This window comes from Thiomicrorhabdus aquaedulcis (assembly GCF_004001325.1).
GTDB lineage: Bacteria > Pseudomonadota > Gammaproteobacteria > Thiomicrospirales > Thiomicrospiraceae > Thiomicrorhabdus > Thiomicrorhabdus aquaedulcis.
In genome coordinates, this window is sequence record NZ_AP018722.1 from 691,551 (window position 1) to 749,221 (window position 57,671).

General features: G+C 46.9%; 45 protein-coding genes and 1 pseudogene (2 of these 46 cut by a window edge). 28 read left to right on the forward strand and 18 right to left on the reverse strand.

Annotation, left to right across the window (positions count from 1 at the left end; genetic code table 11):
* Together EP181_RS03080 and EP181_RS03085 are read right to left on the reverse strand one after the other, a co-directional pair.
* On the reverse strand, positions 1–971 hold the 5' portion of the coding sequence (locus tag EP181_RS03080; RefSeq protein ID WP_127470354.1) for a putative bifunctional diguanylate cyclase/phosphodiesterase. The gene continues 208 nt to the left of window position 1, outside the view; the window shows 971 of its 1,179 coding nt (coding positions 1–971); the start codon lies at positions 969–971; its stop codon lies beyond the left edge, outside the window.
* Positions 932–2,746: a PAS domain S-box protein gene (locus tag EP181_RS03085; RefSeq protein ID WP_127470355.1), complete on the reverse strand. Its 1,815-nt coding sequence runs from the start codon at positions 2,744–2,746 to the stop codon at positions 932–934. The genes EP181_RS03080 and EP181_RS03085 overlap by 40 nt, the downstream gene beginning before the upstream one ends.
* A 622-nt stretch (positions 2,747–3,368) precedes the next feature.
* On the opposite strand from EP181_RS03085, the gene EP181_RS03090 reads away from it, so the two are divergent.
* Both EP181_RS03090 and ppsA read left to right on the forward strand, forming a co-directional pair.
* Positions 3,369–4,058: a class I SAM-dependent methyltransferase gene (locus tag EP181_RS03090; protein WP_127470356.1), complete on the forward strand. Its 690-nt coding sequence runs from the start codon at positions 3,369–3,371 to the stop codon at positions 4,056–4,058.
* Between the two features lie 63 nt (positions 4,059–4,121).
* Positions 4,122–6,580, forward strand: a pseudogene (ppsA, locus tag EP181_RS03095) (phosphoenolpyruvate synthase).
* 16 nt (positions 6,581–6,596) lie between these two features.
* Here the strand turns inward: ppsA and EP181_RS03100 are convergent.
* The 4 genes from EP181_RS03100 to exbB all read right to left on the reverse strand — a co-directional run bounded on the left by EP181_RS03100 (position 6,597) and on the right by exbB (position 8,787).
* Complete coding sequence (locus EP181_RS03100; protein WP_127470357.1) at positions 6,597–7,028, reverse strand: SufE family protein; 432 nt, start codon at positions 7,026–7,028, stop codon at positions 6,597–6,599.
* Positions 7,029–7,141: 113 nt separating this feature from the next.
* The gene (locus EP181_RS11875) at positions 7,142–7,954 is read right to left on the reverse strand and encodes an energy transducer TonB (RefSeq protein ID WP_172959678.1); all 813 of its coding nucleotides are present in this window, start codon (positions 7,952–7,954) and stop codon (positions 7,142–7,144) included.
* On the reverse strand, positions 7,954–8,337 hold the full coding sequence (locus EP181_RS03115; protein WP_127470360.1) for an ExbD/TolR family protein: 384 nt from the start codon (positions 8,335–8,337) through the stop codon (positions 7,954–7,956). The genes EP181_RS11875 and EP181_RS03115 overlap by 1 nt, the downstream gene beginning before the upstream one ends.
* Positions 8,338–8,370: 33 nt before the next feature.
* Complete coding sequence (exbB, locus tag EP181_RS03120) at positions 8,371–8,787, reverse strand: TonB-system energizer ExbB (RefSeq protein WP_127470361.1); 417 nt, start codon at positions 8,785–8,787, stop codon at positions 8,371–8,373.
* 140 nt (positions 8,788–8,927) lie between these two features.
* Here exbB and EP181_RS03125 point away from each other — a divergent pair, with 140 nt between their 5' ends.
* Complete coding sequence (locus tag EP181_RS03125; protein ID WP_127470362.1) at positions 8,928–9,923, forward strand: MBL fold metallo-hydrolase; 996 nt, start codon at positions 8,928–8,930, stop codon at positions 9,921–9,923.
* 186 nt (positions 9,924–10,109) lie between these two features.
* Here the strand turns inward: EP181_RS03125 and serB are convergent, their stop codons facing one another.
* Both serB and EP181_RS03135 read right to left on the reverse strand, forming a co-directional pair.
* Positions 10,110–10,940: a phosphoserine phosphatase SerB gene (serB, locus tag EP181_RS03130; RefSeq protein WP_127470363.1), complete on the reverse strand. Its 831-nt coding sequence runs from the start codon at positions 10,938–10,940 to the stop codon at positions 10,110–10,112.
* A gap of 62 nt (positions 10,941–11,002) precedes the next feature.
* Positions 11,003–11,410 carry an RDD family protein gene (locus tag EP181_RS03135; protein ID WP_127470364.1) on the reverse strand — a complete coding sequence of 136 codons (408 nt, stop codon included), beginning with the start codon at positions 11,408–11,410 and terminating at the stop codon, positions 11,003–11,005.
* Between the two features lie 124 nt (positions 11,411–11,534).
* Here EP181_RS03135 and EP181_RS03140 point away from each other — a divergent pair, with 124 nt between their 5' ends.
* Positions 11,535–12,200, forward strand: a complete 666-nt coding sequence (locus EP181_RS03140; protein ID WP_127470365.1) for an energy-coupling factor ABC transporter permease — start codon at positions 11,535–11,537, stop codon at positions 12,198–12,200.
* 133 nt (positions 12,201–12,333) lie between these two features.
* Here the strand turns inward: EP181_RS03140 and EP181_RS03145 are convergent, their stop codons facing one another.
* The gene (locus EP181_RS03145; RefSeq protein WP_127470366.1) at positions 12,334–12,666 is read right to left on the reverse strand and encodes a hypothetical protein; all 333 of its coding nucleotides are present in this window, start codon (positions 12,664–12,666) and stop codon (positions 12,334–12,336) included.
* A 330-nt stretch (positions 12,667–12,996) separates the two neighbouring features.
* On the opposite strand from EP181_RS03145, the gene guaB reads away from it, so the two are divergent.
* The 16 genes from guaB to EP181_RS03225 all read left to right on the forward strand — a co-directional run bounded on the left by guaB (position 12,997) and on the right by EP181_RS03225 (position 34,098).
* The gene (gene guaB / locus EP181_RS03150) at positions 12,997–14,457 is read left to right on the forward strand and encodes an IMP dehydrogenase (protein WP_127470367.1); all 1,461 of its coding nucleotides are present in this window, start codon (positions 12,997–12,999) and stop codon (positions 14,455–14,457) included.
* Between the two features lie 162 nt (positions 14,458–14,619).
* Positions 14,620–16,200, forward strand: coding sequence for a glutamine-hydrolyzing GMP synthase (guaA, locus tag EP181_RS03155; RefSeq protein ID WP_127471750.1), 1,581 nt, complete (start codon positions 14,620–14,622; stop codon positions 16,198–16,200).
* Positions 16,201–16,336: 136 nt separating this feature from the next.
* A complete protein-coding gene (gene tadA / locus EP181_RS03160) occupies positions 16,337–16,900 on the forward strand; it encodes a tRNA adenosine(34) deaminase TadA (RefSeq protein ID WP_127470368.1) in 564 nt (187 codons plus the stop codon).
* Positions 16,901–17,026: 126 nt separating this feature from the next.
* On the forward strand, positions 17,027–17,602 hold the full coding sequence (gene cheD / locus EP181_RS03165) for a chemoreceptor glutamine deamidase CheD (protein ID WP_127470369.1): 576 nt from the start codon (positions 17,027–17,029) through the stop codon (positions 17,600–17,602).
* Between the two features lie 11 nt (positions 17,603–17,613).
* Positions 17,614–19,719 carry a chemotaxis protein CheA gene (locus tag EP181_RS03170; protein WP_127470370.1) on the forward strand — a complete coding sequence of 702 codons (2,106 nt, stop codon included), beginning with the start codon at positions 17,614–17,616 and terminating at the stop codon, positions 19,717–19,719.
* A 26-nt stretch (positions 19,720–19,745) separates the two neighbouring features.
* A complete protein-coding gene (locus tag EP181_RS03175; RefSeq protein WP_127470371.1) occupies positions 19,746–20,327 on the forward strand; it encodes a hypothetical protein in 582 nt (193 codons plus the stop codon).
* Positions 20,328–20,611: 284 nt separating this feature from the next.
* A complete protein-coding gene (gene htpG / locus EP181_RS03180) occupies positions 20,612–22,507 on the forward strand; it encodes a molecular chaperone HtpG (protein WP_127470372.1) in 1,896 nt (631 codons plus the stop codon).
* 249 nt (positions 22,508–22,756) lie between these two features.
* Complete coding sequence (locus tag EP181_RS03185; RefSeq protein ID WP_127470373.1) at positions 22,757–24,361, forward strand: ABC-F family ATPase; 1,605 nt, start codon at positions 22,757–22,759, stop codon at positions 24,359–24,361.
* Positions 24,362–24,479: 118 nt separating this feature from the next.
* Complete coding sequence (locus EP181_RS03190; RefSeq protein WP_127470374.1) at positions 24,480–25,094, forward strand: DUF4194 domain-containing protein; 615 nt, start codon at positions 24,480–24,482, stop codon at positions 25,092–25,094.
* The gene (locus EP181_RS03195) at positions 25,091–28,486 is read left to right on the forward strand and encodes an ATP-binding protein (protein ID WP_127470375.1); all 3,396 of its coding nucleotides are present in this window, start codon (positions 25,091–25,093) and stop codon (positions 28,484–28,486) included. Before EP181_RS03190 ends, EP181_RS03195 begins: the two co-directional genes overlap by 4 nt.
* A gap of 26 nt (positions 28,487–28,512) precedes the next feature.
* On the forward strand, positions 28,513–28,950 hold the full coding sequence (locus EP181_RS03200) for a nucleotidyltransferase substrate binding protein (protein ID WP_127470376.1): 438 nt from the start codon (positions 28,513–28,515) through the stop codon (positions 28,948–28,950).
* Positions 28,947–29,297, forward strand: coding sequence for a nucleotidyltransferase domain-containing protein (locus EP181_RS03205; protein ID WP_127470377.1), 351 nt, complete (start codon positions 28,947–28,949; stop codon positions 29,295–29,297). The genes EP181_RS03200 and EP181_RS03205 overlap by 4 nt, the downstream gene beginning before the upstream one ends.
* Entirely contained in the window at positions 29,281–30,450 is a 1,170-nt protein-coding gene (locus tag EP181_RS03210) for a Wadjet anti-phage system protein JetD domain-containing protein (protein ID WP_127470378.1), read from the forward strand. Before EP181_RS03205 ends, EP181_RS03210 begins: the two co-directional genes overlap by 17 nt.
* Before the next feature lie 211 nt (positions 30,451–30,661).
* Positions 30,662–32,155 carry a DUF3375 domain-containing protein gene (locus tag EP181_RS03215; protein WP_127470379.1) on the forward strand — a complete coding sequence of 498 codons (1,494 nt, stop codon included), beginning with the start codon at positions 30,662–30,664 and terminating at the stop codon, positions 32,153–32,155.
* 69 nt (positions 32,156–32,224) lie between these two features.
* On the forward strand, positions 32,225–33,133 hold the full coding sequence (locus EP181_RS03220) for a DUF6502 family protein (protein ID WP_194073983.1): 909 nt from the start codon (positions 32,225–32,227) through the stop codon (positions 33,131–33,133).
* A gap of 11 nt (positions 33,134–33,144) precedes the next feature.
* A complete protein-coding gene (locus tag EP181_RS03225) occupies positions 33,145–34,098 on the forward strand; it encodes a hypothetical protein (protein ID WP_127470380.1) in 954 nt (317 codons plus the stop codon).
* Between the two features lie 77 nt (positions 34,099–34,175).
* Here the strand turns inward: EP181_RS03225 and EP181_RS03230 are convergent, their stop codons facing one another.
* Both EP181_RS03230 and EP181_RS03235 read right to left on the reverse strand, forming a co-directional pair.
* Positions 34,176–35,549, reverse strand: a complete 1,374-nt coding sequence (locus tag EP181_RS03230) for an FAD-dependent oxidoreductase (protein WP_127470381.1) — start codon at positions 35,547–35,549, stop codon at positions 34,176–34,178.
* A 2-nt stretch (positions 35,550–35,551) separates the two neighbouring features.
* Positions 35,552–35,998, reverse strand: coding sequence for a c-type cytochrome (locus EP181_RS03235; RefSeq protein ID WP_127470382.1), 447 nt, complete (start codon positions 35,996–35,998; stop codon positions 35,552–35,554).
* A gap of 308 nt (positions 35,999–36,306) precedes the next feature.
* Between EP181_RS03235 and EP181_RS03240 the strand changes: the two genes are divergently transcribed.
* The 6 genes from EP181_RS03240 to EP181_RS03265 all read left to right on the forward strand — a co-directional run bounded on the left by EP181_RS03240 (position 36,307) and on the right by EP181_RS03265 (position 44,843).
* Positions 36,307–36,981: a response regulator transcription factor gene (locus tag EP181_RS03240; RefSeq protein ID WP_127470383.1), complete on the forward strand. Its 675-nt coding sequence runs from the start codon at positions 36,307–36,309 to the stop codon at positions 36,979–36,981.
* A 69-nt stretch (positions 36,982–37,050) separates the two neighbouring features.
* Entirely contained in the window at positions 37,051–38,496 is a 1,446-nt protein-coding gene (locus EP181_RS03245; RefSeq protein WP_127470384.1) for a sensor histidine kinase, read from the forward strand.
* A gap of 106 nt (positions 38,497–38,602) precedes the next feature.
* Positions 38,603–39,961, forward strand: coding sequence for a TolC family protein (locus tag EP181_RS03250; protein ID WP_127470385.1), 1,359 nt, complete (start codon positions 38,603–38,605; stop codon positions 39,959–39,961).
* A gap of 48 nt (positions 39,962–40,009) precedes the next feature.
* Positions 40,010–41,302 carry an efflux RND transporter periplasmic adaptor subunit gene (locus EP181_RS03255; RefSeq protein WP_172959679.1) on the forward strand — a complete coding sequence of 431 codons (1,293 nt, stop codon included), beginning with the start codon at positions 40,010–40,012 and terminating at the stop codon, positions 41,300–41,302.
* A complete protein-coding gene (locus EP181_RS03260) occupies positions 41,302–44,373 on the forward strand; it encodes an efflux RND transporter permease subunit (protein WP_127470387.1) in 3,072 nt (1,023 codons plus the stop codon). The genes EP181_RS03255 and EP181_RS03260 overlap by 1 nt, the downstream gene beginning before the upstream one ends.
* Positions 44,370–44,843, forward strand: a complete 474-nt coding sequence (locus tag EP181_RS03265) for a DUF3240 family protein (protein ID WP_127470388.1) — start codon at positions 44,370–44,372, stop codon at positions 44,841–44,843. Before EP181_RS03260 ends, EP181_RS03265 begins: the two co-directional genes overlap by 4 nt.
* On the opposite strand, the gene EP181_RS03270 is transcribed toward EP181_RS03265, so the two are convergent.
* The 4 genes from EP181_RS03270 to EP181_RS03285 all read right to left on the reverse strand — a co-directional run bounded on the left by EP181_RS03270 (position 44,809) and on the right by EP181_RS03285 (position 51,392).
* Positions 44,809–45,378, reverse strand: coding sequence for an archaeosortase/exosortase family protein (locus EP181_RS03270; protein ID WP_127470389.1), 570 nt, complete (start codon positions 45,376–45,378; stop codon positions 44,809–44,811). The two genes, EP181_RS03265 and EP181_RS03270, sit on opposite strands and share 35 nt — an antisense overlap.
* A 46-nt stretch (positions 45,379–45,424) precedes the next feature.
* Positions 45,425–47,011, reverse strand: a complete 1,587-nt coding sequence (locus EP181_RS03275) for a choice-of-anchor F family protein (RefSeq protein WP_127470390.1) — start codon at positions 47,009–47,011, stop codon at positions 45,425–45,427.
* A gap of 380 nt (positions 47,012–47,391) precedes the next feature.
* The gene (locus tag EP181_RS03280; protein ID WP_127470391.1) at positions 47,392–50,343 is read right to left on the reverse strand and encodes a sialidase family protein; all 2,952 of its coding nucleotides are present in this window, start codon (positions 50,341–50,343) and stop codon (positions 47,392–47,394) included.
* A 329-nt stretch (positions 50,344–50,672) separates the two neighbouring features.
* Positions 50,673–51,392, reverse strand: coding sequence for a PmeII family type II restriction endonuclease (locus EP181_RS03285; RefSeq protein WP_127470392.1), 720 nt, complete (start codon positions 51,390–51,392; stop codon positions 50,673–50,675).
* 117 nt (positions 51,393–51,509) lie between these two features.
* Here EP181_RS03285 and dcm point away from each other — a divergent pair, with 117 nt between their 5' ends.
* Positions 51,510–52,760 carry a DNA (cytosine-5-)-methyltransferase gene (gene dcm, locus EP181_RS03290; RefSeq protein WP_127470393.1) on the forward strand — a complete coding sequence of 417 codons (1,251 nt, stop codon included), beginning with the start codon at positions 51,510–51,512 and terminating at the stop codon, positions 52,758–52,760.
* 128 nt (positions 52,761–52,888) lie between these two features.
* Here dcm and EP181_RS03295 read toward each other — a convergent pair whose 3' ends face one another.
* The 3 genes from EP181_RS03295 to mutS are packed head-to-tail and all read right to left on the reverse strand — an operon-like array spanning position 52,889 to position 57,117.
* Positions 52,889–53,449: a DUF1415 domain-containing protein gene (locus EP181_RS03295; protein WP_127470394.1), complete on the reverse strand. Its 561-nt coding sequence runs from the start codon at positions 53,447–53,449 to the stop codon at positions 52,889–52,891.
* Positions 53,450–53,493: 44 nt separating this feature from the next.
* A complete protein-coding gene (locus tag EP181_RS03300; protein ID WP_172959680.1) occupies positions 53,494–54,438 on the reverse strand; it encodes a tetratricopeptide repeat protein in 945 nt (314 codons plus the stop codon).
* Positions 54,439–54,453: 15 nt separating this feature from the next.
* Positions 54,454–57,117 carry a DNA mismatch repair protein MutS gene (gene mutS, locus EP181_RS03305; RefSeq protein WP_127470396.1) on the reverse strand — a complete coding sequence of 888 codons (2,664 nt, stop codon included), beginning with the start codon at positions 57,115–57,117 and terminating at the stop codon, positions 54,454–54,456.
* Between the two features lie 181 nt (positions 57,118–57,298).
* Here mutS and EP181_RS03310 point away from each other — a divergent pair, with 181 nt between their 5' ends.
* A protein-coding gene (locus EP181_RS03310; protein ID WP_127470397.1) for a CinA family protein crosses the window boundary here: on the forward strand, positions 57,299–57,671 show its 5' portion. Its footprint extends 125 nt past the window's final position; 373 of the gene's 498 nt are visible here — the first part of the coding sequence; it begins with the start codon at positions 57,299–57,301; its stop codon lies beyond the right edge, outside the window.

Genomic DNA, 57,671 nt, shown 5'->3' on the forward strand with positions numbered 1-57,671 from the left:
AGTTGTTTAATAACCGACAGTGATGAGTAACCTGTGCCAAAGTCGTCCATCGAAAATTGAATGCCTATTGAACGAAGTTGTTGCATGGTTTGAATGGTCTGTTCTATGTTTTGAATGGCTAAGCTTTCGGTGAGCTCAAGTTTTAAACACGTTGGGTTAATGCCGGTGTCTTGTATAGTTTTGAGCAGATTGGGTACAAATTGTTCGTGCGCAAATTGTTTAGGACTCACGTTTACCGCAATTTGCACATGGCGTAATTGGTCGTGGGTTTGCCATTGTCGTAGTTGCTGACAGGCTTGGTATATAACAAACTCGCCCAAGGCTAAAATTAAAGTAGATTCTTCGGCTAAGGGAATGAATTCGGCAGGCGATATCATGCCTTTTTGTGGATGGTTCCAACGAATAAGGGCTTCGCAACCTGTAATGCGTAAGTGCTGATTTATTTGCGGCTGGTAGTGCAGTTCAAACTCGCCACGCACTACGGCTTGACGCAAATCGCTAAGCATGGCCGCGTGGTGTTCTATTTTAATTTGCATGTCGTTATTAAAAAATCTTACGGTATTGCGACCTTGTTTTTTGGCCTCGTACATGGCCATATCGGCATGCATAATAATTGATTCGGCACTCTCAGCTTTGGGGCCAAATTGGTCTATGCCGATGCTGGGGCTTGAATGATGGGTGATATTTTCTAAGATAAAGTCGGCTTCAAAGGCCGCTAGAATTTTTTGAGCAATATCGGCGGATAATTCAGACGCACTTACGCAGTCGAAGCCAATGCCTTCAATAAGCACTACAAATTCGTCACCGCCAATGCGCGCCACGGTGTCTATTTCACGCACTGCATTTTTTAAGCGGTGCGCTACTTCTATTAACAACAAGTCGCCCATTCGATGACCTTTAGAATCGTTAAGGGTTTTAAAGTTGTCTAAATCTATAAAAGCAGCACGCTGTATTCTTGGGTACGCACGCATTTTTGAATCGCCAAATCTAAACGATCCCACAGCAAACGTCGGTTGGGCAGTTGGGTTAGTGGGTCGTAAAAGGCCAGTTTTTCAATTTTAGCTTGGTTTTTATGGCTTTCGGTAATGTCTGAAAAGTTGGCGACGTACTGAGTAATCTTCAACTCGGGGTCGAGCACGGCGGTGATGGTTAACCATTCCAAATACAATGTACCGTCTTTGCGGCGATTCCAAATCTTACCCTGCCAAAAATGTTGGGTTGTTAGAACCTCCCAAAGAGTTCTGTAAAATTCTTGGGTTTGCTTGCCTGAGTTTAAGATGGCCGGAGTCAACCCAATCACTTCGTTGGCGGCATAGCCGGTTAAGCGACAAAAAGATTGGTTAACGCGCAAAATAATGCCTGCCGCATTGGTAATCATTATACCGTCTTGGCTTTCAAACGCTGTAGCGGCCACGCGCAAGGCGTCTTGGGCTTTTTTGGTGTGCGAAATGTCGTGAAAAACCACCACAGTGCCCGCCAATTTTTGATGCATGTGCAATGGTTGCGACGATATATGGACTGCAAACGATTTGCCATTGGCATGTATAAAAGTAAGTTCGCCTTCAAAGGTGATTGTTGTTTCAATAGGGCAAGTCTGATGTTTGCTTTCTTTGGGATTGTGAAACAAGCTGTGCGCATTTTGGCCAATTAAATTGGCTTTTGAGTAGCCTAATATTTTTAAAGCGGCTTCGTTTACCTCGGTTATATGGCCTTGTAAATCTGTGGCGTAAAGCCCTTCGGTCATAGTGTTGTATAGGCTTTCTAAATAATGGGTGGTTTGCATTTTAGCGCGATTTGAACGACGATTTTGATGAATAGCCGCCCCTAATATTAGCAATGTAACCGTGCTGATGAGTGCGTAAAACCAAAAGTATTGCACATTCTGGTCCATTTCGGGCGCGGGTTTAATCGACACTAAATAGGCGTTTACTTGGTTGTCTAAGTTTTTGACAGCACTAAAGGTTGCCAAGTGCGTTAACCCATCTAGGGTCAGAAGATGGCCAAAACTTACATGCTGATTCAGTTTTTTAGACAAAGAGGCATCGCTTTGCCAAACTGATCCCAGTGCTTTAGCTGGTCTAGGGGTTTGATGGGTTTGCTCTAGCCAATCGCTTGAGAATAAGCTGGGCTGATAGAGTGCCGAAAACTCACTAAAACTTTTAAGCTCTAAATCGTGCTTATTTTGAATTAAGCTAAAATCACTGTGCGGGTCGAGTAATCCCATTTCTATGCGCAAGGGTTCAAACGATTGACTAAGCTCAACGCTGCCCAAGTGCTCACCGTGTAAAATTATTGGAAATACATGTCTAAAGCCCGACTCTATTCGGCCAGCTTCAAAGCCATGCACGGCCTGTAAGGTTGCATTAGCTCGTGTGACCGAAATGCGCACGTTGCTTAAGTCGTCACCAAACTTATCGGGTTGGTGAAAGCGTAAAAAGCTTTGGTTAGTTGGCGTATGAAAGTGAAAGACATTCATATTTTGCGCGGCTAATTTGTCTTGCAGCGGCAAAAGTGCGTTATAAAGTTGCGCGCGGGCAATGTCGGCTTGATTAGGGTTTAGAGCAAGGCGAAGATTGTTGATAACTTTTGGATTATTGACTACGGTTTCAAAGTAGGCTTCTATGCCTTTTAAATGAATTTTTTGTACTGCCTGCCAAGCAATGTGTTGGGTTTGAATGTTTTTTTCAATAAAGCGTTGTTGGGTTTGCTGGGCTTGTACGCATAAAAAATAATAAATGCTATCCACACTAAGCCTAAAATAAAGTAGCTAAAGTATTCGGCGCGCTCAAGTTGGTCGCTTGAGTTGTTTTTTGGGTTAGCGTTTGTAATATTCATCTGCCGTCATTAAATCCAACTCAATATATTTAGAGGCGTTTGCGTGAGTGAATGCACGAAATAAAGTGGTTTAAAGGTATTTGATTGTTGTTAGCAAACCTGAAAATAATCTACCGCTCAAGGAGCATGACAACCTTTGTCAGGTGCGTTTTACCCTTAAAATTTTACGCCTATTTTTATTTTAGCCATTTTTAACCGCGCCTTGACTCGTGCAAAGGTCTCATTTTGCATTCATTCATGCACAGGTATTGTCTGAGGTGTTTAAGCCATTTTTTAAAAAACTTGGTTTGGTGATTAAACTTAAAAACCGTACAGATTGTAGCGTTTAATCCCGTTAAGTGTCTTTTTAATGTACATTGAGAGTTCTTTTAAGGGCTTAATAAGTCTTTAAGCGGGGCTAAATTAAGTTTTTATACGTTAAAAGTTGCAAGGTTTGCGAGAATTTATTAATTAAAAAGAGTCAGCGCAATCCACAGATAGCACGCAACATAATATTCAAAAGTCTCTCAAAATAACCAAATAAAGGAGTCAGTATGCAAGCCACTCAAGCACAAATTTTAAAACACCACGGCGGGGATGCCGAGCACGCCCGTCAAATGATTACCCAAAGTTACGCTCGGCGCCATGATGCCGATTTTTGGGACTTTTGGGACACTAAAATGGCACCGGTGATTGAGCCAGGTAACTTGTTAATGGACGTGGGCGCCGGCATTGGTCAGTTTGTAAACGATTTGGCGTTGCGTTATCCGCACAACACGGCGCTGGGCATTGACGCGGCGCAATACATGTTGGCCGCACAACTGGCGTTACCGGCCAACGGCCGATTTTTAAAAGACGATTTAAATCAACCCGCCGCACCCATAGAACCTGGGTCGGTGGCGGTGGTCATGGCCAATATGTTGGTGCACGAACTGCCACAACCGGTTAATTTGTTTAAAGCGGTGTTTGCCTGGCTTAAACCCGGTGGACGTTTTTGTGTGATTGATTTGGTACGCCAACCGCTGCAACAGTATTTAGAACACAAATACAGCCCGCCACAAATTTGGCAAGAACCCATGCCGCGCGCACAGTTAGAAGATGTGTTTGAGCATTTTTTAGAGCACAACCGTTATCACGCCGACGATTTGATTTATTTGCTGACGCAAGCGGGTTTTGTTGTATTAGAAAACACCCCGCAAAACAGCGGTCGCATGGTGCGTATTGTGGTTGAAAAACCGCTTTAATACCCAAAAAAACACAGGCCTCATGCAACCAACCAGGCCTGGTCAAAGGAGTCACTTATGTCAATGTCATCGTTAAACTCATCGCTTAAAGAGTATCAATACATTCGATTTTTTAACCAACTGCGTTTAACCGATGTGCCGTTGGTAGGGGGCAAAAACGCCTCACTGGGCGAGATGTATCAACAGTTGGTGCCCCAAGGCGTGCCGATTCCCAATGGCTTTGCCATTACCGCCCAGGCCTATCGTTACCTGCTCGACCAAAATGATTTATGGCCGCAAATGCACGCCTTATTGGACGATGTTGAGGTAGGACAAACCGTCAAGCTGCAAGCGCGTGGCGCACAGTTAAGAGCGCTTATTAATAATGCGCCACTGCCCGAGCCTTTGGTGGCCGAAATGACGGACGCCTATCACGCGTTAATGGCCAGTTTTGGTGTAGAAGGCTCGTTGGCGATTCGCAGTTCGGCGACCGCGGAGGATTTACCCACCGCCAGTTTTGCCGGTCAGCAAGAAACTTTTTTAAACATTCTGGGCGTTGAGGCGTATTTGAGCGCGTGCCAACAGTGTTTTGCCAGTTTGTTTACCGACCGCGCCATTCATTACCGCATGGAAAAAGGCTTTGACCACTTTGATGTCGCACTGTCGATTGGCGTGCAGTGGATGGTGCGTTCCGATTTGGCCACCTCGGGGGTGATGTTTTCGATTGACACCGAAAGCGGTTTTAGTGATGTAGTGATGATTAATGCGGCCTATGGTTTGGGCGAAAACGTGGTGCAGGGTGCCGTTGATCCAGACGAGTTTTACGTCCACAAACCCACCTTTAACCAAGGCTATCGCGCGGTGTTAAAGCGCCATTTAGGGGCTAAAAAAATCAAAATGATTTACACCAGGCCTGGTCAAAACACCAAAGACGCACCGTCGATTATGAATGTAGCGACCACGCACGCCGAACAAACGCAGTATTGCATTACCGACGCCGAAGCGCTTAAGTTGGCCGAGTTTGCCATTAAAATTGAGCAGCACTATTCGGAACAAGCCGGCCAACCGCGCCCCATGGACATTGAATGGGCCAAAGACGGCGTAACCGGTGAGTTGTTTATTGTGCAAGCGCGCCCCGAAACCGTGGTGTCGCAAACCAATGCGCACACCTTGGCGCAGTATCATATTGGTACGCCAACCCCCGCACCCTTAATTTGTGGGCGCGCGGTGGGGGCTAAAATTGCCAGTGGTCGCGTGCGAGTGATTGAATCGGTGGCGCAGTTAAGCGAGTTTAAGCCAGGCGAAGTCTTGGTGTCCGACATCACCACTCCCGATTGGGAGCCAGTCATGCAAACCGCCGCCGCGCTGGTCACCAATCGCGGCGGTCGAACTTGTCATGCCGCCATCATCGCGCGCGAGCTGGGGATTCCCGCCGTGGTTGGAACAGAACACGGCACTGCAACGCTTAAAACCGGCCAAAGGGTGACCGTGTCGGCCGCCGAAGGCGATGAAGGTCGCGTGTACGACGGTGAGGTGGCGTTTAGCATACTTAAAACCGATTTAAGCGCCCTGCAAAAACCCAAAACGCAGATGATGCTTAATTTAGGCAATCCCGAGTTGGCGTTTAGCGTCAATCAACTCCCTAATGATGGGGTGGGTTTGGCGCGTATGGAATTTATTATCAGCAGTCAAATTCAGGTGCATCCGCAAGCGTTGTTGGCACCGCATTTGGTGACGTGCGCGGATACGCGCGCCAAAATTAACCAATTAACCCAAGGATTTGCCAGCGGCAGTGACTATTTTGTGCACACCTTAATTGAAGGGATTGGCACCATTGCGGCAGGATTTTACCCAAAGCCCGTGGTGGTTCGTTTATCGGATTTTAAGTCAAACGAGTACGCCAGCCTGTTGGGCGGCGAATTTTTTGAGTTAAAAGAAGAAAATCCCATGCTGGGGTTTAGGGGGGCATCGCGTTACAACGACCCCGACTTTAGCGCCAGTTTTGCCTTAGAATGCCAAGCCATTAAAACCGTACGCGAAACCTTGGGGCTTAGTAATGTGATTGTGATGGTGCCGTTTTGTCGTCGGGTTGAAGAGGCTAAAAAAGTGATTGAAACGCTCAGCGCCAATGGTTTAAGCCGTGGGCAGGCCGGATTACAAATTTATATGATGTGTGAGATTCCTAATAACGTATTGTTAATAGACGAGTTTTCGGTGTATTTTGATGGGTTTTCGATTGGCACAAACGATTTAGCGCAATTGGTGCTAGGCGTGGATCGAGATTCGGCCAAAGTGGCGTTTAATTACGATGAACGTGACGCGGGCGTTAAAAAATGGTGCAAATGGCGGTAGAAGGCGCGCATCGCAATGGCAAATACATTGGTCTGTGCGGCCAAGCGCCGTCGGATTATCCTGAGTTTGCCGACTTTTTGGTTGAGCTGGGCATCGACTCGATGAGCCTGAATCCAGACTCACTGTTAAGCACATTGCCGACGGTATTGGCCGCCGAAGCGCGCCTTAAACCAGGATTGCAAAAGGGTTAAAAATGTTTAAAGACGTCTAAAGACGTTTTTGACCTTCGGCTTGAATGCGTTTAATCATGTGATACAGACCCGTTGAACGATTGGGCGACAGTTGGTCAAGCAGGCCAATTTGCCCTAAAAAGTCTAATGGCGTGTGCGCCACTTCTTCTGGCGTGCGGCCGTGGTAAATTTTAAGCAGTAAAGCAATCAACCCCGACACAATGGCTGCATCGCTTTTAGCTTGCATAAATAAATGGCCGTTGTGCTCTTCTATGTGCACCCAAACTTGTGATTGACAGCCATGAATGCGGTTCTCTTCGGTTTGAAACGACTCGTCTAACATTTGCAGTTGTTTGCCCATATCAATCAAATACTTATAGCGATCTTTTGGATTAGCAAAATGGGTAAAGCGTTTAATTAAATCGGCGCTTGTATCGGCAATGCTTTTAGTGGGAAGCGTAAAATCCACGGCTGAGTCCTTGAGTGAAGTTGATGACATTATGTAAGTTGTCGAGTTTAACAGAGGGTTTGGCGTGAGTCGATGGCTTAAAAAGGCGATTGACCAGGCCTGGTCAATCGTTTTTAGTGTAAATGGTAGTTAACCGGGACTTGAATTAACCAGTCGGTGCGCGGGATTTCTGCCGGAAACGCTTTAAAGCGTGCTTGCATTTTATCGGTAAAAATAGACAGAGCCGCTTCGTCTAACAACGGTTTGTCAGAAGAAGTAATGATTTTTAAATCGCGAATCGTGCCATCTTTTTGCACGCGAAACTCAACCAGTACCACCCCTTGCCACTGCATGCGTTTAGCGCGTTTGGGGTAAGTGTCACGTGCGTATTGGACAATTTGATCGCGTAACGCCGTTAAATATTCACGCTCGGCGTCGGCCGATTGTTGCGGACTAAACGCCGGCGGAGTGGGCTTAGGTTGTGCTACTACGTCTGCTTTAGGCGGTGTTTTTGTGGGCGCAATGGGCGGCGTAATCGGCTCTGCTTTGGGTACGGTGACCGGCTCAATCGCTGGCTTGGGGGGTGATTCTACCTTAGGCTTTGCAACAACTGGCTTGGGCGTTGGCTTGGGTTCAGGCTTGGGTTCAGGCTTGGGTTCAGGCTTGGGTTCAACTACAGGTTCAACTACAGGTTCAACTACAGGTTCAACTACAGGTTCAACTACGGGTTCAACTACGGGTTCAACTACGGGTTCAACTACGGGTTCAACTACGGGTTCAACTACGGGTTCAGGCTCGGCAAACATGCTTAAGGTGACCGGAACTTGCACGGTTTTTGGCGCTTCAGGTTGCATAATGGGTTGCATAAAAAACCAGTAAGCGCCTAGCATGGCTAGGCCATACACGGCAGCACTCAATAAAAAAGCCGAACGACCGTTTAACGTCATTAAGGTGCCGCTTTGGTTAAGATGGTGAGTTGGGTGAGCTGTTGCTGTTTTATGGCGTCAACCAACGCCACAAAATCGCCAAAGTTGGCTTGTTTGTCTACCTGCAAAATCAGCGGTTGTTGCTTGTCTAGGCTCACTAAAAAATCAGAAATGTCGGCAAGACTACGCGGTTGTTCGTTTAAATAGAGTTGATTATTAGCGTCAATATGAAAGCTAATAGGGGGTTTTTCTTCGGGCATATACGCCTGCGTGCTTTGGGTTTGCGGTAGGTCAATTTTTAAATTGTCTTTAACAATAAAACTGGCGGTGGTCAGCACAATGGCCAGTAACACCAACATGACGTCAATCAAAGGGATTACATTAATAGTATCAAAACGTTTCATAGGGAGCGCTTTTGCAAGGGATTAAGAGCGGCATTATTGGGCACGGTATTGGGCGTTGAGTACATCGACTTTTCGCAATAGGCCGTTGTAGGCCATAATGCTGGGAATCGCCAGCGCAATCCCTGCGGCCGTGGCTTTTAACGCCAGCGCCAAGCCGGTCATAATCGCACCGGTATCAATACTTTGTTGTTGGCCAAGTTCGTAAAAGGTAATTAAAATACCAATTACCGTACCCAGCAGTCCAATGTAGGGCGCATTCGCGCCAATAGTAGACAGTGTGGTTAGGTTTTTAGTCAGCGCAATGTTAATGTGTTCGGCGTGCGAATAATCGGCAAGCGACAATTGGCGGTAAAAAAACAGCCGTTCCAGTGTAATCCATAAGGCGATAAACCCCATCAGGCCTAAAATTCCAAACACCGAAATATCCAAGTAGGTTTTTAACAGTTCCATAGCGGATTGATCCATTGCATTTTTTAAACGGCTATTTTAGCTATTTATGTTTCATTAGGGTTAAAAAAGTATGACGGTTTGCCGTTTAAGAATGATAATATTAGAAAATTAATTCAACACTATAAAAAGAGGAGTCGCGCATGAAGCGTCGTGAATTATTAAAATCTGCATTGGGGTTTTCCATCGGTTTGGTGGGTGTGTCTGCGCTAAATCCTTTGTATGCCAACACCGATATGGTTGTAAAAGCCGATCCAATGTACGATGTTCCGGTTACTAAAGTAACCGATCGTTGCTATTATTTATTGGCCAAAGACCCAGAACCTTCTCCTGAAAACCATGCCTTTTTTAATAACCCCGGTTTTGTTGTCACCAGCAAAGGCGTTGTGGTGGTAGACACGGGCAGTTCGGTGCAAATTGGTGAGATGTTGTTGCGTCAAATTAAAACCGTTACCGATAAGCCCGTTATTATGGTGATTAACACGCATTATCATGGCGACCATTTCTTGGGTAATCACGCGTTTGAAGCGGCGTATCCAGGTGTTGATATTTACGCACACCCAGCCACCATCGCAAAAATTAAAGCCGGTGCGGGCGATTTTTGGTTCGGCTTTATGCAACGTAACTCAAACAACGGTATTTCTGGTACGGTAGTTACACTGCCCAATAAAGAGTTTAAAGGCGGCGAAACCATTAAGTTGGGCGACGTGACCTTAAACATTCACCAATTTGGCAAAGCGCATACCGAAGCCGATTTAATTGTGGAAGTGGTAGAGGATAAAGTGGCCTTTTTAGGCGATACTGCGATGCGTCGTGTGGCTAACATGGCTGACGGTTCGTTTGCCGGCACCATTGAAACCATGAAAAAAGCCAAGGCTTTGGGTTGCAATCACTATATTTTAGGTCACGGTCCGCATGACAATGCGTCCATTTGTGAAGACATGCAAAAGTTTTGCGAGGTTATTTACAATGATGCCACCAAGTATTATGACCAAGGAATGTCTGATTTTGAGATGAAACCCAAAATTATGGAAAACCCTTTTATGAAAGACGTGGCCAGCAAATGGCCAGGTTACGACAGCACCTTGGGTGTGTTTGTCGCCACCGCCGTAGCGGAAGTGGAAAAGAGCATGTTTTAAGAGTCTAAGATAATTATTGCTTAACCGCGATGTTATATAGACACACAAAAAAGCCGGAATTATTTCCGGCTTTTTTGTTTTTAAAATAAAACGGTAAAACGTTAAGCGGTAAAACCCTGCAAGCAATTGACCAGGCCTGGTTAAATCGGTTTTAACCAGGCCTGGTCAATGTAATAAGGCTTGTAGTTACGCAATAAAGTCTAAGATGGCGTTTAGGCCACTAAAGTTTAATGCCGTGCTGGCATGGGCTTGCACGGTGGGTTTGGCGTGGTACGCTACGCTTAAACCGGCCGCTTGCATCATTAACAAATCGTTAGCGCCATCGCCCACCGCAATCACTTGTGCAGGAGTTATGTTAAGGTGCGCGCACAGCTCGTGTAAAAAATCGGCCTTTGCTTGTGCGCCAATAATGCCGCCCAGCACCTTACCAGTCAGTTGGTTTTGCGCGGTATCGAGTACGTTGGCGCGGCTAAACTCTAAGTTTAAGCGCTCTTTTAAACGGTCGGTAAAAAAGGTAAATCCACCCGACACTAGGGCAAACGCAATGCCTTGATTTTTTAAGCCGGTAATCCACGCTTGCGCGCCTGGGTTAAGCGTTAAGCGCTCGTCGTAAACGTGTTGCAAGGCACCGGCGTCCAGACCTTTTAATAAGGCCACGCGCTGGGTTAGCGACTCTTCAAAGTTAAGTTCGCCGCGCATGGCGGCCTCGGTAATGGCAGACACCTGCGGTTTTACGTTAATAAAATCGGCAATTTCATCAATGCATTCAATCGAAATTAAAGTTGAATCCATGTCGCTTATCACCAGTTTAATGCCGTTGGCATTAAACCCTTCGGGCAATAGGTTTACATCTATTTGCAACTGCTGGGCTAGATTGGCGAGTTGTGTTTTTTCAGGGGTGAATGGCAGGATGACACGATAATGCTGAGCCACTTTTGTAGGTGAGCCAAAAGTGGTTTCAATAAGGATGGTTTGTTCACGGTTGAGCACGTTTGAGTGAATAATAAGGGTTGCCATTCAAGAGTTCCTATGTGGCCTGTTGGCCCAAGTTTAGCGAGTTGAGGGAGTATCGGTGCGAGTTAGTCAGCGTTGATGTCTAAAACGGCGATTATTTTAGTGTGTGATAACCTATCTTGCACCAATTGTTTTTGCGGTGTAAATAAGCCAATCCAGCCAATTGGCCATAAAAATACCGTTAATAAAAAGCGCAAATTGGCGTTGTGACGGGTGAGTAAATAACCGTCTGTGCGCACCAATTGCATTTTCCAAGTGCGTAATCCGGGCGTTTGTCCGCTTTGCGTCCAAAAGTATGTTAAATAAAAATACGTAATGGTTAAAAGGTATAGTTGAAATCCAAGCAGGCGAATAGGGTCTTTTTCAAAGCCTTCGCCTTGCCAAATTACAAACGGAATGGCGGCCACAAACCACACCGCACACAGTAAGATAAGGTCATAAAACAGGGCAAATATAATTTTAAAAGAGGTCATAGGGTGTTTAAAGCGCTTAAAGTGTTATTAATGGGCAATTATTGTACACACTCATTAGCTTAGTGGTAGGTTAAAATGGTGTAATAAAGGGGTTTAAATAGCGTTAAACACTTAAGGAGATTATATGAATTTAGTGGCAGAAGGGTTGGGCTTACCTTGGTTAGTGGGCGGCGGATTGTTGTTTTTAAGTGCACTTGTTTGGGCGTTTAAAACCGCGCCATGGCACAAAGTGCAAAACGATAAAGGCGCACAACATGTGTTTTTAGCCGCCACGTTGGTCGTGTTTTTGGTATGGCAAGTGGGCGCTAGTTTAGGCAGTGGCATTACGTTTCACTTTTTATTAATGACGACGCTTGTTTTAATGTTTGGTGCGCAATTTGCTATTTTAGCCATGAGTTTGGCACTATTGGGCGTGGTGTTTCAAGCTGATTTGGGGGTGTTAGCATTGGGTATTAATGCTGTGATTATGGGGTTGGTGCCTATTTTTATCACTGTTGGGTTGCTTAAAATAGCCAGGCGATATTTAGAGGTAAATTATTTTGTATATGTGTTTTTTAACGCGTTTTTGGCCGCTTCAATCAGCGTGGTGGTGTCGTTAAGTTTGGCCACTCTGGCATTGTGGTCGTCAGAAGTGTTGTCGTATACTGCTTTAAAACAGGTCTTTATTCCCTTTATTCCACTTATGGCTACACCAGAGGGGTTTATTAATGGAATGATTATTGGTGCGTTGTTAATGCTTAAGCCGCACTGGGTTGCTACGTTTGATTGGGATGCAGCGTCTAAAAGTTAGTTTGAAAAGACGTTAGTTTGCAAAGGTAAATTGACTAGGCCTGGTTACAATGCAAAAATTTCTATTTGAAAATTCGGACATAAAAAAACCGGTTTAAACCGGTTTTTTATGTAACTTAAAGCGCGAGTCTAGATTATTTTGACCAAGCCGCTTTTAAATCGGCGTTGTCATTAATTTGCGCAACTTGAGCATTGGCTGTTTTTAACGCATTTTTTGCGTGTTTTATGGCCGCATCTTCATCACCTTTCTTTTTAGCTTCTGCAGCTAAAGCAAGGTAATGCTCAACGTAGTTGGTTTTCATCGCTTTTTGTTTCCAAACGTGTCCACCTTTTATCGACACTTCTTGTGCGGCTTTGGCTTCTGCTACAATGCTTTCGTAAGTAGCGGCGGTTTTAACTTCGTTTCCAGTACAACCACTTAATGTTAAAACAGCGGCGATTGATGCACCAATAATCAATTTCTTCATTTTTGTATTCTCCAATTAAAAAGCTTTCTTGTTTTTGTTTGCCAAATCATTGTAAAGGCTTATCGAGCAATATTAAAGCCTAAATTTTAATAGAATTTATCAATTTAACCCAGATGCCTACGTTATTCAGTTTACCCCAGTCGTGTCAATCTTTATAATACCCCCCAATAGAGAGAAAATAAGTGGTTTTTTGTTTTTTTAATATGGTTTTTAAGTGTAACGTATTGAAAATTAATAATATTCAATTTTCCTTAGGCAAGTGATCGATTTTGTAGAGAAATAACTAATCGGCCTATAAATTTTATAAAGTTTTATACAAGGTAGGAAAAAATGAGAATTTTGCAAGATGCTTTAACGTTTGACGACGTTTTATTGGTGCCAGCCCATTCAACGGTGCTGCCAAAAGACGTGTCGTTAAAAACCAAATTAACCCGAAATATTTCTTTAAATATTCCCTTTCTTTCTGCCGCAATGGACACGGTAACCGAAGCGCGTTTGGCGATTTCGATGGCGCAAGAGGGTGGTATTGGCATTGTGCATAAAAACATGACCGTTGAGCAACAGGCCGACGTTGTGCGTAAGGTTAAAAAATACGAACACGGCGTTATTTTAGATCCCGTTACGGTTCAAGTTACGCACACCGTAGCGGACGTGATTAAAATCACGAAAAAGAACCGTGTGTCGAGCGCGCCGGTTATGGATGGCGATGATTTGGTGGGTATTGTTACCACGCGCGACATTCGATTCGTAACCGATTTAACGCAATCGGTCGCTAAAATCATGACCCCAAAAGATAAGTTGGTGACGGTAAAAGAGAAAGAAAAGCGCGAAGTGGTGCTTAATTTATTGCACGAGCACCGCATTGAGCGTGTTTTAGTGGTAAACGACGACTTTAAATTAAAAGGTATGATTACCGTATCGGACATGGAAAAATCGTCTGACCACCCCAATGCGTGCAAAGATTCGGGCGGTCGTTTACGCGTGGGTGCAGCGGTGGGAACCGGTGCCGAAACCGAACAACGTGTGGCCGCTTTGGTTGAAGCGGGCGTAGACGTGATTATTGTCGATACCGCACACGGCCATTCGCAAGGCGTGTTAGACCGCGTTTCATGGGTTAAACAAAATTATCCCGAAATCGATGTGATTGGCGGCAATATCGCCACCGGTGAAGCCGCGTTGGATTTGGTTAAAGCGGGTGCCGACGGCGTTAAAGTGGGGATTGGTCCAGGCTCTATCTGCACCACGCGTATTGTGGCGGGTGTGGGTGTGCCGCAAATTACCGCCATCTCTAACGTGGCCAAAGCGTTGCAAGGTACGGGCGTGCCATTGATTGCCGATGGCGGCTTACGTTTTTCGGGCGATGTAGCCAAAGCCTTAGTGGCGGGTGCGTCGGCGGTTATGATTGGCAGTATGTTTGCCGGCACCGAAGAGTCGCCAGGTGAAATTGAATATTACCAAGGTCGTGCTTACAAATCCTATCGAGGCATGGGGTCTTTAGGAGCGATGGCGCAACCGACGGGTTCAAGCGATCGTTATTTTCAGGCCAGCAATGCCGCCGATAAATTAGTCCCCGAAGGCATCGAAGGCCGCGTGGCCTACAAAGGGCCTTTAGCGCCGATTATTCACCAATTGGTGGGGGGCATTCGTGCGAGTATGGGGTACACCGGTTGCCCAGACATAGCCACCATGAACAGCAAACCATCTTTTGTACGCGTGACTTCGGCCGGTATGGCCGAAAGCCATGTGCACGATGTGATGATGACCAAAGAAGCGCCAAATTATCGTATGTAATATTGCGATGATGTTGACGTAACGTCCGCAAAACAACCCTATAACGCCATAAGCGCTTGCCAGGTTCTCTGGTAAGCCTTTTTGTTTTAATATCGTTTTATAAAAATTTATAAAAATTTATAAAAGTTTATAAAATTTAGATCTGGAATCCCTATGACGCAAATGACGCAAACAAACATTCATGAACATCGAATTCTTATTTTAGATTTTGGTTCGCAATACACTCAATTAATTGCCCGTCGTATTCGTGAAATTGGCGTCTATTGCGAAGTAGAACCCTGGGATATTGATGCCAAGAGTGTCGCAGACTTTGGCGCAAAAGGTATTATTTTGTCGGGCGGCCCCGAAACCGTTACCGGTGACGATGCACCGGTTGCGCCCGAGATTGTCTTTAACTTGGGTGTGCCGGTGTTGGGGATTTGTTATGGTATGCAAACCATGGCCGAACAGTTGGGCGGCAAGGTAATTAATGCCGACGAACACGAATATGGCTATGCGCAAGTGCGCGCTCACGGCCACACTGCGTTTTTAACAGACATTGAAGACAGCGTGACCCCAGAAGGGTTTGGCATGTTGGATGTATGGATGTCGCACGGTGATCGCGTGGATTTAATGCCCGAAGGTTTTAAATTAATGGCCAGTACGCCCAATTGCCCCATTGCGGGGATGGCCAATGAAAGCAAACATTTTTATGGTATTCAATTTCACCCAGAAGTGACCCACACCAAACAAGGTCAACGCATGATTGAGCGTTTTGTGGTGGAGTTGTGTGGCTGCGATAAAAACTGGACCACCGAAAACATCATCGAAGACAGCATCAAGCGCGTGCGTGAGCAAGTAGGAACCGATCAGGTGATGCTTGGTTTGTCGGGCGGGGTTGATTCTTCGGTGGTGGCGGCGTTATTGCACAAAGCCATTGGCGATCAACTGACTTGTGTGTTTGTTGATCACGGTTTGTTGCGTCATAAAGAGGGCGATCAAGTTATGGCCATGTTTGCACAAAACATGGGCATAAAAGTGATTCGCGCTGACGTAGAGCAACGCTTTATGGACGCGTTGGCTGGCGAGGTTGATCCTGAGCAAAAACGTAAAATTATTGGTCGTGAATTTATTACTGTATTTGATGCGGAATCGGCCAAGTTAAAAGGGGTTAAATGGTTGGCACAAGGCACTATTTACCCCGACGTAATTGAATCAGCCGGCTCTAAAACCGGTAAAGCCAAAGTCATTAAATCGCATCACAATGTGGGTGGTTTGCCCGAAGACATGCAAATGTCGTTAATTGAACCGTTGCGTGAGCTGTTTAAAGACGAAGTGCGTAAATTGGGTGTGGCCTTAGGCTTGCCTTACGACATGGTGTACCGCCATCCGTTTCCAGGACCAGGCCTGGGCGTGCGCATTTTGGGCGAAGTTAAAAAAGAGTTCGCCGATATTTTACGTTTGGCTGACCATATTTTTATTCAAGAGTTGGTTAAGTGGGATTTATACAATAAAACCTCGCAAGCCTTTACGGTGTTTTTGCCGGTAAAATCGGTGGGCGTGGTCGGCGACGCGCGTCGTTACGATTACGTGGTGGCGCTGCGTGCGGTAGAAACCATCGACTTTATGACCGCGCGCTGGGCGCATTTGCCGTATGAGTTTTTAGAACATGTTTCGGGACGAATTATTAATGAAATTCCAAGAATTTCCCGCGTAACTTACGATATTTCGAGCAAGCCGCCGGCAACAATTGAGTGGGAATAATCACCAGGCCTGGTGATTTGACCATGCAGTGATGTGATGCATTAACGTTTAAAATAAGGCTTTCAACTGAAAGCCTTTTTTATTTGCGAGTACCGGTTTTTATAAGGTTTTATAGGGTCTTAAGAGTTTTAAGAGTATGTCATTATTAGACACAAATAGGTCTTCAAGATTGCCAACGGTCTGTCCGGCGGATTTATCCCAACAGCAACAAGATGAATTTTGGATGCAAAAAGCCTATGAATTGGCAAATCGTTCGCAAGCGCAGGGCGAAGTGCCGGTGGGTGCTGTTGTGGTGCTTAACAACACCTTAATTGCCGAAGGCTGGAATCAGTCCATTACTTTAAACGACCCCACCGCCCACGCCGAAGTGATGGCGCTTAAACAAGCCGGTGATGTTGTGCAAAACTATCGTTTAATTGAAACCACCCTGTACGTTACTTTAGAGCCGTGTCCAATGTGCGCGGGTGCCATGGTGCATGCGCGCGTTAAACGATTGGTGTTTGGTGCAGCCGACTTAAAAACCGGTGCGGCCGGTTCAGTGTTTAATTTATTGACTCACAGCGCGCTCAATCATCAGGTTGAGATTACCGGCGGTGTGGCGCAGGCACAATGCAGCGCTCAGTTAAGCGCCTTTTTTAAAAGCCGACGCGCACACCATAAGCAACAGCGTGCGCAATTAAAAGAAAATTCATGTGAATGAAGCTTGCTAGGCTGAGTAAACAATGCGAATATACTTTAAACAAAAAATAGGATTTTAATTAAGGGCTAAACTTTTGTTTGGTTTTTAAGATGATTCCGCTTAATTAAAGATGCGTAATAGTAAACTATGCAAAAAAGTGTTGACCCTGCCGAAGGCATAACCACCATTAAAATCCTTCCCGGTGAGTTTTATGTCACCAAGCTCGAAGAACGAATTGAAACCGTATTGGGTTCGTGTATTTCGGCTTGCGTACGCGACCCAATTGCCGGCGTAGGAGGAATGAATCATTTTATGTTGCCGGTAGATAAAAATTCTAAAAGCCCTTCTGCGTTGTCGGGTGCTAATCGCTATGGTAACTACGCGATGGAAAACCTGGTTAACGCACTATTAAGCGCCGGCGCAAAACGTGAGCGCCTAGAGTTTAAACTGTTTGGTGGTGGACGTATTATGAGTTCGATGACCAACGTAGGTTGGTATAATATTGGCTTTGCGTTTGATTATGTGTATACCGAAGGCTTTAAAGTGGTGTCGCAAGACATTGGTGATATTTACCCCCGTAAAGTGTTGTACTATCCGTTAACTGGGCGGGTAAGAGTAAGGCGATTAAATGCGATGCACAATGAATCCTTAGTGGACGAAGAAAATCGCTATATGACTAATATTGAATCTAAGCCTGTTGAAGGCGACGTAGAACTTTTTTAAGGACAATTATTATGGATATGATGGAAACGTTTCGCCTAACTTACTTAGAAGAGAGTTTTGAAGGGTTAGATGTCATGGAAAATGGCCTTTTAGAGCTTCCGCCAGGCGTGCCTGATAATGAAAAAATAAACGAAATTTTTAGAGCCGCTCACTCAATAAAAGGCGGCAGTGGTACGTTTGGATTTAGCGAGATTGCTGGCTTTACTCACGTTTTAGAAACCTTGCTAGACGAAATGCGCGATGGCCGTCGCGACGTTACCCAAGATTCGATTGATGCCATGCTCGCCGCAGTGGACGTATTGCGTGACATGCTGACGAAGTTGCAAAACCGTAATCCTATTGATGAGGTTAAAGCAGGTATTGTCCAACGCCGTTTAGAAACTATTTTAGGTGGACATCAAGCCGGTGTAGAGCATAAAGAAACTAATGCCAATGACGCTGGTGGCTCAGAAGGGAACTGGAATATTCAAATTGTGCCCGAAAAAGGCTTATTGCAAACCGGTAACGAGCCAATTCGTATTTTTAGAGAACTTGAAACGCTAGGCGATTTAACGGTGACAGCGGATTGGGTAGATTTGCCTGATCCTTCTTTATTTGAACCTGAATCACTTTATTTGAAGTGGAATTTAACATTGTCTGGAAACGATTTAAAAACAGATGATATTGCAGAAGTTTTTGAATGGATTAATGGGGATGGTGCGCAAATTACCATTACTGGCTCGGAAACCGCGGCAGTTCAAGCGCAAAACACTGAAGTCATCACAAAAAGCCCAATGCCAAACACAGAGCCTAAGGCCGCCCTTAATGCTGAACCTAAGGCTGAAGCAAAAGTAGACGCAAAGGTTGAGAGCAAGTTGGATGTTAAGTCCAGTGCTGATACTACCAATAAAGGCAATAAACAGCCTGAAGGTTCTATCCGTGTTGATTTGTTTAAAATAGATCAGATGGTCAATTTGGTTGGTGAGTTGGTTATCACTCAATCGATGCTGAGCCAGTTTGGTGAGCACGCTGAACAAGGTATGGCCGACGGAAATACCGACTGGATTGATAAGCTTAAAGAGGGGTTAACGCATTTAGAGCGCCACACCCGCGAGTTGCAAGAATCGGTAATGAATATTCGTATGTTGCCAGTGAGCTTTGCCTTTAACCGCATGCCTCGCATTGTGCATGACGTAAGTCAAAAATTGGGCAAACAAATTGATTTGGTGATGGAAGGTGAAGGCACTGAGCTGGATAAAACCATGCTAGAGCAACTTACCGACCCATTGGTGCATATCGTGCGTAATTCGATTGACCACGGCATAGAAAGCCCTGCAGTTCGTGCGGCCGCTGGTAAACCTGAGATGGGTACGGTCAAAATGGCTGCGTTTCATCAGGGTGGTAATATTCTTATTCAAATTACCGACGACGGTGCCGGCATTAATCACGAGCGCATTGCCGCCAAGGCCATTGAGAAAGGGGTGATTGAGGCCGATCATAATATGTCACGTGAAGAGATTATTGACCTAATTTTTCACCCTGGATTTTCAACCGCCGATGTGGTCAGTGACATTTCGGGGCGTGGCGTGGGCATGGACGTAGTGCGTCGCAATATTCGTGGCTTGGGTGGGTCGGTAGACGTTAAGACCACCGTTGGTGTCGGCAGCGTATTTACCATTCGCTTACCGTTAACGTTGGCTATTTTGGACGGACAATTATGTTCGGTTGGCAGTCAAACTTATGTGTTCCCACTGGTGTCTATTATTGAATCAATTCAAGTAGATAAGTCGCTTATTAAAGTGATTGCTGGTGAAACTGAATTGTATAAATTACGTGATACCTATATTCCTGTCATTCGATTGCACAAAAAGTTGGGCGTAGACGATGCACAAGAAGATTTAGCCAATGGTTTGTTAGTGGTGGTTGAAGACGGCGGACAGCGCGCAGGCGTGTTTGTAGACGATTTGTTGGGGCAGCAGCAAGTAGTTATTAAAAGTTTAGAAAATAATTTTATGAAAATCAAAGGAATTGCTGGGGCAACAATATTGGGTGATGGTACGGTATCCCTTATTTTAGATGTGTCGGAAACCGTTTTAAGTCATCGAGGCGGCGTGCATTCGCACTCTCACGCGGCCTAAATACCCAATTATAGTAAGAGGATAATATGTCAGATCAACAAGCCAATTACACACTAGGCTCAAGAGAAGTACAGCAAACTATATTGATCTTAAATTTGTCGGTTGCACAAATCGATTTATCTATTACCGAAGGTGATAACTCGGTCAATACATTGATTGATTCGTTTACTTTTATGTCCAAGCATATTGAGGGCATTCAAGCGGCTAGTCAGCAAATTGTCGATATGTCAACCGAATCGGATGAGATACAAGCGCACAACAATCTGTTGCTAAGTGAAGCGTGCGAGCTGTCCGCCAAAATGCAACAGGCTGTGATTGCGTTCCAATTTTACGACAAACTCAGTCAGCGTTTAGGGCATGTTTCTCACGGGCTATCTGGCTTGGCTGAAATTGTGTCACACGAAATGCGGGTTAAAAATGCCGAAGAGTGGGAGGAATTTAAAGCCAATGTAAGAAAAGGTACTACCATGCGTGAAGAAGAAGAGCTGTTTGAGCTTATTTTTGACCAGCATGTACCCACCAATGAAGCCATTGAAATTATGAAAGGTCGAATGCTAAAACGTATGCATGAACAGTCTGAAGAGGAAGAAGATATTGAGTTTTTTTAAATCTTAATTTTTTAGACAATAAAGTTATCGTTTTAAAAAGCCCCAATTGGGGCTTTTTAATGTCTACCCCTTTCATAAAATCACATAGGGCGTGGCAACGTTTAAGGTTTTTTTAAAAGTGCTTTTAGCTTTTTTACACCTTAGGTGCTTGAAAAAAACATCCTCAGTCCTTATTGATTGGGCTTAAAACAATTAACCAGGCCTGGTGTAAAGACAATGCAAATGCACATTGTGTATTTAAACGCCGTACCTCAAAGCCGCAAACTCAATAGGGAGAAAATTTTATGAGTACACCCGAAACCCATGTGTTTCAAACCGAAGTAAAGCAATTATTAAAATTAATGATTCACGCTTTGTATTCAAACAAAGAGATTTTTTTACGCGAGTTGGTGTCTAACGCCTCGGACGCGCTGGACAAGTTGCGCTTTGAAGCCGTGTCTGACGACGCACTCACCGAAGGCGAAGAAGAGCTGTTTGTTCAAATTGAATTTGATAAAGACGCGCGCACCATTACCATCACCGACAACGGAATTGGGATGACGCGCGATGAAGTGATTGCCAATATTGGTACGATTGCCAATTCGGGTACAAAAAAATTCTTAGAAAAAATGAGCGGTGACCAAGCCAAAGACTCCAATTTAATTGGTCAGTTTGGGGTCGGTTTTTACGCCTCGTTTATTGTCGCCGACCAAGTGGTACTGATTACCCGTAAAGCCGGAAGCGCTGTGACGGAAGCCACTAAATGGGTGTCGCAAGGCGAAGGTGACTTTACGTTAGAAACCGTTGAGAAAGCGCAAAAGGGCACGCAAATTGTGTTGCACCTAAAAACTGAGATGGACGAGTTTTTAGACGAGCACCGTTTAAAGCAAATTGTCACCACCTATTCGGATCACATTAACTTTCCCATTAAAATGCTTAAAAGCGAATGGGATGCCGACGCCAAAGAGATGAAATCCACCGGCGAATTTGAGCAAGTCAACAAAGCCACTGCGCTCTGGACTCAGCCCAAATCGGAGTTGACCGACGAAGAGTACACCAATTTTTACCAAACCATTTCGCACGACTTTAACGTCCCGTTGGCGCACATGCACAACAAGGTAGAAGGCACGCTTGAATACACCTCTTTGTTGTACATTCCCAAACAAGCGCCGTTTGATTTATACGACCGCGACCGTCGTTACGGTCTAAAGTTGTATGTAAAACGCGTGTTTATTATGGACGACGCCGAACAACTCATGCCCACCTACATGCGCTTTGTGCGCGGGGTGATTGATTCAGCCGACTTGCCGCTGAACGTATCGCGTGAAATTTTACAAAGCAACAAAGTGGTTGATAAAATTCGCGCCGCGTCGGTAAAACGAGTGTTGGATCAGTTGGCCAAAATGTCCAGCGCCGAAGACCAAACCGACTACACCACTTTTTGGGATCAATTTGGTCAGGTGTTAAAAGAAGGTGTGGTAGAAGACTTTGCCAACAAAGACAAAGTGGCTAAATTATTGCGTTTTGCCTCGACCAGCAATGAAAGCTCGGCCGAACAACGCGTGTCGTTGGCACAGTACGTTGATCGCATGAAACCTGAACAAACCGCCATTTACTTCATTACCGCCGATACGTTTGCGGCCGCAAAAGGCAGTCCGCACCTAGAAATGTTCCGTAAAAAAGACATTGAAGTGTTGCTGTTGTCCGATCGTATTGACGAGTGGTTGGTGTCGCATTTAACCGAGTTTGAAGGAAAAACCTTAAAATCGATTACTTCGGCCGATCTAAGCGAGTTTGCAGCGGACGCCGAAAAAGATTTAACCGAAGAGACTAAACAAGCGCGCGAAGCCTTAACCGATAAGGTTAAGAATGCGTTAGCGGACATAGTGTCAGACGTTAAAATCACCCACCGTTTAACCGATTCACCGGCGTGTGTGGTGAGTGCGGCGGGCGAAATGTCGGCGCACATGGCGCGAATGATGGAACAAATGGGGCAGGCGTTTCCCAAGCAAAAACCGGTGTTGGAGTTAAACCCAGAACACGCGTTAGTAAAACAGTTAGAACGTTTGGACGACGCCGATAAGCTTAAAGAGTGGTCACTGTTTCTGCTAGAGCAAGCCCAGTTGGCCGAAGGCGATTCGTTAGCCGAACCTGCTGAGTTTATTAAACGCATGAACAAATTATTAAGCCAAATGTTGTAACGACACGTAGGCTTTAACAGGTTTTAACACGCTAAATGCGTTTTAAACAAGCCCCGCGTATTTGACCAGGCCTGGTCAAGTCCGTGGGGCTTTTATTAAGCTCTGTGATTAACTTCTGTGCAGGAAGTTTGTGTTTATGGCAAAATACGCCCAAATTTCAAATCTTTAACTCTTATTAATGATGAATATAATGATGAAGCGAACCACGCTTTGTTAAACGTCGTTAAACCTAACCGCTAGGACAATACATTGATTTCAACAGCAAATATCACCATGCAATTTGGTGAAAAACCTCTTTTTGAAGACATCTCGGTTAAATTTGGCGAAGGCCGACGCTACGGTTTAATTGGCGCGAACGGTTGCGGCAAGTCAACCTTTATGAAAATTTTAGGCGGCGATTTAGTGCCCACCTCGGGCACCGTGTCCGTTGACGAAAACGAGCGTTTGGGTAAATTAAAACAAGACCAGTTTGCTTACGAACAGTACAGCGTGGTCGACACCGTTATTATGGGACAACCCGAATTGTGGGAGGTAAAACAAGAACGTGATCGGATTTATTCATTGCCCGAAATGTCCGAAGAGGACGGCATGAAAGTCGCCGATTTAGAAGTTAAGTTTGGTGAAATGGACGGTTACACCGCCGAATCACGCGCCGGAGAATTGCTGCTGGGATTAGAAATTCCAGTTGAGCAACACTACGGTTTAATGAGCGAAGTCGCGCCAGGCTGGAAACTGCGTGTGCTGTTGGCGCAAGCGTTGTTTGCCGACCCAGAAATTTTGTTGTTAGACGAACCCACCAACAACTTGGACATTAACACCATTCGTTGGTTAGAAACCGTGTTAAACGACCGCAAAAGTACCATGGTTATTATTTCGCACGACAGACACTTTTTAAACAGCGTGTGCACGCACATGGCCGATTTAGACTATGGCGAACTGCGTGTATACCCTGGTAATTACGACGAATACATGACCGCCGCCACCTTGGTGCGCGACCAGTTATTGTCGGACAATGCCAAAAAGCAGACGCAAATTAATGAGCTTAAAAGCTTTGTAAGCCGTTTTTCGGCCAACGCCTCAAAAGCCAAGCAAGCCACGTCACGCGCCAAGCAGATTGATAAAATTCAGTTGTCTGAAGTCAAAGCCTCAAGCCGCGTTAACCCGTTTATTCGCTTTGAGCAAGACAAAAAACTGTTTCGTTTGGCGCTTGAAGTTGAAAAACTCTCTAAAGTGTTTACAGACAACGCCGGTCAAGACAATCTCATTTTTAAAAATGTTAACTTAAGTCTAGAAGTCGCCGAGCGCATTGCCATTTTGGGTGCCAACGGGATTGGTAAATCGACCTTTTTAAAATGTTTAGTGGGCGACACCGAGCTGACCTCGGGAACGGTAAAATGGTCTGAAAACGTTAAAATTGGCTACTACGCGCAAGATCACGCCGCCGATTTTGAAGAAGACATGACGTTGCTCGATTGGATGTCACAATGGAAACAAGAAGGCGACGACGAACAAGCGTTACGTGCCGTATTGGGACGTTTATTGTTTTCGCAAAAAGAGATTGGCAAGTCGGTCAAGGTGTTAAGCGGGGGCGAGCAAGGTCGCATGCTGTTTGGTAAGTTAATGCTGCAAAAACCCAACGTCTTAATTATGGACGAACCCACTAACCACTTAGACATGGAGTCGATTGAGTCGCTTAACCAAGCCTTAGTGGACTATCCCGGAACGCTGATTTTTGTCTCACACGACCGTGAATTTGTTTCGTCCATTGCCACGCGCTTGCTGCTAATGAGCGAAAAAGGCATTGAAGATTACCACGGTAACTACGAGTCGTATTTAGAAGCGATGGCAAAGTAAGTTTTCTTTTTTACGCTGACTTTCTTAAAAGCCCACCCTTGAGTGGGCTTTTGTTTAAATTGCTGTCTGTTTTATGACATTGAAAGTATTAAAAACCCCCGACCTTAAAGGAGTGCCTATGCAATTAAAACCGTCCGAACTTATCGACAATCGTTTGTCGGCTGTGCTGATTAGCCTGCTTAAAGGTGTGGTGTATCGCGATGAGCATGAGACGTTGTGGCAGGATTTAATCCATTTTCAGATACCGGTGAGTGATTATTTAAAGGTGTTGGGGTTGGAGTTAAAGCTGTTTGACGCGGACGGTTATGCTTGGTTGGTACATCAATTGCCGTCCGATGAAACAGGAGTGAGCTTGCCGCGCCTAGTTTCTCGCCGACCATTGTCGTTTGCGCTGAGTGTGTTGTTAACCCTGCTGCGTAAGCGTTTATTGGAGTTTGATGCGCTGGGGAATGACTCGCGGTTGGTGTTGAGTTTTACAGAAATTCAACAAGAGATGCAGTCGTTTTTACCCGCGAGCAGTAATGAAGCTAAGCAAGTGGATCAGCTGCAAACCCATATTAATAAAGTTGTTGAATTGGGGTTTTTAAAAAAGCTCAAGCTGACTTACGACGGCGCACCGCAGGTCTACGAAGTGCGTCGTATTATCGCCGGATTTATTGACAGCCAATGGCTTGACCAATTGCAACAACGTATGGGTGAGTACCAAGCTTATGCCCAAGGGACGCAATCATGAATGCTTTTCAGGATACGCTATTGGATTTTGCCGAGGATAACACGCTGGCCGGGTTTCGGTTGCATCGTCTGGAAGTGTTTAATTGGGGTACATTTCACAACAAGGTCTATACGCTCAATCTTAATGGTCAGAACTCCTTGCTCACCGGCGACATTGGCTCGGGTAAATCGACTTTAGTGGACGCCGTGACCACTTTGTTGGTGCCAGCCCATCGCATTGCCTATAACAAAGCGGCGGGGGCGGACGCTAAAGAGCGTTCGTTGCGCTCGTATGTTATGGGGTATTTCCGTTCGACACGGGGCGATTTGGGATCAAAACAAGAAGCGCTGCGGGATGCCAATCAATATTCAGTGATTTTGGGCGTTTTTTACAATGAAGGTTATGATCAGTGGGTCACGATTGCCCAGGTCTTTTGGGTAAAAGAGGGTGAAAATCAGCCAGCAAAGTTTTTTGTGGTGGCCGATCGGGTGCTCAGTATTGTCGAAGATTTTTCCAATTTCGGTAAGGACATGAATGCGTTGCGCAAGCGTTTGCGTGACAGTCGGTTGGTTGAGTTGTTTGATCGTTACAAAGAGTACGCCGGCGGTTTTCGCAAACGCTTTGGCTTAAAAAACGAGCAAGCGTTGGAGCTGTTTCATCAAACCGTGTCGATGAAGCAGGTGGGCAATTTAACCGAGTTTGTGCGTGAACACATGCTTGAAGAGAGTCAGGCGGCGCAAAAGGTTGAAGCACTGATACACCATTTTGATGATTTAAATAAGGCGCATCAACTGGTGCTCAAAGCCAAACATCAAGTCAGTTTATTGCAACCGATGGTCGCCGACGGTCAGCGTTACGATGGTCTGCAAACTGAACAAGCCCATTGGGAGACGATGCGTGAAGGCTTGGAAGGTTTTTTTGCCGAGCAGAAAATCGTGCTGTTGCAAAAGCGTGAGCAGGGTTTTCAAACCGATTTAACGCGCACTCAAGCGCAGGTTAGCCAGCTTAAAGGCGATAAACAAGATCAACAAACACGACGCGATGAGCTAAAGCAAGCGATTAGCGCTCAAGGCGGCGATCGCTTAGCGGCGTTGCAAAAGGCGATTTTTGAAGCGCACGCCAGTAAACAAAAGTGCCACGGTAAAGCAGAGGAATATCAACGCTTTTTGGCACAAGTGGACTTGGCAATACCCCAAGATGGCGTTGCGTTTGCGCAAACGCGCACGGACATTATTCAGGCCGCTGAGCACGTCGAGCTGCAACAGCTTGAACTTGAAAATCAGCAACAAGATTTAGCCTTTGAGTTTCGTGATCAGCGCCAACTTCACGATGAGTTGGATGCGCAAATTCAGTCGTTAAAAAAGCGCAAAAACAATATTGACGATGCACAAATTCAGATTCGTAACGCGTTGTGTCAGGCATTAGCTGTGGATGAAAGCGACATGCCGTTTGTGGGTGAATTAGTGCAAGTCCGAGAAGAAGACCAGGCCTGGGAAGGCGCGATAGAGCGGATTTTGCATAACTTTGCCTTGTCGTTATTGGTGCCAGAACGGTATTACGCACAGGTCTCTGAATGGGTGGAGCAAACGCATTTAAAAGGGCGTTTGGTGTATTACCGTGTTAAAGAGACCGTTTCACCAGGCCTGGTCACATTGCATGCGCAATCGTTGGTGCGCAAATTGTCGATTAAGCCCGACAGCGCGTTTTATGATTATTTGCAAGTGCAGTTAGCCAAGCGGTTTGATTATGCATGTTGCGGGTCTTTGGCCGAGTTTAGGCGAGAAAAGCAAGCGGTGACGTTGCAAGGGCAAGTTAAATCCGGCGATCAACGGCACGAAAAAGACGACCGGCGTGCGCTGAACGATCGACGATTTTATGTTCTTGGCTGGTCAAACCAAGACAAGATTGCGGCGCTGGAGACGCAAGCCGCCCAGTTGCAAACGGCTTTGGTTCATCAGGCACAGACATTGGAACAGGTTAAACAGCGCATAGCGGTGCTAAAACAAAAACTGACTGCGTTGACCAGACTGGGTCAGTACCAAGATTTTGAAGAGTTGAATTGGCAAAAATGGGTGAGTCTGCTGGATAAACTTTTAGCCGAAAAAGCCGAGTTGGAAGCCAGTCACGATCAATTAAAACTCTTACAACGCCAGCTTGAAATCTTAGAAACAGAGATTCGCCAAACCGAAGACAGTTTGAGCCAGCGTGACCGCGAATTGGGCGAGATTAACTCAAAGCTTGAAGCCCTTGCCAACGATTTAAAGCACGCGCAAGCGCTGTTGGCGCAGCAAAATCAACTTGGACGTTTTGATCTTACATTGCGCGACGCGCTCAACCAAGCGCAAACGCAATGGGATTTGCATGCGCAACGGGTGGAAAGCATCGAACCGCGCCAAAGCGACATGCGTCTAAAAATTCAAGCGGAAATCAATAATTTCAGAGGCAAGCTGGAGCGATTGCAAGGTAATTTAGTCAAGCAGATTAACGATTTTTGCCATGCGTATCCGGCTGAAACCAAAGACTTTTCGGCGGATATACCAGGCCTGGTAGAGTTTGAAAGTTTGCTTAATCAATTAATGGCAGACGATTTACCGCGTTTTGAAGCGCGTTTTAAAGAGCAACTCAATCAAAATACTATTAACCAGATTTCGCATTTTAAGGTTCAGCTCAAACAAGCACAACTAGAAATCAAAGAGCGCATCGAAAAAATTAATCAATCCTTGGCCGATATTGATTACAACCCAGGGCGTTTTATTCGTTTGGAAGTCGCGCCAAATTTGGATGCGGAAATTAAGGCCTTTTATCAAGAGTTGGAGACCTGTGTTGAAAATACCATGACCGGTTCGCAAGATGATCAGTACAGCGAAGCCAAGTTTTTGCAGGTAAAGGCGTTGGTTGACCGTTTTGCGGGACGCGAAGGTTTGGTGGACTTTGATAAAAAATGGACCACCAAAGTGACCGATGTGCGCAATTATTATCAGTTTTCGGCCTCAGAACGTTATCGTGAAGACGACACCGAACACGAACACTACAGCGATTCGGCGGGTAAATCCGGTGGACAAAAAGAAAAACTCGCCTACACCGTATTGGCGGCCAGTTTGGCGTATCAATTTGGGTTAGAGTGGGGTGAGGTTAAATCGCGTAGTTTCCGCTTTGTGGTGATTGACGAGGCGTTTGGACGTGGGTCGGATGAGTCGGCGCGTTTTGGTTTAGACTTGTTTAAGCAGTTAAATTTGCAGTTGTTAATCGTCACGCCAAAGCAAAAAATTCATGTCATTGAGCCGTATATTGCCAATGTGGGGTTTGTCACCAATCGTGACGGTCGCGAATCGCAATTACGAAATCTCACAATTGAAGAGCATTTGGAACAGAAAGCAAAATTCCAAAATTTACAGTCTAAAATTAAGCTTTAATCTCATATTTTTTATAGGAAAGTGCGATGACAATAAAAGAAAGCCAAGACATCCGCTGGATACAACGTTTTGATAACTTTAAACGTGCTTTAAAGCAACTCGACAATGCGGTTACCCTCAAAAGCCAGCGTGATTTATCTGAATTGGAAGAACAAGGTATGATCCAGGCGTTTGAATATAACTATGAGTTAGTTTGGAATGTCATAAAAGATTTTTACGAGTACCAAGGTGAATTGAGCATTCAAGGTAGTCGGGATGCTTTTCGCTTGGCATTTAAACGTGGCTTAATTCAGGATGAGAAAGTTTGGTTTGATATGATTAAAAGCCGTGCTTTAAGCGTACACACCCATAATGAAGAAACGTCATTAAAGTTAGTTGCGGATATTGAAGCCAAATACTACCCTGCTTTTTGTCAGTTAAAGCAAGATCTTGAAAATTATCAGCTCGAAAAGGCAGCACTGTGACAGAAGAACGCAAATATGGTCTACGCTTGAAAGTCATTGAGGCGATTCAATCGGTGTTTGCAACATTTCCCGAAATTGAAACGGCGATCCTTTATGGCTCGCGCGCCAAGGGCAATTACAAAAATGGCTCAGACATTGATTTAACGCTCAAGCTTATGCCTGGCATTGAGCCATCGTTGTCATTGCTGTTTGCGGTTGAAGAGGCGCTCGATAACTTAGATTTAATCTATACCATTGATTTATCGTTGTTGAGTCATATCGACAACCTAAGTTTAATTGACCACATTCAACGGGTCGGTCAGGTGTTTTATCAGGCTGAAAACGCGCGTAATGACTCCGCTCACTGACCTAAAAGCCAAACTCGCTAAGCGTTGGCTGTCGCATTATTTGCCCGATAGCTTAGGCAACCCATCGGCGTGTTTTCCGTTGCGCTTGGGTTTAAACCCGCCCACCGACAAACAAATTTTGCAGGATTTTGCCGCCGTCAAACATTGGGTGCAAAGCTATGCACAACTCGAAAGTCCGTCGTTTGAGATTGAGTGGGTAAGCAAGCGCACCAGCTTGGGTAAAAACGATTTTCCGCAGGCGATTGTGTTTCAAGGCATTGAAAATTTGGCAAAGTTTCTGAATAAAACAGCCGAGTTAATGCTTTATAAACGTCTTTCTAATCAATTGATGGACAGGTTTTCATCGCTCAAAATCTTTTGTCAAAAACAACCCGCACAGGTTTTGGCCTATGACCAGGCCTGGTCATCGTTATTGGTGTTTATGCAGTGGCGCTTAGCGCACCCCAATCCACAGCTTTATTTACGCCAAGTGCCCTTAGTGGCGTTTGACAGTAAGTTTTTGGAAGCGCATAAGGCGGTTTTGGCCGAGTGTTTGGATTTGGTTTTACCGCCGCAACAGATTCAATCCGAGTTTAATGGGGTAAGACATTTCTGTGCGCGCTATGGTTTTTTAGACCATGCGGAACAATTGCAAGCACGGCTATTAGACCCTAATGAAACCTTGCAGGGTTTTAAAACGCTTAGCGCACCGTTTAGCGAATGGCGCAGTTTTCAACCGCACGCACTGGGCATTAAACAGGTGTTTATTACCGAAAATAAAGTTAATTTTTTGGCGTTCCCAAACGTCAGCCACAGCCTTATTTTATTTGGCAAGGGGTTTGGGTTTGAGCACTGGCAACAACTCAGTTGGCTAAAAAACCTGCCCATATTTTATTGGGGCGATCTGGATACTCATGGCTTTGCGATATTAAATCAGTTGCGCCATGTTTGGCCGCACACGCAAAGCCTGCTTATGGACGAAGCCACCTTGTTGGCACATTCAGCGCTTTGGGGACAAGAACTGAAACCCACGCGCGCCGCTCTAACGGCCTTAAACCCAACAGAACAAACGCTGTATCAACAATTGATAAACCATCATTGGGGCAAGCAAGTTCGGCTTGAACAAGAGCGCATCTCTTATGAATGGCTGCAACACGCTTTATTTACCTTGTGAGACCTTTGCACGAGTGGATGTACGGCCAAAAATGGTTAAAATTTTCCTGCTTTTCGTTGGAAAACTTGTGAATAGCCCGCTATTCACTGCGTTTCCCGCCTCAATCAGGAAAATTTTTCCGCATTTTTTTCTCGTACCCCACTCGTGCAAAGGTCTCATTGTCTAAAAATCACGATTAAATCAGTAACAATACATTTTTGAGAAAAGCACCATGGATTACTCTTATTTAGTTAAATTGCGCCAAAGTCATCCCGCTTGGCGTTTGATGCGAGCCGATAACGCGCCTTTAATCGTGAGTTTCTTGCATCAAGCTTTTATTGTGCCCAATTTGCGCAGCGTTAAGCAGACCGAGCTGATTTTGATGCTCGACGATTTTTTGTACCACTTGCGTTTAAGCGAAGGCGAGAGCAGTTTTCCTAAATCGCCCCATCAATACCTTGACGATTGGGCGCACAACGACAAAGGGTGGTTACGCAAATTTTATCCAATGCATTCTGATGAAGCGGCGTTTGATTTAACGCCTGGAACTGAGAAAGCCATTGGTTGGTTGGCGGCGCTGAATCAAGCCAGTTTTGTAGGCACCGAATCCCGTCTGTTAATGCTGTTTGATCTTCTTAAGCAAATGGTAACCGGTTCGCAGACCGACGCCCAATTGCGCCTGCACGAGTTACAACAACGCAAAGCGCAAATTGAAGTTGAAATGCAGGCGATTCAGCGTGGGGACTTTGAAGTTATGGATGAAACCGCGCTTAAAGATCGGTTTTTGCAGTTTTCGCATGTGGCGCGAGAGCTGTTGGGCGATTTTCGCCAGGTTGAGCAAAACTTTCGTGAACTGGATCAGTCTGTGCGTGAAAAAATTGCGGCGTGGGAGGGTGGTAAGGGCGCATTATTAGAAACGGTGTTTGGCGAGCAAGATGCCATCAGTGACTCCGATCAGGGAAAAAGTTTTCGTGCCTTTTGGGATTTTTTAATGTCCACTCAAAGCCAAGATGAATTTACCCAGAGATTAGACACTGTATTTGAGTTGCAAGCCATTCAAAGCCTGCAACCCGATAAAACGCTTAAAAAAATTCACTACGATTGGCTTGAAGCCGGAGAACAAACTCAACGTGTGGTGTCGCGTTTATCACAACAATTACGCCGATTTTTAGACAACCAGGCGTATCTTGAAAATAAGCATCTAATGCACAAGATAGAAGGCGTATTGCGTCAATCCATTCAACTCAAACCGTGGTTGCCTAGTGCGCCGCTGAGCGGTGAATTTGCTGGATTTATGACACTTGATTTGCCTAAATATGAGATTGATTTACCGATGGAGCGTGCGCTTTTTACCGTGCCGTTGGTGCAAAACTTTGCCGGCCATGTTGAGGCCGATGACGGTCAGGATGTGAACGTTGATGGGTTATTTGATCAAGTGTTTATTGACGAATTAGCACTTAAAAACCAAATCGAACGTTTGTTGCAAGTTCAAGAACAAGTAAACCTGCCTCAGGTTTTGCACGTGCATCCGCTTAATTTTGGCGTGGCCGAGCTGGTTGGTTATTTGTCGATTGCCAGTCAAAATGACAGCGAAGGGCGTTTTTATGGCGTGATTGACGAGGCTCAACAAGACCTTATTCAATGGCAAGACAGTAACGGCCAACCTCGCCAGGCCTGGTTACCGCGTGTAATTTACAGTCGAATTCAGGCAAACCTTGTGCAGTGAATTGGTTTGGCTGTAAAATTTTTCCATTTTTAGATGTTATTCAATTAACGCTTTGCGTATACTACGCCGATGGAAAACTCTCATACTCTTAACGGTCAACAGACCGCACTTTTTAAAGCCTTAAAAAGCATTCTTAAACCTTTAGTGGCCATGTTATTGCGCCAAGGTGTGACGTTTACCGCGCTTACTGACTTGCTTAAAATCACTTATGTTGAAGTGGCCGATAGCCAGTTTAAATTGGCGGGCAAAGCGCAAACCGATAGCCGAATCAGCGTGCTAACGGGTGTGCATCGTAAAGAGGTTAAACGCATTCGTGAATTGGCCGAAGAGTCGATGCAACCTAAAGAGAAAAAAGCCAGTTTAAGTGCGCAATTAATGGCTACATGGTTAGGGCAATCAGCGTATTTGCTTGCTAATGGCCAACCCAAACCCTTGTTGCGTTTGCAAAACAGTGAAGACGTCTCATTTGAAAGCTTAGTGCGTTGCGTGACGCGCGATGTGCATCCACGCTCGATATTGGATGAATGGTTGCATCAAGGCGTGGCGGCTTTAGACGCGCAAGACCGTGTGGTATTGCAGCAAACCGGCTACGTGCCCGACCACGATTTTGAAGAAAAACTGTTTTTTACGGGCAAAAATATTGGTGATCACCTGAGTGCGGTGGCTCATAACCTAGCGCCAGCAACGCTCTTGGGGCAAACGCCCGCGATGTTTGACCGCGCGGTGTATTACAACGATTTATCGGCCGAATCGGTGCAGGCACTTGAAGTGTTTGCCAAGCAAGAGTCAACCAAACTGCTGACCCAAGTCAATAAAATGGCCAGTCAATTGCAAGGCCAGAGCCAAGGTCAAGCGCCATCGCAATCGGGTTACGCCATGCATTTTGGCGCCTATTTTTATCACGATTTAACACCTATTCCCACACCCATTCCAGCCCCCATCATTGCGGCCGATTCGGCCGAATCATCGCCGGTTTAATCGAGACGTTTATGCCCATGTTGTCGTACATGTTGTTGTCGTATTTAAAGCCTTTTGGCACACCGCGTTTTAGTCCACTTTTTGTCGGGCTTACGCTGTTGTTTGTGTTGAGTCTTTCGGGGTGTGAAACCTTGCAAACGCCAGCCGAGCCGTTGGTGAAGCCTCCGCATAGTGCGCCAGTCCCCGCGCAAACAGCAGAGCGAACCCAGCTGGCGCGCTTGGATACCGGTTCTGGATTTGGCGGCACGGGTCACAGCGCGGCATTAGACAGTGGGTTTGGCGGTACAGGTCGCACGTCCAGCGGATTTGGTGGCACGGGTGTGGTCGGGGTTATAACCGATTTTGGCAGTATTTGGGTAAATGGCATTGAAGTTGGCTTGGGGCAACAAACCCGAGTGCTGAGTAACGTGTCTAAGCAGGTGTTACAGGTAAGCGATTTGTATGTGGGTCAGCAGGTCTGGTTTGAAACGCACTCCAGTCAACGCGCCACCACCACCGATACTGTGCACATTTTTTACCCGATTGCCGGAAAAGTTTTGGCAATAAAACCGTTAAAGAGCAAAACCTTATTGGTTATTGGTGAGCACAGTGTGTGGGTGGACGACAAAACTCGTTTTACCATGCCCGATGGTGTGCAAGTAGGCGATTATGTGATGGTGTCGGGCACCCCCAATCTTTCGCGCACTACGCCCAACAGTTGGACTGCGACATTACTGACGTTAAACCCAGGAAAGATTACGCATTACCAGTCAGAGCCTGCGTTGCATTTTAGCGCCAAAGTTAAGCGTTTGGTGCTGCAAACTCCGTGGTTGTATTTGCAGCAAACTCAAAAAGGCGTCTTGGATAAACTGGGTGAAGTACCTGCCTCATTGGACGGCACAACCGAGCCTAAAGATGTTGATGGTTTGAAACCCGTGCGCGTGATTAACTCTGAACGAGCGATTCAACAAGGGTTAGAGCGATAAAACACACCCGGAATTATGAACTTTCCGGGTTAGAGACCTTTACTCGTGCTCGTTCGTGCAAAGGTCTCTTTTAAACATTAGCCAAACGTATCGGCAAACAGGTTATTTGCCCATTGCAACATGGGTTGCCAGTGGATTTCGCTGGGTTCTGGTGCGCTGGCAAAGTGGGTACGTACCATGTCGCCCGCGCCGTTATTGGCCGCGGGGTCGTAGGCGTAACTGACGCCAATCCAGTTTACTTTGGTTTGCGTTAAAGCCGCAAAGCCGCCCGCAGTGGTGATGGGGTGTTCGTAAATGGGCTGTCCGGCTAATTCGCGCAACATCGCATCGGCACACACTTTGGCTTGTGCGTTGGCCATTTGTCCGGCTTTGGATTGCGCCGACTCAATCGAATCGCCTAAAATGTAAATCGCCTCTTTGCCGACTACGGTCGAACGATAGGTAAGCGGATGAATGGGCGCCCACAATTGATTAGCGTCTAGCAAGCCCGCCGCATACAAGATGGGAGCGGCTTTGTTGTCGGGTATTAAGTTAATCACGTGCGCATTGAGAGTTTCGGGTTCACTTTGACCGGTCACCTCTCCCAGTTCATTGCGTGTTAGGGTCACAAATGTAACTGAACGTCCTGAGCCATCGTCTTGCCCAGAGTTAACCGCGGTAATTTTGCTGTTGCCACGGTACTGTACTCCAAGCTCATCGTACAGCGCATGAAATAGGGAATTTTCAACAAAAATATCAGGCTGGGTGTCTAAAACGACGACTTGGGCATTTTTGTTTTTGACTCTTAAATAATCGGCCACCGCGCTGGCACGTTCATAAGGCCCTGGCGGACAGCGAAATGGGTAGGTTGGCACATTAATCACAAATACGCCCCCTTCGGGAAACGCGTTAAGTTGGGCTTGCAGCAGGTCGGCTTGCGCTCTAGAACCCCAAGCGTGCGGTAATTTTAGGGGATCCCAACCAGGCACATCGACAAAATCAATACCCGGTGACAAAATCAGCCGATCGTACGCTAAAGGCTCTACAACCGCACCCTCGGTCCCTTCCAAGGTGACGGTTTTAGCCACTGAATCGATGGCGGTGACTCTGTCTTGCACCCAAGTAACGCCGTGTACATCGCGTAACCGATCATAACCAAATGAGATGCGATCGGCCTCTAATTGACCGGTAATGACCATGCCACTCATAATGGGCGACATAAATTGCGCGTTGGGTTCAATCAACGTGACTTTTACGGTGTCTTTGCCCCACAATTTTAAATATTTGGCAACGGTAGCCCCGCCAAAACCTCCACCGACCACCACAATGTGCGGCACGCTAAGCTCATCGGCCAAGCTGGGCAACCATTGCGCGCCCATAATCCCAGCCAATACACCCGCGCTGGCTTTTAATACATTGCGCCGCGACCACATGGCTTGGCGAACGTCTAACTGTACGGTTGATTTACTCATGATTATTCTCCCTGCGCGTAGTTAACTTTGCTGTAGTAGGTTTTAAGCAGATCCACTTCATCGGCCGTGTACGCCAAAGCGTGTAAATGCATCGAACTGCCACCGTATAAATCGACATCTTGGTAAATGTGCATGGCGTTGCTGATACCGCTTGCATCGTACAAATTGGGCCAGTCACGCACGGCCACGCCGTAAGTGCCATGACATTGCGCGCATTGCGACGCCAACTGGCGGGCGCCCAATGCCAAGGTGCTTTCGTCCACACTGATGGCGCTGTAATTGACCGCGGTAATGTCAAAGTAAATACCACTGTCAGGTTGGGTGGGTGTGTCTAAAGAGCTTGTGGTGTCAGAGTTGTCCGAATCGGAACTAAAGCACCCCGTTAATAACACCCCGCTTAATAAACTGCATGCGCCAAGGGCGCTTAACACACGGTAATTGCTTTTCATCTTTAATACCTCTTAACTTATAAGGTTTATCGTCTTGCAAATTGACTATAAACACCGTATTAAAAGGTCGCAATGTAAGAGTGATATTAGGTCAGTAAAAGTAAAAAGTGCGGCGAATTGTCTTCACCTAAAAGGAGGATTTATTTTTTAAAAGACATTTTAAATCAATAAATTAAGTGGTTTTTGTCATGTTGATGTTAGCTTGATTCAGATTATTTTTAGGCTTATGTTTAACAACTGCTTTAAACTAAAGCGTTGTTAAACAGTCTCTTTTAAAACTTCGACAGTAAGGTTAGGATAAAACGATTATGAAACTGCTGTTAATTGAAGACGAGCTGCTGCTGTCGCAAAACTTAACCAAACAGTTTAATCGCTTAGGGTTTGTGGTGGATGCGGCATTGGATGGATTGGAGGCGTTGCATTGCCTAAGTGAGCACACTTACGATGCCGTGATTTTAGATTTGGGTTTGCCCAAACAACCAGGCCTGGTGGTATTAGAAACGTTGCGCAAACAGGGTGTGACAACCCCAGTTATCATATTAACCGCGCGCAACACTTGGCAAGAACGCGTAAATGGTTTAAAAGCCGGTGCCGACGATTATTTGGGCAAGCCGTTTGAGTTTGAAGAGCTGTTGGCGCGGGTTCACAGCGCGTTACGGCGTGCACAGATGGCGCACAACGCGGTCGCGCAAAACGCGCTGCAACAGGGTGACTTAACGCTGGATTTAGACGCCCAACAAGTGCGCGTCGGCACGCAAGAGTGGCAGGCACTGACCGCCACCGAGTTTAAACTGCTTAAGTTGATGATGCAGACGCCGCAAAAAATATTTTCAAAAAGTGAGTTGATTGAGCGTATTAACGACCAACATTACGATTGTGATAGTAATGTGGTTGAGGTCTACATTAGACGTTTGCGTCAACGCATTGGCAAGCAGCGCATTGAAACTTATCGCGGCCAAGGTTATCAATTTAAGGTGATTTAAGGTCATTTAAGGTCATTTAATGTTGGAATTTTTAACTCTTTTAACCCTATTTAACCGTGAGACTACGCCATGCAATCCTTAGAAACCCAACTGCGTAACGCGTTAAGCGTGAGTTTGCTGGCGCTGTTTTTACTGTTTTGGTGGGTGACCACCTACAGCATTCACCAGCTTATTGAGCAATATGTGGTGACGCGCTTAAGTCACGACGCCGAAATTTTACAGCGTCAACTCACCTTGCAAAACGGTCAATGGTCGTGGGATCAAAATAGCAACGAGGTGATTTATCAACGCCCGCAATCGGGACACTATTTTTGGGTCACCACCGTCAATGCTGATGCATCTGTCCCTTTGGCGAGCTTGTCATCGCCCTCGCTGAGTGACTTTAGCTTGTTTGCCCCAACCGATTCGCAGCACGCCGCGGTGTACGAAACCATGGGGCCAAAAGACAAAATGGTGTTGGTCTATCGAGCGGCGTTTGCAATGACCGATGCGGTGTCTGGTCAAAAAGCCGATGCGTATCTGTTTGTGGTCGAAGACCATTCGCCCATTCAAAATATCTTAAGGCAGTTTGATTGGCTGTTTGGGCTGTTTTCGCTGTTAGGGTTGTTGGGGTTGTGGTGGCTGCAAAAGCGCATCTTAAAACGCAGTTTTGCCAGTTTGCAGCCGGTGCGCCATTCGCTTAATCAAGTGTTAGCGGGTGAGGTGGCCAGTATTAACCATCAAGTTCCCAAAGAAATTGCCCCGTTGGTCAGCACGCTTAATCACGTTTTGGGGCAGTTGCAATCGCGCTTAGAGCGCTCACGGCAAGCCACGGGCAATTTAGCGCACGCGTTAAAGTCGCCGCTTAACGTGCTGTATCAATTTTTGGACGACCCGCACATGAATGCCAACCCGGCGCTAAAAACGGTGTTATTAGAACAAGCCAAACGCATGGAAGTGCTGATTGAGCGCGAGTTGTCTAAAGCCCGCACGGCCGGGCGTGGTCTGAGTTTGCAGACGTTTCATTTTAGCGACGATTTACGCGATTTGCTGGCGAGTTTAAAACAATTGCATATTGATAAAATCATTGAGTATCAGGTGGTTGAGTTTGACTTTGAAGGCTTGGACTTCGATCGAGAAGATCTATTTGAGCTGCTTGGCAACGTCTTGGACAACGCCAGTAAATGGTGTCAGAGTCGGGTGCGTGTGTTGGTTGTGTTAGAGCCAATGGAGCAAATCAATCAAATGAATCAAATAAATCCACCAGGCCTGGTCAATGCGCCCGCGATTCGTTTGGTGGTCGAAGACGATGGCCAAGGCGTGTCGGCCGATGACATGCTGTTAATGCAGCAACGCGGTACACGCTTGGATGAGAGTCAACCCGGCCACGGCTTGGGATTGTCCATTGCCGCCGACATTGCCAAAGCGTATGGCGGCCGTTTGGAGTTTTCGCAACATCGGGTGTTTATCGCCCAAGTTGCCCCTTTGTCGGGACTGCAAGTGAGTGTTATTTTACCAATGTCGGCGCAGGTTTAATGTGAGCGCGCGCTTTTAAGCTTTTTGCACGTTTTGGCGTCATTTTCAGTTTCAATTCAGTTTGCTGCTTTACACTGGCCTCATTCATAGTGAATGGGGCTTTTTTATGTCGGTACAAACATCATCGTTAGCGGCTTTAGCCGTAAATTTAATGGCGGGCTTTACGCTCATTGGTGCAAGCCATTCTGTGTTTGCGCAAACACAACCACAATCACCGGTGCAAACATCGGTACAAACATCGATACAAACTCAAACTGCACCCAGCTTATCGCAGGTGGCTCAAGCGGTGTATCAGCGCTTGGCCGAACAGACCTTGTTAACCGGTTATGAGCAAGTGGCGCAAGCGCAAAGTGTCCTTAAAAGCGGGTTTTTAGCCGAAGGGGTCACGGTCAATCTTAAACATCAAAGTGATGCGCTCACCGAGCAGACCGGGCAGTTTAGTTGGGAGGGCGGGGTGGCCTTGCCATTGGGATTGGGTGCTCAAAATCAGGCGCGTCGCGAGCTAAGCACGCTGTACGGCGCGCAGCGCGATGCCTATGAGCGCTTGTTGCAATCGCAGGCCTCGGGCGTGGCGCGCCAAAGCGTGTGGACGGTTAAAAAGGCGCAAGCCATTCTGCAGCACGCGACTGAGCAAGAGGCGGTTTTTAGCCAACTCACGCAACAAGTACAGCAGGCCGTAAAGGCCGGCGAACAACCGCAACTGGATTTAGTCTTGGCGCGCAAAGCCCAAGCGCAAGCCAATACACAGCGTTTGGCCGCGCTTACCCAACTTAACCAGGCCTGGTCAAGTTATGAATATTGGACGGGTTTAAATACCTTACCCAATGATGTAATGGAAAATTTTTCGAATGACCTTAGCGGTTCAACCGGTTCAAGCGGTTCAATCGCTTTAAGCGATGTCAGCAAACACCCCAAAGTGCAGTGGCAGGCGTTGCAGGTGCAAAAAGCCCAAGGTCAACTTGCGCTGGAACGGGCACAAAGTAAGCCCAAAAGCACGCTGTTTTTAGGCGCGGTCAGTGAGCAAGACGCACAAACCAGCGCACGCTCGCAGCTTATTGCCGAGGTCAGTATTCCGCTCGGAACGCCTGAGTCGTATCAAGCCGCCATGGCCGAGCAAGCCTATGGGGTCAGCGAACAAAACAGTGCGCTGTTGCAAGCTCAGCAGACGGTGCAACAAAGCGTAAGGTTGCAAGCCCTAGAGTTGCAGGCCTTTGGTGCATTGCAACAGAGTCTTAAAGAAGCCCTTGCGCAAAGTCAGCAAGTGTATGACATGGCCAAAGCCGGTTATCAACAAGGCGAAACGCCCATGGCAACGCTGTTATTGGCGCAACAACAGCAGCTGCAATCACAGTTGGATTGGGCGATAAGTGAAGTGGAATACGGGCAAAAAATCAGCGCGTTTTTGCAAGAGCGTGGCGACAATTTAGTCACGCAAGACCTTTCAACACCACCGCATGCAAACTAGACACGTGACACGACTTACATCGCTTACCTCGATTAATAGGAACTTATGATGAACATTATTTTTGAAAAAAATTCTTTGCGCGCTGTGCGTGTGTGGTTGGCCTTAAGAGTCGGCTTAAGTTTGAGTGTGGGTTGCTTGTTGGCCGCACCTGTTACGGCGTATTCACAAGAAAACACTTCGTTGCCTGGTGCAACGCAGGTGACGGTGGTCTTAACGCAAGCCCAGCAAACCAGCTTTGGCATGCAGTTTAGTGACCCAGAAAAGGTGAGCGAACGGTTAAGTTTTGCCTATTCTGGCTTAGTAAGCCGGCCGGCGACTCAGTTAAAAACCCTAAGCGCGCCGGCCGATGGCTTAATTGTGCAGGTGCTTAAAACCCAAGGCCGTGTGGCGGCGGGCGAGGTAATTATTGAACTGCAAAGCCTGGCGTTATTAGAGGCTCAGCAGGCCTGGTTAAACACGCAAGCCAGTTTAACCTTGGCGATGGCGGATAATCAACGCGCGCAAACCCTGCTTAAGTCGGGCGTGGTGGCGCAAAAACAGGCCGCACACTTGGCCGCGCAAGCGCACATGCTGCAACAAGAATTACAGCAACGCGCACAAACTCTAACCCTACTGGGCATGAGCGACGACCGAGTTAAGCGTTTGCAACAGACGCGCACCATACAACCCGCTACGCTCAGCGTCATGGCGCCCAGCCAGGGTGCGGTGCAAGGTGTGAGCGTGCAAGTGGGGCAGCGCGTGAGTGTAGGGCAACCCTTGGCGCAATGGTTAGACGTAAGCCCGCTTTCAGCTGACGCGGTGGTAAGCCAGCATGTTATCGACGTGCATGTGCCTTTGCAGCAAGTCGCTCACCTGCAGTTGGGTCAGGCCGTGGTGGCGCACGCCGCCAACGATTCAAGCACCGACCAACTAATACGTGGAACGATTTCGCTGATTGACTTCGCGGCCAATCCACTTAACCAAACCGTGCGAGTGCAATGCCATTTTGACAACGCCGACCTGATGCCGGGTGCACTGGTAAAACTCGCGTTTGCGTGGCCGGTCGCACCAGAATTATCAAGCTCATCAAGCTATGCGTATCGTGTTGCCTCGCCAGCGGTGATTAAGGTAGACGGTCAAAACGTGGTGTTTGTGCGCCAAGCTCAGCAACCCGATGTGTTGGTGATGCACGCGGTGCACGCCTACGAACAGCCAACGCTAATAAAAGCCAAGGCGCAAACGGTGATTGTCACCCGCGAGCCGCTTGTTAACGCCCAAGTGGTAACCCAAGGCTTAACCGCTGTACTGGGGGCGATGGCGGTCAGTGAAGCCGGTGACGAAAGTCCTCAGGGAGAACAATAATGTTGTCGCGTACGATGGCCTTTTTTTTAGCGCAACGCATGATGGCGCTATTATTGGCGGTGGCCTTGTTGGCCGCCGGCTGGATGGCGTTTCAAAAAACGCCCGTGGACGCGTTTCCGGACGTGTCGCCTACCCAAGTTAAAATTATTCTTAAAGCCCCGGGTATGACGCCGGCCGAGATTGAATCGCGCATTATTCAACCGCTTGAAGTTGCGTTGTTGGGCGTGCCCAATCAGTCCATGTTACGCTCGATGGGCAAATACGGCATTGCCGACATTACCTTGGATTTTGTGGAGGGCACTGACATTTATTGGGCGCGCCAACAAGTGGCCGAACGCTTAGCGGGCGTGAGTTTACCGCAGGATGTCTCGGGCGGCATTGCCCCCATGACCACGCCGTTAGGTGAGATTTTTATGTTTACGGTGGAGGGCAATACCCTTAACACCATGGAAAAACGCGATTTATTAGACTGGGTTATTCGACCCGCGTTGCGTTCGGTGGCCGGTGTAGCCGATGTAAACGCCTTGGGCGGTTACGCTCGAGTGTACGCCGTTGTGCCCAATAACGCCAAAATGCAGGCGTTGCAAATTTCATTTGCCGCATTGCAACAGGCGTTAGAAGACAACAACCGCAACGACGGCGCGGGACGGTTAATTCAGGGTGAAGAGGCGTTATTGGTACGCACCTTGGGCAACGTCAACACCTTGGACGACATTGCCAATATTGTGGTGGCCACCCGCGACGGTCAAGCCATTAAAGTGGCTGACATCAGTGAGGTTAAAATTGAATCGCTAACCCGTTATGGCGCGGTCACCCACGATGGCGTGGGCGAGGCGGTAGAAGGGCTGGTGGTGGGCTTAAGCGGCGCCAATACGCGCGATGTGATTGCCGGGGTTAAAGCCAAACTGGTGTCGATTGAATCGGCTTTGCCGCCGGGCATTAGCGTGAAGGTATTTTACGACCGCAGCCATTTAATTGACAAAGCCATCTCTACCGTGTCCACCGCATTGGTTGAGGCGGTGGTGTTGGTGGTGTTGCTGTTGTTGCTGTTTTTAGGCAACGTGCGTGCCGCGGTAACCGTGGCGCTGGTGTTGCCTATGGCCGCGTTAATGACGTTTATTTTTATGAATGCCTTTGGTTTGTCTGCCAATTTAATGTCGTTGGGTGGTTTGGCCATTGCCATCGGTATGCTGGTAGACGCTGCCGTGGTGGTGGTTGAAAACATTGTTACTCATCAAGCCAAAGACCATCAAAAACTCCCTAAATTGCACATTATTTACCGCGCCATTGAAGAAGTGTCGGTACCGGTTATTTCGGGGATTGGCATTATTATGATTGTCTTTTTACCCCTGCTCACCTTGCAAGGGTTAGAAGGCAAACTGTTTGCCCCAGTGGCGTTAACCATTGTGTTTGCCTTGGGCAGTGCATTGGTGCTGTCGCTCACGATTATTCCGGTGATTGCATCGTTTGTGTTGGGCAAAGCGTCGCACGAGTTGCCGTGGCTCATGCGTAAATTGGTGGCCGGCTATCGTCCCGTGCTGAGCTGGGCTTTGGCGCACGATAAGTGGGTAATGGGCTTGGCCGCACTGAGTTTAGTGTTGACCGTGGGCGTGTACACTCAGGTGGGCAAAACCTTTATGCCGCAAATGGACGAGGGCGATTTAATTGTGCAGCTTGAAAAACTGCCGTCCATTTCGGTAGACGAGTCGATGCGGATTGATTTGCAAGTGCAGACCGCCTTGCTGAAAAACATCCCCGAAATAGAGCGCATTGTGGCGCGTTTGGGGGCGGACGAGTTGGGGCTTGACCCGATGAGCTTAAACGACACCGACAGCTTTTTGGTGTTAAAACCCACTAAAGAGTGGCGTATGAACAGCAAAGACGAGCTCATTGAAGAGATTAGAGTGTTGTTAGAACGCGATTTTCCCGGGGTTAATTACGCCTTTACCCAGCCCATTCAAATGCGGGTAGACGAAATGTTGACCGGCGCGCGCGGAGACATTGCCGTGCAAGTGTTTGGCGAAAGCAGCGAAGAACTGAACACCGTGGCGCTGCAAATGGTGGAACTGTTAAAAACCGTGCCGGGTGCGCAAGATGTCTTTACCGCCCAAAACGACGGCATGAAATACCTGCAACTTGAGATTGACCGTTTTGAAGCTGGGCGTTTAGGGGTGTCGGTGAATGAGGTGCAAAATCAGTTGCGCGCCTATTTAGAAGGTTTAAACGTCGGTGTGGTCTATCAAGACAACCGGCAAATTCCGCTGATTATTAGAGCCGACGCCGCCCATCGCGCTTCGCAAATGGCGTTTTTAAATCAAACATTGGTGCTTGAAAACGGTCAAAGTGTTTACCTAAACCAAGTGCTTAAGGTGCAAGAGGTCGATGGTCCTGTGTCGGTACGCCGCGAGCAAGGCAAACGGTTTTCGGTGGTGGTGGCCAACGTGACTGGGCGTGATTTGGTGGGCTTTGTCAGTGACGCGCAAGCGTTGGCCGCGCAATTAGACGTGCCGGCCGGGGTCTATTTTGAATGGGGGGGTGAGTTTAAAAATCAGCAACGCGCCGCCGAACGTTTAACCTTGGTGGTGCCGGTGGCATTGGCGTTGATTTTTATGATCTTATTTGCCACTTTCCGGTCAGTCGCCCAAGCGGTGATGGTGTTGTCTAATATTCCGCTGGCGTTAATGGGCGGAGTATTTGCCCTGTGGATAACCGGTGAATATCTGTCGGTTCCTGCCTCGGTCGGGTTTATTGCCTTGTTGGGTATTGCCGTGCTAAACGGCGTGGTGATGGTGAGTTACTTTAACCAACTGTTGGCGCAAGGTTTAAGCCTGTCCGAAGCGGTGTTTGAAGGCGCGGTGCGTCGTTTGCGTCCGGTGCTGATGACCGCCAGCATTGCCGCCTTGGGCTTGTTGCCGTTGGTGTTTGCCAGCGGACCGGGCTCTGAGATTCAACGCCCATTGGCCATTGTGGTGATTGGCGGTTTGTTGTCGTCTACCTTATTAACCTTGGTGATTTTACCCATTTTTTATCGCCGTTTTGGCGTTAAACCCAGTATGAGAGCAGAGCAATGAAAACGACTATGGTTGAAGAGAATGTGAGCCAAAAACTAAGCCAAAACCCCGTTTTACCAGAATTATTAGAGTTAACAGAGTTAACAGAGTTACCAGGCCTGGTGACTCAATCAAGCGTGTTATTAAGCCTGTTTTTGCCTAAAGCGGTGGTAAGCGACGCGGTGGATTGTTTGATGGTGCAAGAATGGGTGATTAATTTTAACGTCACGCCCGTGCAAGGCTATGGTGGCTTATTAAAGGGTCAAAATGCGTTAAATAATCAGCGCACCCAAGAGGGGCAAAATAGCCAAAACAATCAAGACAGTTTAAGCGTTAAAGAACAAGTGGCGGGTTATCAAGACAAAATGCACATTCAAGTTTTGTGTCCATCCGAGCAAGTGCCCGCCATTTTATTGGCCATAAAAGCCAACCTGCCGCACTCCACGGTGCGTTATGTTATCGTGCCGGTGTTGGCGATGGGTCAGCTTTAATGGATTTTGTGGGCTTTGTCGGCTTTATGGGCTTTATAGGCGCAGAGTTGTTTTGACTCACTTTAACTCGTTGAGTAAAAATGACAAACAGTAACAGCGTCATCACAATAAAGCTGTAACGTCCCACGCAGTCGTGCGCGCAATAAAAATAGTCGCTGTCCCACTGTGTGGCGTAAATCACCAGCGTAATGCGCAGACTGTTTAAAAAAGCCAAAATTAGATAGTTTTCCATCAGCCAAAGCGTTTTAACCCGCCAATGCGCTGGGTAAGCCAAAATCGCGGCGGCAAGCAGTAAATAGGCGGTTAACCCATTGCAACTGTCCACAATCCAAATTTGAAATGGATGACTTAAATAGACTGTGTACCCGTCTAAGGTAACGGGCAGTGCGAATAGACTAATCCAATCCCGAGTGAGTTCGATGGTGAACTGCGTTTGCCAGGCTTGCACCGCAAACAGCGGTGAGAGGTTGGGTAAAAAAAACACCCCAACCAAACCACTGGCCCATAAAACGTAGCGAAAAAAAAACCAGCCCATAGCCTTCCCCTTATAAATTGACAGGTTACTCGCGTTTATGGATTGCTTATTGATTGGATTTTTTACGCATAATCCAACCGCCTAGCCCAAGCATGAGCAAAAAGGTGGTGATTAATGCGGTTAAATCCATCGCACTGGCCGAACCACCCGATGAGCTGCTTACCGTTGGCGTAACCACGGGTGTTTCTAAGGGCGTTTCTACAAACGTTTCTGGCGCTGGATTGCTTACATGACCTGGCACAGATTGATCTTGCGACACAATGGGCACCATACGAAGTGTGAACTTAGAGTCGGTAAACGCACTTACATTACCAATGTTAACAATGTAACTTAAGCCTAAATTTAACAAGTCTTCAACACCGCCAATGCTGTATTGATTGCTGCCATCGTTCATGCCGGTGTTACTAGACCACTCGCTGAGTTGCTCTGAGCTTATGGGCGCAAAGTTATTGGCGTTGCCACTTAACCATTGGTAGTCTACCGTGTCGGGTGTAGCCGGATTATCGCCCCAAAAGGCCACTAAAGTTGCGTCGGTAAGTGGGTTTTTGTCGTCATCGTAAAAAATGGCGCTGGGTTTATACACGCTGGGCAACCAATCGCCAAAAAATTTGGTGTAGTTACTTGGCATCACCGTGGTCGATTGAATGGTTGTTTTATTTTCGGACAACGCCACAAAATACCCGGCACGTCGGGTGTCAAAAAAACCATCTACTGGGTGTTTATCGTCAGCAGTACCAAACAGGCCTGATGAAAACACCGCTAAATCATCGGCATCCCAAATGTCACCGACGGGGTCTTCTTCATTATTGGGTGGGTTTTCTCCCGTGCCAATCGACAGAGATAGATTTGTATTGTCTGCTAAGGCTATAAAATTTTCCCCTACGCCAAACCCCAACTCAACTTTGTAACCGGCTAGGCGTTTATCGGTGTAGTTATTGAGTTTTTGCAATACTTGATAACGTCGTGGAGTGGTTGTGTCTGCCTCATTCTCTACATTAAACACAATGTCAATCGCATCAGCGCCCACACCGTCTACCGATGTGGGTAAGGCATCAATTTTAAAGCGTTTGTGAGTCTGAAAAGGGCTGTCGCACAAGGTTGGGTTGGGTTCAGTTCCGTGAACTTCCATAGAATCTAACCAACCCCCAGCCGTTAAGTTGTTGGGCAGTTCAGAATATTCATAATACGACGTGCTCATAATGCAACTGGCGGGTTTATTGTTGGCTAGCACTTCGCTAATATCTGGATGGGTAATGGTTTTAATGCCCGAAGGTTCTCCCACCGGCCAGTCTTTGCCGTGTAAATGCCCGGTCACCACCGGCGTTTCACCACCATCGGTGATGTGACTTACAAACGTTTCACCGTACGTCATGGGCGTGTAGCTGCCGTCCGTTTTATTAAATGTTTTGCCAGCAATCTCTTCACCGGTTTCAACATTAATGATTTTGACCTCAACGTTGTCTAAGTTAAAACCGCCAAAACCATTTTTCCATGCATCTGCATTTTCTAACAATGGACTAGGAGCGCCTTGCTGAATGCCGGTGATTTTGCCAGCCCAAGCCGGGTTAAACGCGGTTAAGCAGGCGACGGTGACTAGGGTTAATGGAAAAGAATGCGTTATTTGCGTTTTCATGATAATGGCCTCTTTGATGTTTTATGAACTAAGTTTATAAACTTGATTTCATAGTAAATAAAAGTCAAAAAGAGGGCATCACCCAAAAGAGTGATATGGTTTTGTCATAACGATTCAAGATGATTTGGCGCAAGTGTTAAGGCGAAAAAGTGCAATTTTTATGCATTATTATGTTGGCAATTTTGTAACGATGCACTTACTTTGGCCAGGTGATTGCAACCTTAATAGAGTCTTTAACAAAGCCTTAAAAAGAGTTTAACCAGGCCTGGTGAAAGCAAAAAGGCCACAATTTCATTTGAAATTATGGCCTTTATTTTGGCGTTTAAAAGATAAAGCTGAGAGCCTTATTAGCGCGGTATTAGCGCGGTATTAGCGCCGATTTATTGCGCTAATGTTGGCTGTGCAGTTTCTTCTATTATTTCTTCTATCGTTTCTTCTGCTACATCGTAGTCTTTACGTTGTGCCCAAATATCACTGCCCAACAAATAGGCGGCGGCACTTTCAGGGGCTTCGCTTGGATCAAGCTCTTGCAACCACAAAGAGTACAGCGTTTTACCGTCAGGGGATGCGATGTTTTGCACCTCTTTCTCTTCGGCCACCGACTGCACAATGGCTTCGTTAATCAGCTCACCGTCGGCGTTGGCGGGCACTTTGTCCCACGTTGTACCGTTATCGGTTGAGCGTGTTACAAACAAATCCAATTCCAATCCGGTTCCCATGTCCATTGTGCCATACGTCACAAACAGGGTGTTGGCATCTCTGGTTTCTACGCCATCAATGGGTTCACTGGTGGGAATTAACCGTGGGTCAAGCGTCGATACTTGATTGTTGGTGATGTTGGAAACGTCTATGGGCGCTTGCCAATTAGCACCGTTGTCAAACGAACGTATGATGTTAAAGTTGTTGGACAAATGCCCCACTGAGGCTACGCGCCAAGAAGGCGTGTATTCGTAGCCCACTATGATGTCATTGCCGCTTAAATAGCCGCGCGGTGAGAAGGTGTTTTCTAAGTTATTTTTCCAGGTAGCGTCGTTTAAATTGTTGGCATCCCAGGTGCCCACTAAGGTTTCTACGGCATTAGGGGTGCGCGAACTTAGATTCCAGTGGGTCGAGGTTAAGTTAGATACATCATAACCACCTTTGGCCAAACGCAAATACATGTCCGATGACGCGCCTTGGGTTTCAATGCCCGATTTGTACAAAATACCCCAGCGGTGTTGCACGTTATCGTCGTTCACATCGCTTTCGTCTACTTGGCTGATTAAGGTTAAGCGGCGGACGTTTTCAAGCACCGGTAAATTTTCTGGGTTATTGTCAGGAACCGGACGAACACGATCAGGATCCGGTGCCATAAGTTTATTAACAATAGTACCGGGTGCGATTGGGGTGGGTAGAGTCATTGGAAACGAATGCACATAGGCTATTTTGCCTTGCGCTTCAATTGGAATCGTATCTAACGTTTCGCTGTTGGGTACGCCCGGAAGACTTTCGGCCTCACCTTTGGTCTCTTCGTAGCCTAAAATAACCTGATCGCCAAACAGTCCTAAAATAGGCCGTGATGCACCGGTATCGCCGTTGAGCAGTTGCAGTTCGCTTTCAGGCGTGTCGTTATAAATGGCTCTGATAGGATCCAAATAGGCGCTGTAACATTTGCCATTGTCTTTGCTTTCGGCATCTTCTACCGAGCCATTGGCTGTGCATAAACTTTCGCAATACAGTGCACCGGTTTCCGAATTAACATTGTCGGCATTGCACACTGCGTTATCGCTGACGGGTACGGGCGATGACAGCTTGTTTAAAGCTTTGGGTTTGCTGGTTTCATCCGAAGTTGGCGTGCCTCCGGTTACCGCTGCGTCATCAATCGCGGCAAAATCGTCTATGGCAATGTAGCTGTACCAAATGTCGGTGCGGTGGTTGGTCGATGCCCCACTCCAGCCATCGCCTGGGCCTTCACCGCCGCCAGGACGTAAGCCTTCTGGGTCTTCTTGCCACGCCAATACAAAGCCTTCGGGGCCGGCATCAATGGTGATTTTATTAGAGTCGCGGCGTCCTGTGGTTAATTGCTCGGGTGCGCGCCAGTCAATGCTGTGCGTTGCTTCATTAAACACACCGCGTGCGGTCCATACACAGCTAAAAGGCACTTCGTGCGCGGGAATAATCTCGTCGCCGTACATGGCCTCGCCTTCGTAATTAATGGTTTTTTGTGGACCGTTCACTAAATACAAATCGGGAATAGCATTTTCTGACAGTTCACCTGGATCGCCGCTAGGGCAAAATTTGTCGTTCCACGCCACCATCACGTAACCACCTTCGGTTTTAATGGCGGGTTTAAACGAATGCCCAAAATAATCTTCTGTGCTGCCATCGCCATCAAAATCGACTTTAATGGAGCTGTTATCGGCGGTGTTGGACACGTTTATGGCTTTCCAACTTTTTCCGCTGTCAAGGGATAAAGAGACAAAGGTATCGGCAAAATGCTCAATGTCAGGCAGTTCAGAACTGCCGGTGCCCATTAAAAAATCCCCCGTCATGGTGTCAGTGTAACTGACTAAAAGGGGTCTTACCTCAGTCGTCTCATCCACTTCGCCCGTGGTGGAGTAACTGGGGGTTTTAAGCATCATACTCACAATGCTGTGCCCGCCACTGCCGGCCTCTGGCGTTCTTGAGATGTTTTTATGCACCGTAATATCGCCGCTCATGACTTCGGTAAAGTGGGCTTCTGCCTCGTCTTCAGTTACCACAGCGTCATCGTCTTCGGGGTTGGCGGTGGCCTCTACCACGGCTTGTAAAATGGCGATTAAATCGGCTTTAAGCTCGGTGGCGTCTTCTAGGCTCATTTGTGAAAAGTCGAGCGTGGTTAAATCAATATTGGGGTATTTCGCCAAAAGAGCGGCTTCTAACGCCGCCACCGATTCGGCGGTAATGGTGATGCCATTAGACGGATTGGCGTCGTTGTCGAGCGACTGCAGTAGCACTAAAATGTTTAAGACGCGCTGGTCAATTGTGGCATCAGGCCCAAAAAAATCCAGCGGCGACACTTGGTCGGTACGGCCTAATAACTGGCCAAGCTTAATTTTATCGCCTAAATAAAAACTGACCATGCCGCCTTTTTTAAATTGATACAACCCACCATTTTGGGTTGTGCCATTCAGCGCGCCTTTGAAGGTTAAGCCATTAACGGGCGAATCAACAAACGTACCGGTTAAGGTTTCGGTTTCGGCCGCCGCAGTTGAATCGCTGCTGCCAGTGTCAGAACAGCCTGAAAGGCCAGAAATACTGGCGCCCATAGCCAAAGCCATGGCAAGCGCGAGGGGTTTTTGAGTGAGGTTCATGATGCGTGCTCCTAAGAAGTTAAGGGATTGTTTAAAGTCGCTTAAATCTTAGGCAATGAGTTGAGTTGGAGGCATCACCCCAAAGAGTGATTTTGAAAAGGAGAGTGCGATAATTTGATTTAACACAAGTATCTTTTTTAAAAAGATTGCAAGGCTCTAAAACCGGTTTAACCAGGCCTGGTTGCTTTGATTACTTTGATTACTCCGTCATGCCGTGCCACGACACGGCATCTACAGGGGAAAACCGAACCCGCAATGATGGGGTTTTATTGGTGGTAAAACCAAACCAACCAGGCCTGGTTAAAATCTTAGCAAAATAATCAGACCGCTTATTTTTGAGACAGCTCTAAAATTTCAGGTGTATTAGCCAACTTATTTACCAGTGCATCAAGCTCTTTAGCAAAGTCCGATTCAATGGCTACCTCGCCAACGGCTTGGATTAAATCGTTGTAAAAATGTACATCACCAGTAAGCCTATGCCAAAATTCTTGACCAGTGTAAACGGGGTAGTCGTAGTCTTTACTGATTCGTTTATAGTGCCCATTTAAATCAGACGGTTCACCATAAATAACTCCCACAATCATGTCGCTGTGCGTGATTCGAATATGATTAGTTTTCCCTAAGTTAATGACTTTTTTAAAATGATTGGCAATGGTTTCTACATCGTCTTTATTGATGGTGTCGGGGCCAGATTTAAGCTGGCAGTACTTTTTGTGACCATCTATGTAATCGGTAAATTCAATGTCGATTCCCGAAGTGGTGCTACCAAACGAACTTAACACGTCGTTGGCAAATCTTTGAATATGAGTGCCAAATGATGTGGTGATGGATGTGCCCAACACTCTTGGGTAAATCAATGCTTTAGCGATGCTGTCGGGTTGAGAGTTACCGCTCATAAAATTGGCTAAATAAACCGCTAAAAAAGGGTTTATGTTGAACTGAGAAGCGGTTTCTAGCTTTAAGGCATTACGAATATGGTTTTGCGCAATACTCTCTCGAAACCATTGTTTTGCTTTGATTAATACAGCTTGTTTTTGTTCGTTTGTCATAGAGTTTATTCGCATTTTTAAAGGCACTTACAGGCGCGTAAACGCATTAATGCGTGTGCAAGGGACTTTTATTCTGTTAAAATTTAATAACCATTACCAATCTTGAGTAATCTTATTATGAAAAATTTCTATTCCTTAGCCGAGACCGCTGATTTACTTACCGTGTCTAAAGAGACGTTAAGGCGCTGGGACGATACCGGAAAATTAAAATCAACCCGATTGCCTAACAATTATCGCGTTTATACACCAGAATCGTTAAAGCAATATGTCCAGGGTAAAAGTATTTTTGAACTCGAGGTGATGGACGAAAATCACTATATCCCAATCAAGCCTTATAGTGTACTTGAATTATTTGCGGGCGCAGGCGGAATGGCATTGGGCTTAGAAAAAGCGGGAATGAAATGCCAACTCCTTAATGAACTTGACAAAACCGCATGCAAAACGCTAAAAACCAACCGTCCAGATTGGAATGTAGTAGAAGGCGACGTAGCCAAAGTTTGTTTTAAAAACTATTTTGGAAAAATTGATGTTGTCACCGGTGGGTTTCCCTGTCAGGCTTTTAGTTATGCCGGCAAAAAATTAGGTCTTGAAGATGCTCGGGGTACTTTGTTTTACGAGTTTGCACGTGCGGTAAAAGAGACGCAGCCATTAATGTGCGTGGGTGAAAATGTTAAGGGATTAGTAACGCATGATGATGGCAAGACGCTTAAGGGGATGATTGAAATATTGAGTGATTTGGGCTACGACGTGTTGGAGCCACAGGTTTTAAAGTCGGCTTATTTTAAAGTGCCACAAAAGCGCGAAAGACTTTTCCTAATTGGGATAAGACGAAATTCGGGCATTCAATTTAACTATCCCAAGCCCATGCAAGAAATGATGACGCTTACGGACGCCCTAAAAGCAGGAATCTTGTATGCAACCGATGTGCCTGAGTCGCCTGGACAGCGCTACCCTGCCCGTAAAAAAGAAATTATGGATATGGTGCCTCCAGGCGGGTATTGGCGTGACCTTCCAGAGGATGTTCAAAAAGAATACATGCTTAAAAGCTATTATCTAGGTGGTGGAAAAACCGGCATGGCGCGCAGAATTAGTTGGGATGAGCCATGTTTAACCTTGACGACATCACCGGCGCAAAAACAAACCGAACGATGTCACCCAGACGAAACACGTCCCTTTACGGTTAAAGAGTATGCGCGTATTCAAACTTTTCCCGACGATTGGCAATTTATGGGCAGTATGAACCAAATATACAAACAAATAGGCAACGCTGTACCCGTAAATTTAGCGCACGCAGTAGGCAAAGAAGTGGTTAAAGCGTTAAATCAATTTATGATTCAGCAAGAATTACGCGCCAAGTTTTCAGCTTAAAAACAGAGTTCTAAAACTTAAAAAACTTAAAAAACTTAAAACCCATTTAGCCAGGCCTGGTTAAGTGGGTTTTTTGTGCGTCGCAATAAGTGTTTTATGTCCACAATTAATCCTGCCTAATGTGAAGCTTACCCAAACAAATGCGGAAACAACTTGGCTTTTTCGGTGTCGCTGAGGGCTTGTACGGTGGCGATGTTGTGTTCGAAAATGGCTTGTGGGTTGGGGTGGTTTTCTAGGGCGCGTTCTAGGCTGTCTTCGCGCAATAAATGCAAAATAGGGTAGGGTGCGCGGTTGGTTAGGTTTTCGGCGTCTTCGGGTTGCGTGCCGCCAAATTGATAGTGGGGGTGAAAACTGGCAACCTGAAAAATTCCTTCCCAGCCTTGTTGGGCGACTAAATCGTCAACCAAATCTAAAAATTGATTGTAATCGTCAAAGTCGTGCAGCAAATTGGGAATCACCAAAACGGTGGTTTCTATGCTGGGTTGTTGTTCTAACGTGTGCAGTTCGGTTTGCAGTTGGGTCAGCAGGCAGAGTTTGTCGGTGCATGGGCTAATGGCAATGTGCACTTGATCGTTTTGGTAGGGATGGGCGGCAAATGGGCAAAGGTTTAAACCGATTACCACCTGTTCGAGCCAGGCGCGAATGCGGGCTTCAATGGTTTGTTGGTCAACGGGGCTGATGTGCGGCATGGTGTGCTCCTTAAGATTGAATAATTTGGTTTAAATACGTCCTGTTAAAACAGTAAGCTTTGAAACTTACGCCGCGATTGAATGATCAAATCGGGGTAGTCGGCGGCGAGCATGTCAAGCGCGGTTAAAATAAGCTTTTGGGGTGCGCCGTCTAAATAGGCGCGGTTGACGCTAAACAGTTTAAACAGGCATTGCAGGGCGTTTTGATATTGAGCGTTGACCATTAAATAACCGGCTAAATAATAGAGCGCCTCGGGGTCGTCTTGGTTGGCGCTGGTGTTGCCGTTGCCGTGAGTATTGGGTTGTTGCGCCAAACGCGCTTGCAGGGTTTCGATGCTCGGTGCGTCTTTGACCAGGCCTGAAAAGACCAAAAGACCGCGCAAAAACTTGCCTTTTGGGTCGTCTTGAGCCACTTGCGGCAGTTTTTCAAATAGGTTTTGTGCATTTTCAAGATGGTCGGTGTGCAGATACATCGCCACTAAATCTAGGTGAATTTTAAAGTTATTGGGGTTTTCACGCGCCGCATCGCCCAAAAGTTGCACGGCTTGATCAAATTGGCCTTGTGCAAACGCCTCGGTCGCTTGCAGTCGCAATACTTCAGAGGGTTCTTGGGTGATGTTGTGGGTTAGCAAAGAGCGGTAGGCGGCTTCGGGCAATAGGCCGGCGTTTTCGGTGATCATTTTGCCGTCTTTAACCAGTTTGTAAAACGGTACATCGCTTACCCCCAGCTTTTGCGCCAACGCACGTTGTTGTTCGACGTTTATCTTGGCCAAAATAAACTGCCCGGCAAATTGGTGAGCGAGCTTTTCTAAAAGGGTGTTCGCCAGCAGGCTTTGCGGGTTAAGTGCCGACCAAAAATGCACCAACACCACAAAGCGTTGCGAGTTACGCATAACCAGTTCTTGAAAGTTGCTGTCGTTAATGTCGGCAATCATCGCCGTGGCAACGGATGCTGAAGACGCTGATGCTGAAGTTGACGTATCGGTCATAGACGGTTCCATAAATTAGTTTAACAGTGCTTTGAGTTGATACAGCGCTTCTAACGCCATTTTGGGTGTGAGCTCGTCGGGATTTAAGTGCGCCAGATGCTGCTCAAGTTGTTCCAATTTTGGGTCGGGTTGGGCGCTGAATAAATCAAACTGTTGTACCGGTGTGGAGTTGGATAGAGCGGACGTGTTATACGCGCCTTGGCTTTGGGCAATCACTTGGTTTTCGAGCTGTGTTAAATGCGTTTTGGCACGCTTGATAACGCTGTGCGGCACACCGGCCAGCGCGGCCACTTGTAAGCCGTAACTTTGCGAGGCCGGGCCGTCTTGCACTTGGTGCAAAAACACAATGCTGTCTTGGTGTTCTATGGCGTTTAAATGCACGTTAATGGTGTTGCTAAACTGATCGCTTAAGTGGGTGAGTTCAAAATAATGGGTGGCAAACAGGCAGTAGCCTTTAATGTGTTTGGCCAAATGTTCGGCAATCGCCATGGCCAAAGCAAGGCCATCAAAGGTCGAGGTGCCACGGCCTACTTCGTCCATTAAAATTAACGATTGCGCGGTGGCGTGGTGCAAAATGTGCGCGGTTTCGGTCATTTCGACCATAAAGGTTGAACGCCCAGAGGTTAAATCGTCCGAGGCGCCAATGCGGGTAAAGATGCGGTCGATGGGTCCTAACGTGGCCGAGCGCGCGGGTACAAAACTGCCCATAAAGGCCATAACGGTAATCAGCGCGGTTTGGCGCATGTAGGTCGATTTACCGCCCATGTTGGGGCCGGTAATAATGTGCAGTTGGCGTTGCTCGTTAAAGCAGGCGTCGTTGGCGATAAACGGCTGGTGTGAGAGCGCTTCAACGGTTAAATGGCGGCCTTGTTCAATGACCAGGCCTGGTAAAGTGCTTAAGTGCGGACGGGTTAAATCTAGCGCGACGGCTTGTTGGGCTAAATTAACCAAGACATCCAGTTGCGCTAACGCTGCCGCACTGCTTTGCAGAGCGTGCAAGGGCACGTTGAGTTGTTCTAGCAGGGTTTGATACAGCCATTTTTCACGGCTGAGGGCTTTATCGTTGGCGCTTAAAATTTTGTCTTCAAAGGTTTTAAGCTCGGGCGTAATGTAGCGCTCTTGGCCTTTTAGGGTTTGGCGGCGTTGGTAGTCGGCGGGCACGTTATCGGCGTGCAGTTTGCTTATTTCAAGATAGTAGCCGTGCACGCGGTTGTAGCCTACTTTTAAGCTGTTGATGCCACTGCGCTCGCGTTCGCGTTGCTCGAGCGCCAACAGATAATCACCGGCTTGGTGTTTTAAATTACGCAGTTCGTCAAGCTCGGCATCAAAGCCTGCGGCGATTACGCCACCGTCGCGAATGAGCATGGGCGGATTGTCTACCAAGGCGCGCGCCAGCGTATCCGCCAGCGCGGGATAGGTGGCTATTTGCTGTGCCAATTGCGCCAGTTGTGCGTTTGGGTGAGATACGTTGTCTTGCAGCGCATCGCCGTTGTGCTGTGCCAGCAGGGTTTGCACAGCGGGCAGGGCGTTGAGCGCGCGCCCCAATTGCAGTAAATCGCGCGGGCGTGCCGAATACAGTGCCACGCGGCTTAAAATGCGTTCCATGTCGCCAATCTGTTTTAAAGTGAGTTTAAATGCGATGGCGCTTTGTTGTTCAATCAGGCATTCAATCGCGTCTAAGCGTGCGTTAATTGACTGGGGGTTTTTAAGCGGCTGATTCAGCCAGCGGCGCAATAAACGACTGCCCATGGCGGTGGCGGTGTGGTCTAAAATGGACAGTAGCGTATTGTGAGTGGTGCCGCTTAAATTGGTGTCAATTTCTAAATTACGGCGGCTGATGGCGTCCATCACCAAATGGTCGGTGGTGTGGTAGGTGTGCAGGCTGTGAATGTGTTCTAAGGTGTTTTGCAACATCGCTTTGGCGTAGTGCAAAATGCCACCGCACGCCGCAATCACAGCCGGTTTTTGGTCGCAGCCAAACGCCACCAAATCTTGGGTGCCAAAATGATCGGTAAGACGTTTTTGACACGACGATACCTCAAAATGCCACGCAGGGTATCTGACCAGGCCTGGTTGGTTTTTAAGTGTGTTGTCGGATTGGGTTAATAGGCTTTCTGGCAGTAATTGGCGCAAAGCATCGTCGTCGGGTACTAAACATTCGCTGGGTTTTAACCGCGCTATTTCATCCAGTAAATCGTTAAGATTGGTAAACTCACAGCCTTCAAAACGGCCACTGGCCACATCCAAATACGCCAGCGCATAATGCGGTTCGATGCGCGCAATTGCGGCCAAAAGGTTTTCAGTTTTGTCTTCTAACAAGGTGTCTTCGACCAGTGTGCCAGGGGTAATCACGCGCACCACTTTGCGCTCTACTGGGCCTTTGCTGGTGGCCGGGTCGCCAATTTGTTCGCAAATGGCCACCGACTGCCCCAGTTTTACCAGTTTGGCCAAATAGCCGTCGGCGCTGTGGTGCGGAATGCCGGCCATAGGAATCGGCGCACCACCCGATTTTCCGCGTGCGGTTAAGGTAATGTCCAGCAGGCGTGAGGCGGTTTGCGCGTCTTCAAAAAACAGCTCGTAAAAATCGCCCATGCGATAAAACAGTAAATGATTGGGATGCTGGGCTTTAATGGCTAAATACTGCACCATCATAGGGGTGTGTTGCGTGGTTGTGGTCATGGTAAAGAGTACGGCTGCGTAGGGCTGATGGGCGTTAAAGGCCAAAGCGTTTAAAAGGGGTACATCATAAAACAATCGCCCTTTATACTCCAGTCTAAAAGGGTATGGGTAGATTGTTGGTTAAAAAGGCGTTAGAATTTTTAGGGTTTTATGTTTGCAATGTTCTCATAAGGAATCGAATATGTCGTTTGAATCGTTAGTCGCCCAAGTGGGTCAGGCTTTAATGGCACACAATGCCATGGTGGTTACCGCCGAATCGTGTACCGGCGGCATGATTGCCGAAGCGTTAACCTCCGTTGGCGGCAGCACGGCCTGGTTTGACCGCGCTTACATTACCTACAGTTACGAGTCTAAAAAAGAGATGCTGGGCGTAAAAGAGAGCACCATTCAAACTAAGGGCGCAGTAAGTCGAGCGTGCGTAGAAGAGATGGCTTTGGCGGCGTTGCAGCAATCGCACGCAAAAATAAGTGTAGCGTGCAGCGGCATCGCAGGACCTGGCGGCGGGTCAAACGACAAACCTGTCGGCACAGTGTGGATTGCCTGGGCGATGCAAG

Excerpts from the sequence above, each read along its gene's own strand:
- EP181_RS03250 (WP_127470385.1), top strand. The coding sequence starts at position 38,603 with ATGTCGGTACAAACATCATCGTTAGCGGCTTTAGCCGTAAATTTAATG.
- EP181_RS03260 (WP_127470387.1), top strand. The coding sequence starts at position 41,302 with ATGTTGTCGCGTACGATGGCCTTTTTTTTAGCGCAACGCATGATGGCG.
- dcm (WP_127470393.1), top strand. The coding sequence starts at position 51,510 with ATGAAAAATTTCTATTCCTTAGCCGAGACCGCTGATTTACTTACCGTG.
- guaB (WP_127470367.1), top strand. The coding sequence starts at position 12,997 with ATGAGAATTTTGCAAGATGCTTTAACGTTTGACGACGTTTTATTGGTG.
- EP181_RS03200 (WP_127470376.1), top strand. The coding sequence starts at position 28,513 with ATGACAATAAAAGAAAGCCAAGACATCCGCTGGATACAACGTTTTGAT.
- EP181_RS03285 (WP_127470392.1), bottom strand. The coding sequence starts at position 51,392 with ATGACAAACGAACAAAAACAAGCTGTATTAATCAAAGCAAAACAATGG.
- EP181_RS03300 (WP_172959680.1), bottom strand. The coding sequence starts at position 54,438 with ATGACCGATACGTCAACTTCAGCATCAGCGTCTTCAGCATCCGTTGCC.
- EP181_RS03140 (WP_127470365.1), top strand. The coding sequence starts at position 11,535 with ATGAATTTAGTGGCAGAAGGGTTGGGCTTACCTTGGTTAGTGGGCGGC.
- EP181_RS03090 (WP_127470356.1), top strand. The coding sequence starts at position 3,369 with ATGCAAGCCACTCAAGCACAAATTTTAAAACACCACGGCGGGGATGCC.
- EP181_RS03245 (WP_127470384.1), top strand. The coding sequence starts at position 37,051 with ATGCAATCCTTAGAAACCCAACTGCGTAACGCGTTAAGCGTGAGTTTG.
- EP181_RS03175 (WP_127470371.1), top strand. The coding sequence starts at position 19,746 with ATGTCAGATCAACAAGCCAATTACACACTAGGCTCAAGAGAAGTACAG.
- EP181_RS03275 (WP_127470390.1), bottom strand. The coding sequence starts at position 47,011 with ATGAAAACGCAAATAACGCATTCTTTTCCATTAACCCTAGTCACCGTC.
- EP181_RS03230 (WP_127470381.1), bottom strand. The coding sequence starts at position 35,549 with ATGAGTAAATCAACCGTACAGTTAGACGTTCGCCAAGCCATGTGGTCG.
- EP181_RS03295 (WP_127470394.1), bottom strand. The coding sequence starts at position 53,449 with ATGCCGCACATCAGCCCCGTTGACCAACAAACCATTGAAGCCCGCATT.
- tadA (WP_127470368.1), top strand. The coding sequence starts at position 16,337 with ATGTCATTATTAGACACAAATAGGTCTTCAAGATTGCCAACGGTCTGT.
- exbB (WP_127470361.1), bottom strand. The coding sequence starts at position 8,787 with ATGGAACTGTTAAAAACCTACTTGGATATTTCGGTGTTTGGAATTTTA.
- EP181_RS11875 (WP_172959678.1), bottom strand. The coding sequence starts at position 7,954 with ATGACGTTAAACGGTCGTTCGGCTTTTTTATTGAGTGCTGCCGTGTAT.
- EP181_RS03235 (WP_127470382.1), bottom strand. The coding sequence starts at position 35,998 with ATGAAAAGCAATTACCGTGTGTTAAGCGCCCTTGGCGCATGCAGTTTA.
- EP181_RS03240 (WP_127470383.1), top strand. The coding sequence starts at position 36,307 with ATGAAACTGCTGTTAATTGAAGACGAGCTGCTGCTGTCGCAAAACTTA.
- EP181_RS03215 (WP_127470379.1), top strand. The coding sequence starts at position 30,662 with ATGGATTACTCTTATTTAGTTAAATTGCGCCAAAGTCATCCCGCTTGG.
- EP181_RS03125 (WP_127470362.1), top strand. The coding sequence starts at position 8,928 with ATGAAGCGTCGTGAATTATTAAAATCTGCATTGGGGTTTTCCATCGGT.
- htpG (WP_127470372.1), top strand. The coding sequence starts at position 20,612 with ATGAGTACACCCGAAACCCATGTGTTTCAAACCGAAGTAAAGCAATTA.
- EP181_RS03280 (WP_127470391.1), bottom strand. The coding sequence starts at position 50,343 with ATGAACCTCACTCAAAAACCCCTCGCGCTTGCCATGGCTTTGGCTATG.
- EP181_RS03145 (WP_127470366.1), bottom strand. The coding sequence starts at position 12,666 with ATGAAGAAATTGATTATTGGTGCATCAATCGCCGCTGTTTTAACATTA.
- mutS (WP_127470396.1), bottom strand. The coding sequence starts at position 57,117 with ATGACCACAACCACGCAACACACCCCTATGATGGTGCAGTATTTAGCC.
- EP181_RS03190 (WP_127470374.1), top strand. The coding sequence starts at position 24,480 with ATGCAATTAAAACCGTCCGAACTTATCGACAATCGTTTGTCGGCTGTG.
- EP181_RS03135 (WP_127470364.1), bottom strand. The coding sequence starts at position 11,410 with ATGACCTCTTTTAAAATTATATTTGCCCTGTTTTATGACCTTATCTTA.
- EP181_RS03265 (WP_127470388.1), top strand. The coding sequence starts at position 44,370 with ATGAAAACGACTATGGTTGAAGAGAATGTGAGCCAAAAACTAAGCCAA.
- EP181_RS03195 (WP_127470375.1), top strand. The coding sequence starts at position 25,091 with ATGAATGCTTTTCAGGATACGCTATTGGATTTTGCCGAGGATAACACG.
- serB (WP_127470363.1), bottom strand. The coding sequence starts at position 10,940 with ATGGCAACCCTTATTATTCACTCAAACGTGCTCAACCGTGAACAAACC.
- EP181_RS03255 (WP_172959679.1), top strand. The coding sequence starts at position 40,010 with ATGAACATTATTTTTGAAAAAAATTCTTTGCGCGCTGTGCGTGTGTGG.
- EP181_RS03225 (WP_127470380.1), top strand. The coding sequence starts at position 33,145 with ATGCCCATGTTGTCGTACATGTTGTTGTCGTATTTAAAGCCTTTTGGC.
- cheD (WP_127470369.1), top strand. The coding sequence starts at position 17,027 with ATGCAAAAAAGTGTTGACCCTGCCGAAGGCATAACCACCATTAAAATC.
- EP181_RS03115 (WP_127470360.1), bottom strand. The coding sequence starts at position 8,337 with ATGAAACGTTTTGATACTATTAATGTAATCCCTTTGATTGACGTCATG.
- EP181_RS03170 (WP_127470370.1), top strand. The coding sequence starts at position 17,614 with ATGGATATGATGGAAACGTTTCGCCTAACTTACTTAGAAGAGAGTTTT.
- EP181_RS03220 (WP_194073983.1), top strand. The coding sequence starts at position 32,225 with ATGGAAAACTCTCATACTCTTAACGGTCAACAGACCGCACTTTTTAAA.
- guaA (WP_127471750.1), top strand. The coding sequence starts at position 14,620 with ATGACGCAAACAAACATTCATGAACATCGAATTCTTATTTTAGATTTT.
- EP181_RS03210 (WP_127470378.1), top strand. The coding sequence starts at position 29,281 with ATGACTCCGCTCACTGACCTAAAAGCCAAACTCGCTAAGCGTTGGCTG.
- EP181_RS03270 (WP_127470389.1), bottom strand. The coding sequence starts at position 45,378 with ATGGGCTGGTTTTTTTTTCGCTACGTTTTATGGGCCAGTGGTTTGGTT.